Origin of the sequence: Yinghuangia sp. YIM S10712, assembly GCF_051388935.1 — a bacterium.
Classification (GTDB): Bacteria; Actinomycetota; Actinomycetes; order Streptomycetales; family Streptomycetaceae; genus Yinghuangia.
Window position 1 is genome coordinate 1 of the sequence record NZ_JBPKBI010000014.1, and the last position, 54943, is coordinate 54943.

The window sequence follows — 54943 nt, forward strand, 5'->3', positions numbered from 1 at the left end:
CTACCCGAGCTTCCACGACGCCTACTGGAACCCGCTGTGGAAGGCCTGCTGCGACACCGACACCGTCGTGTCCATCCACATCGGCTCGTCCGGGAAACTCGCGGTCCCCGCACCCGACTCACCGCCGGACGTGCTCATCACCCTCCAGCCGATGAACATCGTCTCCGCGGCGGCCGACCTGCTGTGGTCAGGCGTGATCAAGGACTTCCCGGACATCAGGATCGCGTTGTCCGAAGGCGGCACCGGCTGGGTGCCCTATTTCCTCGAACGCGTCGACCGCACCTACGAGATGCACGCCACCTGGACCCTCCAGGACTTCGGCGGCAAACTCCCCTCCGAGGTCTTCCGCGAGCACTTCCTGACCTGCTTCATCAGCGACCCCATCGGCGTCGAACTACGCCACCGCATCGGCATCGACAACATCGCCTGGGAGTGCGACTACCCGCACAGCGACTCGATGTGGCCCGGCGCGCCCGAGGAAATCTCCACGGTGATGGACCAGTTCGCCGTACCCGACGCCGACGTCGCCAAGATGACCCACGAAAACGCCATGCGCTGGTACTCCTTCGACCCGTTCAAGCACGTGCCCCGCGAGCAGGCCACCGTCGGCGCGCTGCGCGCCCAGGCCAAGGACCACGACGTGGCCATCCGTTCGCTCAGCCACAACCAGGTCGATCCGGTCGCCCGGATGGAGGCCTACCGCGCCATGGCAAGCGGGAACAGCTGAACGGCCGCCGCTCCCCGGACCGGGCCGCGTCGTACGGCACGAACCCGGTCATGCACGCTGCCGGCGCCGGCCGTCAGGCTCACGTCCGTCGGCGGTCACCACACCGCACCACCGCTCACCTCGGTTGCCCCGCCCTGGCGGGACCGAGGTGAGCGGTAGTGGTTCGCGGGGAGCTCGTAGGCTCCCGCTCACGCTTCCCGGCCGTTCGCCCCGAGCGTCGGAGCGATGAATACGGGGCCGGCCGGCGCGGGGACGCTCGTCAGGGGTTCGACGTGGTCGAGATAACGCTCCAGGAACTCGATCGTGTCGGCGTGGGATGTCGTCATCCCGGCGGATTGCTCCATCACGACCATCCGGGGCGTGCTCGTGATGAGAAAGACCACGACGTCCGGGGAGACCGGCGCGCCGTAGAACGTACGGTACTTGGGGTTCCCGGCCACCGCGGCCAGCACGCCTCTGCGTGCGTCCTCCCCGGCCTTCGCCATCTCGGAGCGGAGCGTTTTGCGGTGGTTGGCCGCGCCCATGAGCTCGACGGTCAGGGCCGCCGCGTCCTTGTGTTTCGCGTACGTCCACAGCGCGCGCAAGGGCCGGTCGGTACGGAGCCCTTCCTCCAGTTTCCGCAGGCTCCGTTCCGCACGGTCCCTGACCAGGGCGACGAACAGATCGTCGAACGTCGGGAAGTAGTACTGGACAAGCCCGGCGGTCACCCCGGCCTTGGCAGCCAGGCTCCGGTACGAGACAGCCGCGTACCCTTCCTCCAGCATCAGCTGCACCACACAGTCCAAGAGCACGGCACGGGTCTTCGAACTCTCCGTGCCGACACGGCGTGCTGTAGCCATCCGATACCTCTCCCATGCCCCGGTACGTACGCATCGGCCGATAGGTCAACCGGCACGGGCTTCCCTCACTGGGCCACAAGGGATCGGCCGGTGTCAATCATCTCCGACAAGCTGTCGCAAGTCGTCGTCGAGTTCGATGGCGAAGGAACGGAACAACCGCGCCGCCGTCTCGAAGGCACTGACGCTGAAGATGACGTCCATGAGCTGCTGGGTGTCCAATTCGGCGGACAGCGCCGCCCATGTCTCGTCGGAGATGGTTCCGTCGCCCAGCAGTTCGTCGGTCGCCTTGAGGAGCGCCGTCTCCAACGGGTTCCAGAAGCCGGGATCGGGGTCGGCGGCGATGCGTTCGATCTCTTCGTCCGTCATGCCGATGTCCCGGGCCACGACCAGGTGTTGCGCCCACTGGTAGGACGATTTGCGCACGGCCGAGACGCGCAGCATCAGGATCTCGCGCTGTCGTTCGGTGAGCCTCGCGCCGCGCAGCGTGTAGCCGTTGAACGTGAAGAACGCCCGGGCGAGCTCGGGGTGGTGGGCGAAGGTGCCCAAGGCGTTCAGCCCCTTGGGCCCGCCCTTCTTGGACATCGGTGGGTGGAGCGGCACCGGCGGGGCGAGAGCCGCCAGGGCGTCGCGCATTTCGCGCGGCCACTCGGTGGGGGGAATCGGGTCCACTCGTGCCATGTCAGATCCTCCAACTCTTGCGGCCAAGGGAACAGCCGCCGGAAGGCCCGGATCCGGACCGATCAGGGCACCTTCTCCGGCGATCGCATACCGATGTTATACGCTCGTGCAGCGCACATGTTGGTCGATCGCCTAAAAGTTGGGAGACTCGCCGACCCGCCAACCGCCCGACCACCGCGAATGTCACGCCACGCGTCGGCTCGGCATCCCTCGGACACAGCGGAGCGTGGACAAGAAGAGTCCCCGGGCACCGCTCCCGTACCCGGGGAGCACACAGTCCGCGGGGAGACCGGTGGGCGCTCAGCGCGGTTCGACGTGGTCCAGGTACCGCTCGATGTAGTCGACTGTCTCGACGTGAGAAGTCGCGATTCCCGCCGTCTCCTCCATGACGATCATCCGCGGTGTGCTGGTCATCAGGAAGACAAGCACCTCCGGCGAGGCCGCCTCCCGGAACGCGTAGTCCTTCGACGTTCCGGCCAGTGCCGCGAGGGCGAGTTCGCGGGCCTTGCGGCCCCCCTCGGCGATCTCGTCCTGGATCTGCTTGCGATGATTGCCCAGCGCCATGAGCTCGGCGATCAATCCCGCACTGGCCCTGTCGTTCGCGTAGTTCCAGACGGCACGCAGCGGATGGCCCGTACGCAGCTCCTCGGTGAGCTTCGTCAGACTCACCTCGGTCCGGTCCCGGATCAGGGTGATGAAGAGGTCGTCGAGCGCCGGGAAGTAGTACTGGACGAGCCCCGGAGTCACCTCCGCCTTGGCGGCCACGTTCCGGTACGTGACTGCCGCGTTCCCCTCGTCGAGCATCAAGCGCTCCGTGCAGTCCAACAACACGGCCCGGGTCTTGGTCTTCCCTGCGCCGACACGGCGGGTAGTCGTCATGTGCTGCCTTTCGCGACCCGAGGTCTGCCGGAGGCACGCTGTGCCTGACGTCAGTTGACGGCACCGCCACCTGCCGGGGGGCGGTCCGCGCGGAGTCAGAGGTAGCCCGTGCGCGACAACACGCCCGGCCGCGCAGGGCTCGTCGTCGGACTCACCGCCCGGGACGCGCCGCGGAACGGTTGCCGGTCACCGGCTCGCCCAGGCGCTGCTTGTCGCAAACCCGCTGGAGCGCGTCGATGGTCTCGTCGAGCCCCGGGCCGAGACGACGCCCGGGTGTGAAGGTGGCGGGAAGGTGCTTCATGCCGTTGATGAGGCCGGTTGTGTCGTAGTGGACCGTCCCTTCGGGAACGCACGTGTAGTCGGGCACGCGGTCGAGGACGTGGGTGAGCATGGTCTTGAACGACTTGCGGGCGAAGTTCGAGCCGATGCACCGGTGGATGCCCAGGCCGAAGCTCGCGTGCCGGTTGCCCGTGCGGTCCAGGCGCACGGTGTCGGGGTCGGCGAAGACCCGCGCGTCGCGGTTGGCCATCGCCCAGGAGAGCCACAGGCGTTCGCCCTCCTTGAACCGCGTGCCGGCCACCTCGCAGTCGGCCGCGATGGTGCGCCCGTCGCCCACGGCCGGGGTGAAATAGCGCAGGAACTCCTCGGTCGCGCTGTCCAGGAGTGCGTCCCGCTCACGGCTGAGGCGTTCGCGCTCCCCGGGATTCTCCGACAGCCACTCCAGCGAGTGGGCGGTCAGCGCGGTCGTGGTGTCGAACCCGCCGCCGATCAGCAGCATCACCGACTCCGTGATGTCCTGGTCGGTCGGTCGGCTGCCGTTGATGTCCGCGTTGACGAGGGCGTCGATGAGGCCGGGGCGCGGTTCGGCCCGGATGCGGCCGATGTGCTCGGTGATCAGCAGGTAGGACTGGATCAGGCCGTCGATGACCTGGGCCATTTCGGGCGAATCCGGCTTGGTGTACACGGTCGCGTGGGCCGGCTCACAGAAGACTTCCCAGTCCCGCAGCGGCAGGCCGAGCAGGGCCATGGTCATCACGGCGGGGACGATGTTGGCCAGGTCGTCGACGAAGTCGATGGTGCCGGTCTCGATGCGTTCGTCGATGCAGGCGCGGGTGATCTCGTCCATGACCGGCTGCCAGCGCGCGACGGCCGCCGGGGAGAGGTACGGGTTGAGTGCCTGGCGGTAGTGCCGCTGCTCGGGCGGGTCCATCTCCAGGAACCCCCCGCGCGTGCTGACCTCGTCGCGCGGCCGGTGCGGGATGGTGATCCCGAAATAGCCCTTCCTCTCCCCCTTGACGTCGTTGTCGTTGGACAGCAGGTCCGCGCGGCGGGCCAGATCGAACACCTCCTGGTTGCCGCTCGCAAGCCAATAGCCGCCGTGGCGGTCGGTCCAGGCGACCGGACACCTGCCGTGCAGGTCCCGGGTGATCTCCTCGAAGTCCGTCCGGTAGGCGGTGGAATGCCGGTCGAAGTCGATCTTGGGCCTGCTGCGGTCCTCCCCTGCGGCGGGGTGGGCGTCGTCGCTGCTCATCGGGTTACCTCGTCCTCGTGGCGATGTCGTTCTCGTGCGGATCAGTCGGCGGTGATTGCCTGTTCGGGGCAGGACAACACGGCTTCGCGCACCGCCGCCTCATGCGCGGCGGGTACGTGCTCGTCGTGGACTTCGGCATGCCCGTCCTCGTCTCGCAGCGCGAAGATCTCCGGTGCGGTCATCGCACACTGGGTGTGGCCCTGGCACAGGGCCTGGTCGACGCGAACCTTCATGGTGGGGGCCTCCGTTCGTGGACCGGCTCAGAGGTGGTAGCTCTGGAACTTCAGGTACGCGCCCGCGTCGACGCGCATCTGCGTTCCGGTGACGTAGCGGGACTCGTCCGACGCCAGGTAGACCACGGCGTTGCTGACGTCCACCGGCTCGATGTACGGGATGGGCATCGCCTGCTGCGTCGGGAAGGCCAGCTCGGCGTCCTCCCGGGTCGGGTTCTCGATGTCGGGGCGGAACATCTTGTACATCGGCGGGTTGTGCAGCATGGGCGTGTTCACGTTGGTCGGGTGGACCACGTTGGCGCGGATGCCGCGAGAGGCGAGGTTCGCGGCGAGTTCGTGCATGAACTGCGACAGCGCGCGCTTGGCGACCAGGTATGCGGTGCCGCCGGGGTCGGCGCCGATCGTCTCACCGGGCGCGAACGGCATGAAGGCCGCGGCGGAGCCGGTCGCGATGATCGACGCGCCTTCCTTCAGGTGGGGCAGCGCCGCGTGCACCGCGTTGATGGTGCCGACCAGGTTGGTGTCCAGGCCGTCGATCCACGCCTGCACGGCAGGCTCCCCGGCCATGGCCGCGATGGCCGCCTGCGCCACCACGACATCGATCTTCCCGAGCTCGGCGATGCCGCGCCCGACCGCGTCGACCATCTGGGCCCGTTCGCGGACGTCGGCCTCGACCGCCACGACGCGTCGGCCGCATGCCTCCACGAGGCGCGCCGTCTCCTTGAGGTCGTCGGGCGTGGCCATCGGGTAGTTCACGGTCTCGAAGTCGCGGCAGCGGTCGACCGCGATGATGTCGGCGCCTTCCTCCGCGAGGCGGAGCGCGTGGCTGCGGCCCTGGCCGCGGCCCGCTCCGGTGATGAAGGCGACCTTGCCGTCAACGCGTCCCATGATCGTTCTCCCTGTTTTCGTATCGGCCTTCGGTGCAAACAACGCGGCCGCGACGCCGCCGGCGATGGTCAGCCCACCCATGGAGTCGCCGTAGGCGCCCGCCGGTTGGTGGGTCAGCGTCGTGGCTCCCGACGGGGTGACGTAGTCCGCGCTGCCGCTGCGCGCCCAGAAGGCGGTGGCGTCGTACCCGCCCTTGTCCGCCTCGGGACCGGTATGACCGAAACCGGCCCCGAGGGCGTAGATGATGTCCGGGTTGATCGCCCGGATGTCCGCGACATCGATGCCCAGCTTGGCACGGGCTCCGGGAAGGAAATTGGTCAGGAACACGTCGCTGCGGCGGACCAGTTCCTCCAGAACCGACCGCGCCCCGGGTTTGTCCAGCGCCAGCCCGAGGCTGCGCTTGCCGCGGTTCGGACCGTCCATGAGTGGGGCGAACGACGAGCCGTCGGACCCCACGTCATGGCTGAACGCCTTGACGATCCCGCGCTGCGCGTCCCCGGTCTCGGCATGCTCGACCTTGACGACTTCCGCACCCCAGTCCGCCAGGACGGCCCCTGCCGCCGGGACGAAGGTGAACTGCGCGACCTCCAGGACGCGCACTCCCTCCATGGGCCTGAACACCTTGCCAACCTCCCCTGCGCCCCGAGGGACAGCGGTCGATCCGTGGATACGTCACTTACGGTCGTGCTGCTCCGCGATCGGGCAGTGGGCGACGTTCCGTCCCCGCCCCGCGATACCCGTTCTGCCACCGCCGTGGCGCGGCCGAGGCTCAGCCGGTGACCACCGGCATGGTGTCCCACCCGCGAACCGTGGTGGTGGGCGAGCGGCGGGCGTTCGGCATGTCGGCCTCCCAGTCGGGCCAGCGGTTGAGGACCTCGTCGAGGGCGACGCGGCCTTCGAGGCGGGCGAGTGCGGCGCCGACGCAGAAGTGGACGCCGTGGCCGAAGGTGGCGTGCTGGCCCATCCTGCGGTGGATGTCGAAGCGGTCCGGGTTCTCGAACTGCCGCTCGTCGCGGTTGGCCGACGCCAGCATCATCAACATCGCGCTGCCGGCCGGGACGGTCTGCCCGTGGATCTCGACGTCCTCGGTGACGTAGCGAGCAATGTGCGGACCGGGCGGCTCGTACCGCAGAAGTTCCTCGATCGCGTTCGGAATCAGCGACCGGTCCTTGACCAACTCGCGGCGCTGCTCCGGGTGTTCGGACAACACCTTGCCCATCCACCCGAACAGGCGGCCGGTGGTCTCCACACCCGCGCCCGCGATGACCGCGACGAAGATCAGGACCTCGTTCTTGGTCAGCTTGCGGACCGTGCCCGTCTCGTCCTCGAACTCGGTGTTCAGCAGCTCGGTGATGAGGTCGTCGGAGGGGTTCTTCACACGCCAGTCCACGTACTCCGCGTACATCTGGCCGTCGAAGTACAGGCCCTGGCTGACCGGAAGCGGTTCGCCCGGCTTGTTGCGCAGGCTGCGCTGGGCGTGGTCGCGTACGGTCGGCTGCTCCGAGTCGGGAATGCCCATGAGCATCCCGATGGCCCGCATCGGCAGTTCGTTGCCGATGTCGAGGACGAAGTCGAACCGGTCCGACCCCGCGATGGGATCCAGGCACGCGATGCAGAACGCGCGGATCTTCGCCTCGATCTCCCGCATCTTCTTCGGTGAGAACGCCTTTTGCACCAACGCGCGGTGGATGGTGTGGATCGGCGGGTCCTCGTTGATGAACGACCCGGGCGGCATCACCGGGGCGGCCTTGACGACCTCCAGGATGTCGCCCTTCGCCGAGCTGAACCGCTTCGTGTCCATCGCGGCCGCCACCACGTCGGCGAAGCGGCTGAGCCCCCAGAAGTCCAGGCGTTCGTTGTAGTACAGCGGTGCCTCGTCACGAAGGCGCTTGTAGACCGGGTACGGGTCGGCGTCGATCTCGATGTCGTACGGGTCGTAGTAGAGGTCGGTGCGGCTCAAGGGTCCCTCCTCGGACTGTCGCTTGTACAGTCGTATAGGAATCACTGTACGTTCGTAAAGGGCTCCGGCCGAATTGCCCGCTCGCACGACGGAAGACATCCGCCCGGGCTCCTCACGTGCCCTCGCGGGACGGAGCCCAGGCAGGTCGGCACAGCATGATTTACATCTGTACAGCAAGCCCTTTACGGATGTACAGTCCCACGCAACTCGCCCCCCGGAGCACGATCCGGAGGCGGTTCATCCCTGCCGGCTCTCGACACGTGCGGCGCGACCGCAAGCAGACTCGCCCGGAGCGAGCGCCACGCCTCCTTGGTGGCCGTGGAGCCGTCTTCCGCCCGGCCGACTCGCCTCCCCTGGCCCGGTTCGCCGGAGGAGACAAGCCCGCGAGGCGGAACGCCGGTGTCCCGGCGCATCCGTCCGACGATTGGAGATTCCCGATGACCGGCGACAGCACGGACGCCGAGGAGAAGTTCGCCCGCCTCCAGCGGGATGTCCAGTACCTCATGGACCGCACGGCGATCCTCGACTGCGTGGCACAGCACGCCCGCGGACACGACCGCCATGACATCGACCTGCTCACCGCGACCTACCACGAAGACGGTGTCGACGAACACGGTTACGCCATCAACTCCGGCCCGGAGTACGCCTCGTGGGCCAACAAGATCCACGCGGCCGCGTCCAGCCTGCACACCCACAACATCACCACGCACAGCTGCGAGATCGACGGCGACAACGCCCACGCGGAGAGCTACGTGCTGGTCGGCCTCCTCAGCCCGGACGGGAAGACCGCCCAGCTCATGAGCGGCCGGTACCTCGACCGCCTCGAACGGCGCGACGGCACCTGGCGGATCGCGGTGCGGCGGTCGACCGTCGAACTGGCCGTAACCGCCGACGCCTCCCTCCTGCAGAACCCGTTCTTCACCAAACAGGGCTTCGTGAAGGGCACCCGCGACGACCGCGACCTTTCCTACGAACGGCCTTTGCTGCTGAACACCGAGCCGCCCGAGCGCTGGTAGCCGCCTCGCGCCGGCATCCGGCCACCCGCCGGGCGCGAACCGGCCCGTCCGCGCCGGACAGGCCAGAGCTCCGGGGAACGGCAGGCGAGGAGGGCACCTCCGACCCCGTCGTCCGCTGTTCCCCGGTCACAACCTGCCCGTGGCTCCGGAGATCATCGCCGGGGCGGGCGTTCCTGCACCACACATCGCCGGTCCACCAGGAAGAAGCCCATGACAACGTGCAGATCCCGCGGTGCCCGTAGATCGTTCGCCGCCCTCGCGGTCGTCTCCGCGCTGCTGGTCGCCGGCTGCGGACGCAGCGGCGACGGCGGCGGCGAGGAGCAGCCGACCGGGGGGACCGCGGCCCCCACGCCCCTCTCGGCGGACTTCGGCGACCTGAAGCAGGTGTGCCGGCCCGGCACCGCCGCCGGGTCGCCCGCGCAGGGCGTCACCGACAAGGAGATCAAAGTCGGCGTCATGTCCGACATCGGCTTCAACAAGAACCCCGAATTCGGCGACGCCGCAAAGGTGTTCACCTCCTGGTGCAACGAAAACGGGGGCATCAACGGCCGCAAGCTCAACGCCACCGTCCGCGACACCAAGATGATGGAGGTCCGGCAGCGGGTCATCGAGGCCTGCGCCGAGGACTTCGCCCTCGTCGGCGGCGGCGCGGGGCTGGATGCGCTCGGCACCCGCGAACGACTGGGGTGCCTGCTGCCCGACTTCCCCGCGCAGACCTCGCAGCTTGAGAACCAGGGCTCCGACCTCCAGATCTCCGTGCAGGCGCACAGCCCCGTGCACTGGCCTTACGAGGGCTTCTACACGTGGCTGACCAAGGAGGCGTACCCCGGCTCCGCCGGAGCGGTGGGCATCATCGCGGGCGACGCGCCGGTCACCAAGGTCATGACCGAGCGGGCCTCGGAGACGCTGCGGGCCGTGGGCGCGAACGTCACCTACACCGACCTGTACCCGGCCGCCGGCGTCTCCGACTGGACCCCGTACGCGCAGTCCATCAAGAACAAGGGTGTCAAGGGCCTGATCTTCCTCGGCGACTACCGCAACCTCGCCAAGCTGGAACAGGTGCTGACCAATCTCCAGTACAAGCTCGACTGGATCGACGCCAACTCCAACGCCTACGGCCCCGCGTTTCTCGAACTCGCGGGCAAGAACACCCTCGAGAGCCAGAACAACGTCGCCGACCTCGGCGGCTTCACCCCGCTGGAGATGGCTTCCTCCTCCCCCGCAGTCCAGCAGGTCGTCAACCTGTACGCCAAGTACGCCCCCGGCGCCACGGTGACCTTCCCCGCGCTCAAGGCGTTCTCCGCCTGGCTGGTCTTCGCCAAGTCCGCAGTCGCCTGCGGCGACAACCTCACCCGCAAGTGCGTGTACGAGACGGCGGCCAAGGAGACGAACTGGAACGCGGGTGGGCTCCAGGCCCCCATCGACTTGTCCCAGCACCTCCCCCTGAAGTGCTACAACGTCGTGCAGGCCGGTCCCGACGGCTGGAAACCCGCGGACTTCAAGCCCGACAACGGCGCCTACCGCTGTGACGCGACCGCCACAGCGCACACCGGGAACCACGGAAAGCCGCTCACTCTGGCCGACGTGGGGAAAAGCATGAACGACGTCCGGTGACGCATTCGAAGCCGCGGAAGATTCAACAGCGCCGCTACTGACCTTCTCCGCCGGCGACGTCACGGCACAACATGCACAACATAATCGCTCGGAAGCTTGAGCCCCCATCGAACGGTGGGGGCTGCAAGTCGTGCCCAGAAAAAGCACGACGACGAAAAGGGACTGCACCCAACCCGGTATTTTCCACCTTCGCCGACCGGGCTGCGCACGTACCGTCCGGTGCCCGAAGCGGCGTCGAGGCCGGGTTGCCCGCACGCCTGCCCACACGCGCCCACAACGACGGTCGACATCAACCCAAACCGGCCGCGGCGCTCTCACCAGGCAAAACGCCATGGCCACGGGCACGCCACGCTCACGGAGCAGGCCTGGCTTGTCTCCGGCCTGTCGTCCGTCGCCTCAAGCCCGCCGCGATGCAGACACACGCACAGACCGCCGCCGGCCCGCGTCATCGGCTGCGGTTGCGCCCCTCGCGCCTGGCTTTCCTCGATCGCTGATTAGCCGAAAGGCGCCCGGAGAACGTCCTCGAAAAAAGTAGAACGGCACTTCTCAAACACAATAGCCTCGCTCTACTGTTTCCTGCACCAGGTCGGCGGACGACGGTGTGGCGGGAGGCTTTTCCGTGCTGAAGGACGCACCGACGTGCTTGTGGACCGATCTCTGCCGTCCGGGACCGGCGGCGGCACGTCGTACAAAACCGGTCCCGGCGGTCTCGGCCGCGAGCGCGGATGCGACGGCCTTCGCGCATTCCAGCAAGTGAGCACGTGGTGATCGGCGAGCCTCGACCGGCTCGCCCCGGCACGAAGGAGCGGGCATGTCTGCCAACCTCAACCTCGACTGGCTGATCTCGGTCGACGACCACATCCTCGAACCGCCGAACCTGTGGATCGACCGCCTCCCGAAGGCCGACCGCGAACGGGCCCCGCACATGGAGTTCGACGACACAGGCCTGGACTTTTGGGTGTACGACGGTAAGAAATACCCCAGCTCCGGCCTGAGCGCCGTCGTCGGAAAGTCGAAGGAGGAGTTCAGCCCGGAACCGCTTACCCGCACTCCGACTCCACCTGGCCGGACTGCATCACCGTCGTCAAGAACCGCATCAAGCACCTGCCCGAGGAGACCCAGTACAAGATCCTGCGCGGCAACGCCGAGAAGCTGTACCGCTTCACGCCGGCCGAACCGCCCGTTCTCGCCAATGCCTGACACATGGCCGGCGCCACGCCCGATCCCGACCGCAGTACCGGCCCCGTCACACAAAGGCAGCAACGCATGACCGCGCCCATCGAACAACCGCCCGGTGAAACGGCCGGTGAAACGGCCGGCTCCGCAGCCTCGGAAAGTCGCGCGTCGTGGGCGGAGCGCACCACCGACCGTTCCCGCACCGGCCAACGGTCGCGCGGCACACAGCAGTTGCAGGCGATCAGGCGGGCCGCACGCCGGCTGATCGGGGAGAAGGGCACGGCCTTCACCACGGCGGAGCTGACGAAGGAGTCCGGGGTGGCACTCCAGACGGTCTACCGCCACTTCGCCGGCAAGGACCAGGTGATCCTCGCCGTCGTGGAGGAGGTGATCGCCGAGGAGGCCGTACGCGTGGAGGCCGAGGCGCGCCGCTTGGCGAACCCGGTCGCTCGGCTGCGCCTGTACATCACGGGCACACTCAGCTCGCTGCGCCGGGGGGCGGATCTCACCGGCCCGCAGTTCATCACGACCGAGCACTGGCGGCTGTACCAGCTCTTTCCCGAGGACATGGCTCGGGCGGCACAACCGTTCGGTGATCTGATCGAACGAGAGCTGCGCGCGGCGGTGGCCGAAGGACTGCTGGCTTCTCGGGATCCGGCGCGCGACGCCTGGGTGGCGATGAAGCTGGTCACGACCACGTACCACCACTACGCGTTCGCGACGGCCCACGACAGCGTCGAGGAGATCGCCGAGCAGTTGTGGGCGTTTTGCCTTGCGGGATTCGGCGGCGATCCGACGAACGACCCGAGCCAAGCCGTGGCTCCACCCGGCTCGCGGGATTCCGAGACAAAGGAGGTGGCCGGAAATGAGTGAAGCCCTGATCTTCGCCAAGGGCAGGGACTTGGACGCCGCAGCAGCAGCACTGCGACCGTGGCTCGCCGAGCGCCTGGGCGTCACCGACATCGAACTCACTGATTTCGCCTACCCGTTGGGGGCGGGTGTCTCCAACGAGACGATCCTGTTCGAAGCCCGTCACAGCGACCGGGTCGACGAGCTGGTCCTGCGGATCGCCCCGCGCCCCGAGCACCAGATGTTCCTCGACCCGCGGTTCCGCACGCAGTACGACATGCTGGTCACACTCCGCCGCGTGGGCACCGTGCGGGTCCCCGAAGCGCTGTGGTACGAGGAGGACCCGAGGATCCTGGGCCAGCCGTTCTATCTCATGCGCCGGATGCGCGGCCGGGTGCCGGTGAGCATGCCCGTCTACAACTCCACCGGCTGGCTGGTCGACGCGACGCCCGCTCAGCGCCGAACGTTGTGGGAGAGCGCGATGGGCCAGCTCGCCGCGATCCACTCGCTGCCCATCGACGAGTTCGCGTTCGTCCACCGGCCGGAGCAGGGGGCCGCAGGGGACGAGCAACAGCTCACGTACTGGAGCCAGTTCGCGACCTGGGCGCTCGGGGACGACATACCGGAGTCGGTGCGGGCCCTGTTCGACTGGCTGAAGGCGCATCGCCCAGCCACCGACACGCCGGGCCTTTCGTGGGGCGACGCACGGATCGGCAACATCATGTTCGGCGACGACTACCGGGTCGTCGGCGTCATGGACTGGGAGCAGGCGTCGCTGGGCGGCCCGATGGCCGACCTCGGCTGGTGGCTGCTCTTCGACGAGATGCACAGCACCTCCCAGGGTGTGGCACGGCTGGACGGCCTGGGCACGCGAGGGGAAACCATCGATCTCTGGCAGGAGTTGACGGGACGACAGGTCCAGGACCTCGACTGGCACGAGACGTTCGCCGGCCTCAAGGCCGGTTTGCTGGGCCTGCATTCGCGGCGTTCGATGAACCTGCCCAAGGCGGGTTACCCGAACCCGTGGCTGGAACGCGCTTGTCTGCTGGCCGAGATCGACGCACCGGTGGAAATGTCATGAACCTTCCCGACGGTGCACCGCAGGACGAGACGGCGGTCCTGCCCAGGCCAGGGCTCCGTGAGGTTTGATCGGGTCACCCGAGCAATTCGATCCGCCGCCTGCACGGTCGGAAGTGGCATCGGCTCCGGGCGGTCGTGGCCCCGGTGCCCCGAAGCGGACGTGGTCGTGCCACGCCGCAGTCGCCGTCGAGAGCGCGCGTTGAGGTTTTCGCACAGGGACGCCAAGCGGGCGCAACCACGTGCCTCCGCCCGGAGACGGCGTTCGGAGAGTCCGTCAGGAGTTCGGCGAGGAGGAACGCAGTGGAAGACAAGATCAGCAACGCGCGGCGGATTCGCGAACTCGCGGCGTCGTGCACGGGCGAGGTGGTGTTCTGCCACGTCGCCCTGGACGGCGGCGAAAGCGCTTTCACCTGGCGCGAGTTGGACCGGCGGTCGGACCAACTCGCCGGCGCGCTGGCCGAACGGGGACTCGGGCTGGGCGACCGCCTGGGCCTGGCGCTGCGCAACTCGCCGCAGTTCGTGCTGGGTGTGTTCGCGGCGTGGAAGCTCGGCGCGGTGCCGGTGCCGATCCGCTGGGACCTCCCCGACTGGGAGCTCGCCCGGCTGCGCGAGGTCGTCGACGCCCGCGTGCACCTGGGTGCCGACGACCTGGCCTGGATCGACGCGACGGAGGACGCGGACATCCCCGAGTTGCCGGACGTGCTGTCGCCGAACGCGCACGGCATATGCAGCAGCGGGTCCACCGGAACGCCGAAGGTCATCCTGAGCCTGCTTCCCGCGCTCCACAACCCGCTGTTCAGTGCGCCGATGATGGACAGGTGGCGGCCGGTGCCCCGACCGCAGACCATCCTCGTGCTCGCGCCGATGTACCACACCAACGGACTGGCCACGCTGTTCGGGCTGTTGGCCGGCGACCGGCTCGTGGTCATGGAGAAGTTCGACGCGGCCCGCGTCGTGGACGTCGTCGAACGCCACCGCGTCACCACGTTCACCGCGACGCCGACCATGCTCCAGCGGATCGCCGACCTGCCCGGCGTCGACGAGCGCGACCTGTCCAGCCTGGAGTGGATCATCCAGGGCGCCGCCCCCATGCCGCCCTCGCTCGTCCACCGCTGGGCCGGCCTGATCGGCGCGGAACGCATTTTGATGGCGTACGGCATGACCGAGGGGCTGGGGCTGACCGCGATCCGCGGCGACGAGTGGATGAAGCACCAAGGCAGCGTCGGCCGTCCGCTGGCGACAACCGAACTGCGCATCCTCGACGCCGACGGAAAGGAAGTCCCCACGCGGGAAATCGGTGACGTGTACCTGCGGTCGTCCGCGTACGGCGGCTACAAGTATCTCGGCAAGGCACCCGAACTCAGGCGCACCAACGACGGGTTCCAGACGGCCGGCGACGTCGGGTACGTCGACGAGGAGGGCTACCTCTACCTCCTGGACCGCCGCGTCGACATGATCATCTCGGGTGGCGCGAACGTGTTCCCGGCCGAGGTGGAGGCGGCGCTGATCGACCACCCGAAGATCGCCGACGTCGTGGTGATCGGCCTCAAGGACCCCGAGTGGGGACGCCGCGTCCACGCCGTCATCGAACCCGCCGACCCGGCCGCGCCGCCGACCTCACAGGAGGTCATCGCCTACGCCAAGGGCCGGCTCGCCGCCTACAAGGTTCCCAAGACCGTCGAATTCGTCGACGCCGTCCCGCGCAGCGCCGCCACCAAGGTCAACCGAGGCGCGCTCGTCGCGACCCGCGGCGGCTGACCCACCACCTTGCCGCACCCACCACTGTGCGGGACGGACACACCACAGGCGACACCCACCGGGTCCGCCCGAGTGGACGTCACCGCCCAGCAGATCGAAGCCGGCGTCCTGGGATGCCGACAGCACCAAGGAGACAGTCCGTGAGATCCAGAACAACCCTGACCAGCCTTGCGCTGGCGGCCGCACTGTTCGCTGTGGCCGGATGCGTCGATCGCGGCGGTGAACCCGACCGCAGAGAAGGAGCGGGAGCCGCCCCGTCGGCGAACGTTCCCGTGTCGTCCGACTTCGGCGATCTGAAAAACGTGTGTGGCGCGGGGAATCCGACGAGCGCGTCCGCTCAGGGGGTCACCGCCAAGGAGATCCAGGTCGGTGTCCTGTCCGATGTCGGCTTCACCAAGAAGCACGAATACGAGGACGCGGCCAAGGTCTTCACGTCGTGGTGCAACGAGGCCGGCGGCGTCAACGGGCGCAAGATCAAGGCAACTCTTCGCGACATCAAGATGGTCGAGGTCCGGCAGCGGATCGTGGAGGCCTGCCGCGAGGACTTCGCTCTGGTCGGCGGAAGCGCGTCACTCGACGGCATGGGCACCAAGGACCGGCTGTCGTGCCTGCTGCCGGAGTTCCCCTCCCAGTCGACCCAGCGCCAGAACGAAGGGTCGGACCTGCAACTGACCGTGCAGGCTGGTGGACCGTCCTACCTCCGAAACGCGGGCTTCTACGAATGGCTGGTCGCGGAGGCGTATCCGCAGTCGGCGAACGCCGTGGGCATCATCGCGGGTGACTCCCCGGTCACCAAGGTCTCGGTCGACCAGCGCACGGAGTTCTTCCAGTCGCGCGGGACGCCCATGTCCTACACCGAGCTTTACCCGGCTACGGGCGTGCCCAACTGGACGCCGTACGCGCAGACGATCAAGAACAAGGGCGTCAAGGGCCTTGTTTTCATGGGCGACTACGGCTCTCTGGCGAAGCTGGAGCAGGAGTTGACCAACATGGACTACAAGTTGGACTGGATCGAGGCCAACAGCAACGCGTACGGCGATCCGTTCCTCAAGCTCGCCGGTCCTGCGGTGTTGGCCTACCAGAACAACCTGGCCGACATCGGCGGGACTCACCCGCTGGAGGAGGCCGCGTCCAACCTTGCGACACAGCAGGTCCTGGACCTGTTCGAGAAGTACGCCCCCGGAGCTCAGGTGACCCTGCCCGCGGTGAAGGCGTTCTCGGCCTGGCTGCTGTTCGCCAAGTCGGCCGCGAGCTGCGGTGACAACCTCACCCGCAAGTGCGTGGTCGAGGCGGCGCGCAAGGAGACGGCGTGGACCGGGGGCGGCTTGCAGGCGCCCATCGACCTGTCCGTCCAGGACGGCCCGTCCAAGTGCATGAACATCGAGAAGGCGACCCCCGAAGGCTGGAAGCCCGCAGCCGACTTCAAACCCACTCAGGGCGCCTACGACTGCGACATCGCCGCCTACAGGCTCACCGGTGACTACGGCAAGCCGGGAACCCTGGCGGATGTCGGCAAGAGCATGAACGACCTCAAGTAGAGGCGGACGGGCCTGTCGGCAGGCCGCGGAAGGCGGTTCGCCGGCCGGCGTGACGGTGGACCGCCGAAGCAGCAGCGGCACGGCGACGCCCGTTCAGGACATCGAAACCGAGGCACCCCCACGACGGCGGGCTCGAACCACGCGCGACAAGCGTGGTCGAGACCCGCCGTTCGGTGCTTTTCCCCGTCACATCCCCCAGCGGATAAAGCGGCGCCACAACCTCTATACGGGCGTATAGCAGTGCGGTATTTTCGTGATGCAACGTTCGAGGGCCCCGGTGATCCAGGGGCACGTTCCACCATGATCCGTACCGCGTCGATCTCGGCGACAAGAACCGTACTGGCTGGTCGACCACGATCGTGTTGCCAACGTCCGCAGCTTGCGGACACCTTCCCGGTCGCCTTTCCGCGGCCGCCCGCCGGGGCCGGCCAACCACCGCAACAGGGGGGAAACTTGCCTTCAGAATCCGGGCCGCGGGGAACCGCGGTCGGTGTCCTCTCCGTATCCCACATAGGCGTGTGCGTTGCCGACTTCGAACGGTCACTCCGCTTCTACACCGAAGGGCTGGGTTTCGAACTCGCCGAGGCCTGGACGATCGGCGACTCCCTCGCTCAGCTCGCCGAGGTACCGCCGCCGATGAAATGCCGTTCCCAGATGCTCGTCAAGGGGCCGGTGAAGCTCGAATTGCTGGGATGGCGAACCCCCGAGGCCGAGGGTGCGGCATTGACGACGCGCCGACAGATCGGCTTCACCCACCTGTCGTTGCACGTCGACGACCTCGCCGCCGTGGAGTCTCGGTTGGTGGAACTCGGCGGGACGCCGATCGAGCACACCCGCACCCGCTTCCCCGCTCCGGACGGCGAGTCCTACGTGTTGTTCCTGGCCGACCCCGACGGCATTCGGATCGAACTCATGCAAGAGACCCGCCGCTGAGCCCGTCAATGCCCGCGCGTCCCCGACGACCTACGAGACACCGTGATCACGGCTGACGACCGCTTGCGCCGTACAGGTGCAGTCTCAGGCAGGCATCGGCTGTACGTCGGCGGGGGTGTGCATGACCCGGTCGTGGCCCACCGGGCGTACGGGCCCGGTGAGGCGGACTGTGCCGCGCAGGTGGACGTCCGCACAGGAGGACCCGACCATGAGGTGGATCTCCCCAGGTTCCACGATGCGCCGGTGTTCGGTGCCGGTGAACGAGGTGCGGTCGGCGTGGAGGCGGAAGACCACGCGGGCGGCCTGGCCGGCTTCGAGGGGGACGCGCGCGAAGCCGGCGAGCTGGGCCACCGGGCGCACGACCTGGGCGACAGCGGCGCGGCATGCGATCCCGCGGCAAACCCGCTGTGGCAGCGGTAGGACGGGTTCCGGGGGCCTGGTGGCGGGATGTTCCGTCGGTTACGACCTGACAGTCACAGCGATGCGTCGTCCGTCCGAAGCGCTCGGTCGCGCTGCTGCCGTGCGTCGACGCTCCCGGCGTCAGGGGTGTAGGCAAGGACGGCGGCCAAGTACTCGCCGATGGCGTCGCGGTTGCGGGTCAGGCAGTGGATGCGCTCGGTCATGCGGTCTTGCTCGCGCTGCAACGTCGCGATCATTTCGGGAGTCGCGTCGGGGAAGTAGATCGTCCGGGGTTTGTCGAGACACGGCAGGATCTGCCGGATGATCCGGGTCGGCAGTCCGGCGTCGAGCAGACCCCTGATCTGGACGACACGGTCGACGTTGCGCTCGTCGTACTCGCGGTATCCGTTCGGTGAGCGGTCGGCAGCGATCAGGCCCTGCTCCTCGTAGTACCGCAGGAGTCGCCGCGAGGCACCGGTGCGTTTCGACAGTTCTCCGATGCGCATATGACCCACCTCACAGAGGACATCACCTTGACCCTCACACCAATGTGAGGGTTCGAGCCTAGCCATACAGCAGACCGGCAGACACCACAGCCCATACGAGGTGAGTTCCATGGACAACCGACTCTTCGACTACAGCCCTGTCGTCGACCGGCAGCCGCTCCACTGGCCGGACGGCGCCCGCATTGCCTTCTACGTCGGACTGAACGTCGAGCACTACCGGATCGATCGCCCGTCGACGAGCATCTTCGCCGACACCCGGCACCTGGCCCCCGACCCGCTCAACTATGGCTGGCGCGACTACGGGCCGCGCGTCGGCATCTGGCGGTTGATCGACACCCTCGACCGCCACCGCGTCCGCGCCAGCGTCATGCTCAACTCGGACGTCGCCGCCCGTTACCCGCAGATCATCCGTGCCGGCCGGGAACGTGACTGGGTGTGGGCAGCGCACGGCAAGAACAACTCCATCCTCCAGGCCGACATGACGGCCGACGAGGAGCGCGCCTACCTGACCGAAGTGGTCGACACCATCGCCGAAGCCACCGGCCGCAGGCCCCGCGGCTGGCTCGGGCCGGCACTCACCGAGACCTTCCGCACCCCCGAACTGCTCGCTGAATTGGGGCTCGACTACGTCCTGGACTGGGCCAACGACGACCAGCCCTACCGGCTGAACGTTCCCGGCATGCTGAGCGTGCCGTACTCCATCGAGATCAACGACATCCAACTGTTCGTCGGCAAAAGCCTCAGCGGCCCCGACTTCGTCCGCATCGTCACCGACCAACTCGACCAGCTCCACGCGGACGCCACCGAAAGCGGTCGCGTCATGTCCCTGGTCCTGCACCCGTTCGTCATCAACCAGCCGTTCCGGCACAAGTACCTGGACCAGGCACTCGAATACGTAGTGAACCATCCCGGCGTATGGGTGACAACCAGCGACGACATCGCGGACCACTACCGGAAAGTCACACAAGCGCCGGCGGATTCGGACACGACAACGAGCCGATGAGCGGGTCAGGGCACCATAGTGGGTTTCAGGCGGGTGGCTCGACGTCGTTCGGACTTGGGACACCCATGGCTGTGTCCCACCAGGCCGGGTAGACGGGTTGGATTTCGGTGGCCGCGTCGAGCGCCGCGAGCTCGTCGTCGTCGAGTTTCAGTGTGGCGGCGGCGAGGTTGTCGTCGAGCTGCTGCAACGAGCTTGCGCCGATGATGACCGAGGTGATGCCCGGCCGGGACAATGTCCAGGCCAGTGCGACCTGCGCGGTGGACACGCCGCGCGACACAGCGATCCGCTCGGTGGCGTCGAGAGCGCGGGCCCCGAGGTCGGGAGCCACGGGAGGGAACGTGTGCTTGCTTCGACGCCCGCTGTCCGCGCCGTCGCGGTAGCGTCCGGTCAGGTACCCGCCTGCCAGCGGGCTCCATACGATGACCCCGACGCCGTCGGCCCGGCACTGCGGGATGAGTTCGTGTTCGGCTTCGCGCCCGACGAGTGAGTAGTAGAGCTGGGCGGCGCTGAACGGCGTGCGGCCCAGTGCCCGTTGGTGGGCCACTGCCGCGGACGTCTCCCAGGCGCGGAAGTTGCTCGTGCCGACAGCCCGGACCAGGCCGCGCGTCATGAGGTCGTCGAGCGCGCGGAGGGTCTCCTCGATGGGCGTCGTGCGGTCGGGGCAGTGAAGCTGGTAGAGGTCGATGTGATCGACGCCGAGCCGACGGAGACTGTTCTCGCACGAGGCGACCACGACGTCGTACGCCAGCGCCCCCGGTCGCGGAGACCCGAAGCCGACCTTGGTGGCGATCAGCACGTCGTCGCGTCGGTGTCGTACACAGGCGCCGAGTATTTCCTCCGACTGGCCGGACGCGTAGACGTCGGCCGTGTCGATCAGGTTCACCCCTGCGTCGAGCGCCCGGTCGATGATCGCGCGGGCACGCTCGCGGTCGACGGTGGCGATCGGCGGCATCCCCGAGCCGAACGTCATCGCCCCGAGGGACAGCTTGGAGACCTCCAGCCCACTTGTGCCAAGGCGTCGGCGTTCCATCGGCTTGTCTCCCAATCCTTGGCATGGCTGCCGAACAGCAGCCGATCGTGACCTCGGCGGCGGGCGGCCCGCCGCCGGATTTCCTCGGTGGCGGCCGAGGGGTGGGGAATGTCCGAGGTCACCGCCGCATCTTGGCGAAGTCCCAACTCACGATCTTCTCGGGCGTGATGCGGAGCCAACCGTGTCGGCCGTCATAGTGGAACGGACGTCCCGCCGCGTACTTGTCGGCGAACAGCTTCTCCGGAACCGCGAGCGCGTCGACCGGCTCCCCGGTGCGAGGCACCTCTCCCACAACCTCGGCGGTGCCCTGCAGTTCGACACCGCGCAGGCTCATGAAGTCCTTGCCGCCGTCGTCGACGATCACGCCGACCCGCGGGTCCCGGACGATGTCGGTCCAACGCTGGCTGCGCGTCAGGGAGTTGAGCCACAACGCAGCGCCGTCCCAGACGAACCACAGCGCGCTGACATGGGGTCGGCCGCTGACACTGACCGTGGCGACCCGTACGACCGGCTGGGATTGCAGGAAAGCGTCCCGCTCCTCCTCGGTCATGGCGATGGCCTTGCCTTTGCGCTGTGTACTCATGTCCCTCAATCTTCCGGGTGGTCGGCCGCCGGACTTGTCGGTTGACGAAGTCCGGCGACCGAGAAGGGTCTTCCGCAGCCGAGAGTCCGAAACGGTTCGGCTCTTTCGGAGTTCAGGCGACGACGTTGCGTATCTTGAGGTCGAGGACGGCCTCTGTGCCCAGGCCCAGTTCGGCGAGCACCTCGTCGGCGTGCTCGTTGAACGTCGGCGCGCGTCGCGGCGTCGGCGGTCGGCCGTCGAACTGCACGGGCGCTGCCGCGAGCCGGAACGGAACACCCGAGGCGGTCGCGCACTCCTGCACGTATCCGTTCGCCACGGTCTGCGGATCCGCGGCAGCCTCAAGCGTGTCCTGCACCACCGCCCACTGGCCGGTGAAACCAGCCAACTTCTCCCGCCACTCGCTGAGCGGGCGTTCGAGGAAGACTTCGCGAAGGATGGCGATCGCCTCGCCGCTGTTGGCCAGCAGAGAGGCTTGGTCCGCGAAACGCGGGTCGTCGGCCAGCTCGGGCCGACCGATCGCCTCACAAGCCGGCCGCCAGTACCTGCCCGCCTGGAGGCACGTGAAGGACAGCCAACGCCCGTCCCGGGTTTGGTAGTTGCGACTGAGCGGGTTGGACCCCTGCTTGTCGGGCGGCGGTGGGGCCCAGGGCACGTCGAGATGCAGCGACAGTGCGAGTGCCTGGCCCATCGACCACATCGCGGTGCCGAGCAGCGAGACGTCCACGGTCGTGGCCTCGCCGGTGCGTTCGCGGTGGAACAGCGCGCTCGTGATCCCACCGGCGATGGTCATGGCCCCGATCGAATCCCCGAAGCCGGGAGCCGGCGGAACCGGCACGTGGCCGTATTCGGGGCGCATCACCCCGGCAGCCGCGCCGGAACGCGACCAGAACGCGAGGGAGTCGTACGCGCCGCTGTCGGCGTCGGGCCCGCGCTCGCCCTGGCCGGTGCCGCGCACGTAGATGATGTGCGGATTGTGGGCCCGAATGTCCTCGACATCGATCCGCAGCTTGGTGCGGACGCTCGGCAGTTTGTTGGTCAGGAAGACGTCCGCCGTCGCAGCGAGCCGGTACAAGATCTCCCGTCCCGCCTCGGACGTCAGGTCCAGGCCAAGACTGCGCTTGCCCCGGTTGGAATGCTCGAACAAGACGTGCACGTCGTCCGGCACCACCGCGATGCCGGAGGACGCGAGGCCGCGCATCGCGTCGCCGCGCTCGACGTGTTCGATCTTGACGACGTCGGCGCCCCAGTCGGCCAAGAGCGCGGAAGCCGCAGGGACGAAGGTGTGTTCGGCGACCTCGAGAACACGAACGCCGCGCATCACCGCGGTCATGGAAACCTCCTACATCGACGCTGCGCCTCGACGTCCGGGACGCGCCACCCGGGGCCCGGCCCTGGCCGGCTTCCCCGCACCGCACACGGGCGATCGGGGCCGAACCGGCGCCCTGAAACCGCACGCCCGCCTTTTGCAAACGTTGCTCGCATTTCATCGTGAGTATGCGAGCGCCGCTCGCATAGTGTCAAGGTGTTGTTGAATGGCGGCGTGCACCAGCAGCATTCACCCGACAAGCCCGACGACGGGCCCCGCCGCCCCGACCACGGCGCAGCCACACCCGCCGAGCCCGGGTCGGCACGCTGGTGGGCCGAACGCCTCGCCGGAAACCGCACACGCCGCCCCCGCGCGGGCGGGCTGTCCACCACGCGCATCGTCGACGCGGCTTTGGAGGTCCTGCGCGCGGAGGGAGTCGAGGCCCTGACGGTACGCGCGGTCGCCGACCGCCTGGACACCACGAGCGCGTCGCTGTACCGGCACATCGCGAGCCGCGACGAGTTGATGGCGCTGATGGCCGATCACGTACTCGGAGACATCCGGGTCACACCCACCGGGCGCGGCTGGCGCGCGGACGTCGAGGCCCTCATGGGCGAGCTGCGCCGGGTACTCCTCGCCCAGCCGCTGCCCGCATCCGCGGGCCGAAGCGGGTCGGGATACGGACCCAACGCCCTGCGCCTCATCGATGCCGCGCTGGGCATGTTCCTCGAAGCGGGACTGCGTACCCGTCAGGCGGCTTTCGCGGCGACCACCATGATTCAATTCGTGGCCGGTGTCGTCGACATCGAGCGCAGCGCCTTCGGCCGCGGAGCGAGAGGAGCGGTCCGCGCCGACGGCTTCGACCAACTGCTCACCGTCCTGCCCGCCGAACAGTTCACCGCCCTGCGGGCAGCCGGCGAGGCGTACCTGTGGATGCCCGCCGAGGAGGTCTTCGCCTACGGCATGAGCCGTTTCCTCGACGGCATCGCGGGCCAACTCCCCGGCAACTGAACGGCGTTCGACACCCACGGTCCGGTTCGCCGACGTGGTGGCCGATTCGTTCCGGTCCGTGGCCACGGTACATTCCTGCCGCGGACACGGCTGTTCGGGTTTCCGCGCTTGAACCGGTCACGCGCGGCCAAACGATCTGACGCCGCATCAGGTCACCTCCGGGCTTCGACCGTTCGGCGGGCCTTCGTCGCACTCCCGGATTCCGTTTCCTGCGCCCGGCCGCCTCGTTGAACTGATTGCGTGATTCGAAGAACGGCGTGGAGGAGGCGGTTGTGCGTCGGAATGGTCGCCGGTACGCGTCACCCACGCGGCCGAGGTGATTGGGGCGATCCGTGATGGCGCGGAGCGGGCAAGCGGTCGGTGCCAAGCAGGACGCCGCGTTCGTCGGGTGTTCGGTGACCTTCGCGGTTGTGGTCCTTGCTGCGATCGTCGCGGCCGTCGTCGTGGTCGGCCAGTGGCTCTGGGGCCGCCTGACCGCGGATGACCCGCCGCCGTTCAAGTGGGAAGAGGTGGTGCGGGTGACGAGTGCACCCGCATCCTTCGACGACGGCGTCAGGCCGAAGGATCGCGAACGCCCGCATGACGAGAACGAGCCTTTCGGCATGAACGATGTCAAGGACGCGATCCACGACGACTTCTATCCCAAGCTGGGGAACAAATCCGCTGAGGTGGCCATCGACTGTGGAGGAGCGACGCTCGAACAGTTCCAATTCGAGTGCATCGCAAGCCACAACGACCTCAAGGTCCCCTATTCGGTGCGCATTTCGAACCTCCGCCGCACCCCCCAATACATCCTGGAGCCCGGCTCGGGCCAGTCGTACACGGGTCTGGCAACCTGGGAACAGGAAGTAACCCCCAAGGTCTCGCCTCTTTTCCGCGATGCAGTGCACCTGAGGCTCTGGAACCAGGCACATCACGACGAAGACAATCCAGGCACGGATCTGGCATGCGATCCCATGCCGGAGATTTCATTGCTCGCCCCCGGCACCGTCACCAACTACCGCTGCCACTTCAAAGGCGAATTCGGCGAATGGGCGACCTACCGGGTATCGCTGAATGCTCATGGAGAAGCTTCCATTCAACTCGACTACGACGACGAGGCTCGATAGCCGCGGCTGATGGCCGCGACGTCGCAGTGAGGTCGATGCCGTGGCGCAGTCCGGTCGACCAGGCGCCGCACGATACGCGCATGTCGATTCGAGGCGACGGCTCGCCGCCGGACGCCGCGCACTGCGACCGGCGGTTGGAACAGCGCAGCAGGCGCAAGGTCAGTTCGGTCGCTCCGACTCGGATCAGCCGACGCGTTCGGCGAGCACCAAGTCGCCGGTGCCGGCGCCCAGTTCGCCCGCTGCCCGGAGGATCAGGCCGAGCCCCCGGTGCCGTCGGCGGCGACGGCCAACACGGTCCGGGTGAGCCAAGCCTCGGCCCGAACCCTGCGGCAGCCCGGCAGAGTTCCCCACATCGGACTCGTTGTCGCGTTCCGCCTCGCGGCGTCGGCCGATGTGCCCACCTGTGCCCGGCATCCCCGAACAGACTCCAATCGGCCTCCGTGGTGGGCCTCGCCCCGCGCGGCAATGTCCACCCGAATCGACTCGGGGTCTCACTGCCGTGTGGCGTCCGGGAAGCGCAGGACGTCCAACGGCGCGGCCGACGCAACCGCGCCGGCCGCCCGGAACTCGGCGATGCACGGCGTGATGGGGCCTCACGGAGCCGATACGCGACTGGAGCCGACTAGTGGAGAGATTCTCTCCACTTCTGCTACGGTCGACGACAAGTGGAGATAACTTCTCCACTTGACTGGGCGTCGGAGTCGACCGAGGGGGATCTGGATGGACCGCCGCGCAACTGCCGCCTCGTTCGGCCGCTTCACCATCTGCGGCGGCGGCCTCGGCCTGCTGTCCAGCGCGGCACTGCTGGTCCTGGCCGGCGCGATGCCCATCACCGTCGCGAACGCCCTTGTCACGGTGGTGTCCACGCTGCTGGCCAACGAGCTGCACAGCAGGTTCACGTTCCGGCGCGGCGCGGCAAGCGTCCGCGTGCACGTGGAGTCGACCGGCACGGCCGTCGCCGCCTACCTCGTCACCACCGGCGCACTGCTCGGCCTCGACCTGACCGTCTCGGAGGCCTCGCCACTCACCCGGCAGGCCGTCTACCTCGCCGCCTCAGGCCTCGCCGGCGTCGGTCGCTTCGTCGCCCTCAAGCTCGTCGTCTTCGCCCGTGCCCCTCGTCCGCTCGACGTCCTCGGGCACAGCCACCCTGCACAGACCCGCGGGCACCTCACCACCGCGGCCTGAGCAGCCACAACACCCGCCTCTACCTTGCCGATCCGTCTCGGGAGACCATCGTGTCCACTACTCCACAGCCATCCGCCCCGGCGCTCACACCCGCCCGCCGCCGCGGGGTGCTCGCCGTCGTCCTGGTATCGCTGGCGGTCGTGGTGTCCGCCGTTCCCTCGCTGAACGTCGCCCTGCCCGGCCTCGCGCAGGACACCGGCGCCAACCAGACCCAATTGCAGTGGATCATCGACGCGTACGCCCTGGTCTTCGCCGGACTTCTCCTCCCCGCGGGCGCGATCGGCGACCGGTTCGGCCGCAAACCCGTCCTCGTCGCGGGCCTAGCACTCTTCGCCGCGGGCGCGTTCGCTGCGGCCACCGCCGACAGCCCGAGCACCATCATCATGCTGCGCGGGTTGTCCGGTGTGGGTGCGGCGCTGGTCATGCCGACCACCTTGTCCATCATCACCAGTTCGTTCCCGGCCGCCGAGCGCGGGAAGGCAGTGGGCGCCTGGATAGGCGTCGCCGGCGCGGGAGCCGTCTTCGGCCTCCTGACCTCCGGCCTGCTCCTGGAGTGGCTTTCCTGGCCGTCGATCTTCGTCTTCGGCGGGATCCTCGCCGCGCTGACGCTCCTCGCCGCCGTCGTCGTCATCCCGAACTCCCGTGAGTCCTCCGCCCCGCGCATCGACGCCGTCGGCGGTGCGTTGTCGGCGCTCAGCCTCGCCGGGATCGTCTTCGGCACCATCGAAGGCCCGCACCGCGGCTGGACCGACCCGGTCACCCTGGCCGCGTTCGCCGCCGGCGTGCTCGGCGGCGCACTGTGGCTGGCCTGGAGCCTGCGTACGACCGATCCCATGCTCGACCCGAGGCTGTTCCGGGTGCGCGGCTTCACCACCGGGGTGTTGTCCATCACCGTGCAGTTCTTCGTGTTCTTCGGGATGGTCTTCATCGTCCTGCAATACCTGCAACTGATCCTGGATTACAGCCCCTTGCAGGCCGGCCTCGCGATGACTCCCATGGGCATGGTCCTCGGCGGCCTCTCCCGCCGCGCGCCCCACATCGTCGGCAAGATCGGCGTACGCCGGGCCGCGGGCACCGGCCTGGTCCTGATGACCGCGGGCGTACTCGTCCTCAGCCTTCTCGACGCCGACACGTCGTACTGGCTGGTCCTGGCCGGCCTGCTGCCGATCGGCGCCGGCATGGCCCTGGCCACGGCACCCGCCACCACCTCCATCGTCGATTCGCTGCCCGCCCACAAGCAGGGCGTCGCCTCCGCGGTCAACGACGCCGCCCGCGAAGTCGGCGGCACCCTCGGCATCGCCGTCCTCGGCAGCATCCTCAACAACGGCTACCGCCAAGGCGTCTCCGACAACGCCCCGGCCGGCCTCCCGCCCGAGGCAGTCCACACCGCCCAGGAATCCCTCGCCGTCTCACAAGCCGTCGCCGAACGCCTCGGCACGCAAGGCGAAGCACTCGGCCGCGCAGCCGTCGACGCCTTCATCGACGGCTACTCCGTCGCCTACCTGGCCTCCGCGGCGCTCCTGCTCGTCACCGCCGCAGCCATCCTCCGCTTCGGCCCCCGCCGCACCACCGCCGAAGCCGGCACCGCCCTCGCGGAAACCGCCCCCTCACCCCGCAAGACCCCCGCCGAGACCTCAGACCACGCAGGCATCCCCGACTGATCCAGCCCGCCGACCCACCCATTACGCGATCACAGCCCCCACTCGACCGGCAACGGCCGGCCACGGAAGGCCAGTTGCCGCACGAGGGCTGAGAGCAGCAGCGCAACTCGCGACGACGGCCCGCCCCTCCACGGGCGGGCCGTTCGATGCGCGCTGCGAGAGATGCACGACTGTCTCCGTGGCCCCGCCGGTTTCGGCCATCGCGGTCAGCCCTCCTCGCCGGTGAGTTCGCTGATGAGGACCTTGATGCGCTTCTCGATCTCGTCGCGGATCGGGCGCACCGCCTCGATGCCCTGCCCGGCCGGGTCGTCGAGGGCCCAGTCGAGGTAGCGCTTGCCGGGGAAGATCGGGCACGCGTCGCCGCAGCCCATCGTGATGACGACGTCGGACGCGTGCACCGCCTCGGTGGTCAGCACCTTGGGGGTCTGGTCGGCGATGTCGATGCCGACCTCCTTCATCGCCTCGACCGCGACGGGGTTGACGCGGTCACCCGGGATGGATCCGGCGGAAAGAACCTGGACGCGGTCGCCGGCGAGGTGGCGCAGGAAGCCCGCGGCCATCTGGGAGCGGCCCGCGTTGTGGACGCAGACGAACAGCACCGAGGGCTTCTCGGAGGACATGCGGTGTTCCTTTCACGGTGGCGGTCAGCAGCGGGCTGAGGCAGTCGGGTGTGGACCGTGGCGGTGGCCGCGAGCCTCAGGTACGAGCCCTCGACCACGGCCCGGACCACTGCGGTCGGGAACACCCCGGCCTACCTGTCGGTCAGCCGGCGCACCGCGCCGTCGACCGGCGCGGCGGGCACGAGATCGGCGACCGACACCACGGCCCGGGCTCCCTTGCACGGTCGGGGTGTTCGGCCTTGCACGGTCGGGGTGTTCGGCGGGTTTACACGTCCTTGGCGGACGCGGTGTCGCGGCGGCCGTACAGCACCGCGACCAGCGCGATCCCGACGGCGGCGCCGACCAGCTGCGCGCCGACGAAGCCCGGCACCGATCCGGGCGCTATCCCGGCGAAGGTGTCGCTGAAGGCCCGGCCGACGGTCACCGCAGGGTTCGCGAACGAGGTGGAGGAGGTGAACCAGTACGCCGCGCCGATGTAGGAGGCGACGGCGACGGGCGCGGACCTGAGACGTCCTGTGCGGGCCAGCCCGAAGATCAGCAGGATCAGCCCGGCGGTGGCGACGACCTCGCCGAGAAGCAGGTGTCCGGCGGAGCGCTCGTGGGACGACCAGTCGACGAGCGCACGATCGAACATCGCGTCCGCGAGGACCGCGCCGCCGATCGCGCCGGCGGTCTGCGCCGGAAGGTAGGCGGCGACGTCGCGGCCGGTGACGCCGGAGCCGCCGCGGCGGGCCGTCCACCACTCCGCGAGGGTGACCACCGGGTTGAAATGAGCGCCGGAGACCGGGCCGAGCAACAGGATCAGGACGCCGAGCCCGAGGACGGTCGCGATCGAGTTGGCCAGCAGCTGCACGCCGACGTCCTGGGTCAGCTCGGTGGCCTGGATGCCGGAGCCGACCACGACGGCGACCAGCGCGGCCGTGCCGACGAACTCCGACAAGGCACGGCGGGCCAGCGCGACGCGCGGCGGCATGCCGCCCGAAGCGGGGGCGACATCCTCCGCGACAAGCGCGGTCGTGGGGGCGGGGGCGGGCGCGGTCACGCGCTCGGGTCCAGCAGCCCGGACAGCGCAGCGACCGCGGCCGGGGCAACCTTGTAGAACACCCAGGTACCGCGCCGCTCGGAAGTCACGAGACCGGCATCGCGCAGCTTCTTCAGGTGGTGCGAGACGGTCGGCTGGGAGACCCCGACGTCCTGGATGTCGCACACGCACGCCTCGCCGCCCTCGTGCGAGGCGATCAGCGAGAACAGCCGCAGCCGCACCGGGTCGCCGAGCGCCTTGAACATCACGGCGAGCTTCTCCGAGTCGGCTGCACCCAGCGGCTCACGCGCCAACGGTGCGCAGCAAGGCACCGCTCCGGCGTTCGCTTCCAGGATCGGAAGCTGCTTCAGATTCGACATACGTCGATATTGACACCCGTCGATCAGATGCGGCAAGAGCCGCAATCGACAACTGTCGAAACAGCGCGTGAACTCGCGGTGCCCCTGCCCGCGCCTCAGCAGCCCTGTCCACCGCCACAGCCGGCCGGCGGGCAGCAGCGCAGCAGGTAGTCCTTCAGGGCGTCCATGTGCTCGATGATCCGGTTGGTGTCCGCCCGGTAGCGGACCGCCTTGCCGTCCCGCACCGACACGAGCAGGCCGCCGCGCCGCAGCAGCGCCAGATGCTCCGACGCCGTGGACTGGCCCATGCCCGCCAACTGGGCCACCTCGCCGACGGTCAGCTCGGCGTTTCCGGCGAACAGCGCCATCACCCGCTGTCGGGTCTCGCTCGCGAGCGCCTTGAGAAAGTCGCCGGTGCCGTCGCCGAGCCGCGGCGACGCGGCTCCCGGGCCCTGGGGGTCGGCGTCCGGGGCGGTGGGCATCGCTGCACCCCACTTCTTTTCGTCTTTTCCCGATATGACGATGCTACATTGCGGGCATGGAATCCGCTGACCTGGTGATTGTCGGGGGCGGCGCCTCCGGTCTGTCCACCGCCCACGCCGCCCACAGGCTCGGCCTCGCCCCCGTCGTCCTGGAAGCCGGACCCGAACCGGTCGGGTCGTGGCCGCACTACTACGACAGCCTCACCCTCTTCTCACCCGCCCGGTCCTCCGGCCTGCCCGGCCGGCCCTTCCCCGGCGCCCCGGACCGCTACCCCACCCGCGACGACGTCGTCGCCTACCTGCGCGACTACGCAGCCCGGCTGACCGCGCACGCCGCAGCCGACATCCGTACCGGCGTCCGCGTCACGCACGTCTCCCGCGCCGCGGACGGCCGCGGCCTGGTCGCGCACACCGGCGCCGGCGACGCGTTCACAGCGCGGTACGTCGTCGCCGCCACCGGCGGGTTCGGTCGCCCGTACACACCCACGCTCCCCGGCGCCGACCGGTTCGCAGGACGGATCCTGCACGCCGCCGACTACCGCTCGCCCGAGGAGTTCGCCGGGCAGCGCGTCGTCGTCGTGGGCGGCGGAAACTCCGCCGTGCAGATAGCCGTCGACCTCGCCGACACCGCCCGCGTCACCCTGGCCTCCCGCGCGCCCGTGAGATGGGTCCGGCAGCGAATCCTCGGCAAGGACCTGCACTGGTGGCTCGCCCGCACCGGCCTGGACACCGCGCCGCTGTCGCGCCGACTCGGCGGCACCACCATGCCCGTCGTCGACGACGGCCGCCACCGCGCCGCCCTCGCCGCCGGGAAGCCCGACCGCAGACCGATGTTCACCGGCCTGACCCCGAACGGCGTCCGGTGGGCGGACGGCACCGGCGAGCCGGTCGACACCCTCGTCCTCGCCACCGGCTACCGCCCCGACCTCGGCTACCTCGAACCCGTCGGCGCCCTCGACGCCGACGGCCGCCCCCTGCACCGGGCCGGGGTCTCCACCGCCGTCCCCGGCCTCGGCTACGTCGGCCTCGAATGGCAGCGCAGCCTGTCCTCCGCAAGCCTGCGAGGCGCCGCCCGCGACGCCCAACACGTCCTCACCCGGCTCGACGCTCCGGCAAAGCGCCGCCGACCAGCCGGGTCCAGATTCGACAGTCGTCGATATTGACATGAGTCGATGTAGGTGCCAATCTCGGGTGTATCGACAAGCGTCGAATCAGTACGGCGCACCACACCCACCGCAACCCCGGAGGCAGCCATGTCCCGCGTCCAACTCGCCCTGCGCGTCGCCGACCTCGACGCCTCGATCGCCTTCTACAGCAGGCTCTTCGGCACCGAACCCGCCAAACTCCGCGACGGCTACGCCAACTTCGCCATCGCCGAACCGCCCCTCAAGCTCGTCCTCATCCAGGGCGCCGACGGCGAACCCACCGTCATGGACCACCTCGGCGTCGAGGTCGAGACCACCGAGCAGGTCACCGCCGCCACCACCCGTCTCGCCCAAGCCGGACTGGCCACCGTGGAGGAGAACGACACCGCCTGCTGCTACGCCGTGCAGGACAAGGTCTGGGTGCACGGCCCCGGCGCCGAACCCTGGGAGGTCTACGTCGTCAAGGGCGACGCCGACCGGATGGCCAAGGACGCCGACAGCTCCTGCTGCCTGCCCGCCACCGACACCGGCGTCCCCGTACCCGCGAACACCGGCAACCTCATCGACCTACAGCCCGCCAACTCCGGCGGCTGCTGCGGCTGAACCGCCGGCACCACGGCCCTGCTCCCCGCCGGTCCCGCACCCCGCCGGTCCCGCCCGTGCGGGGCCGTCACCGGGCAAGTCCGCCCAGGCCATGAACCCGTCGGCGACTCGACCCCGATTCACACGAACCAGCGAACGCCGCAGGAGCCCTCCCCGATGCTGTCGGGGAGGGCTCCTGGGTGTGGCACGTTCCCAACTCGGCGGTGGCGCCGAGGAATAGACGAAGTGTCCAATTACCGCCGACGTTTGGGCGTGCGCCTGCTCTCTGTGTCACGGTTGTGACCCGACGCACGGTGCGTCGGAGGGGAGTTCGCGTGACTTTGTCGAAGCAAGCACGGTTTCGAGTCGGGGCGGCACTGGGGGTTGCCGGTGTCGTCGTACCGTTGTCCGTCGTGATGGGGGCTCCGGCCGCGCAGGCGGCAGAGGCGTGCAGTGCCGGGACGGGAACCCACCAGAAACAGGTCGAGCAACTGCTCGGGCTGAAAGTCGACGGGGTGCAGTCCTCCGCGGACTGCCAGGCCATCCGCACATTCCAGATCCGGCACGACGTCTGGCCCCAGTACGGCTACGCCGGCCCGCTCACCGCCGCCAAGGCGACCTATGTGAAAACACAGCAGGACGCGAAGCAGAACCCCAACAAAAACGGCCAGTGCCCCACCAATGTGGGCCGCGTCGCATGCGTCGACCTGACCCGGCAGATCAGTTGGATCCAGGACGGCTCGAAGGTCGTGTCCGAGCCGGTCCCGGTCCGCACCGGCCGTGACGGCAACGAGACGCGCCCCGGCCTGCACAAGGTCTACTGGCGCAACAAGGACCACGTGTCGACGCTGTACGGCTCTCCCATGCCGTACAGCCAGTTCTTCGACGGCGGCATAGCCTTCCACGCCACGCAAGCCGGCATGTGGTCGCCGCCCGGGTCCCACGGCTGCGTCAACATGACCATGAACGACGCCAAGCGGTACTGGAGCATGCTCAAGGTGGGCGACGAGGTCTACGTCTACGGGACCAAGCCCGGCACCTGACCCGGCGGCCCTCGCCGGGATGCACGAACACCATGCCGCTGCCGGGCGTTCGTGCATTCCGGCGAGAGGCCCTGCACCAGGACGTCATCGAACCCCGAGCACTGTCACAAGTGCCGACCGAGTGTGTACGCCTGTGCGCGGGATACGCGGGTCCGCGAGCCGCGCCCGAGGCCGGTGCCTCCGCGGGGGAGACAGTCGGGGACGGCTCAAGCGCTGAGAAGGCGGTTGAAGAACGAGCGGTAGTGCTGGAGTGCCACCCTCAGATCCTCGGTCGCGACGTCCGATCCCCGCGCCCACTGACTTTCGAGACCGTCCTTGTGGGACGCGAACGTTCGCGCCAGTGTCTGCATCACCTCGGCGACCAGCGCGTCCGCGGAGCGGACGGAGTCCTTCGGACGATCGACGAACTCCGACTGGATGTTCCGCCATGCCGTGCGGAACTCCTCAGTCTCGTGGGCATCGAGCAGCGGTCCCGTGTCGTCGTGCCGATCCGTCGACGGCATACCCGACCTGTCCCGCTCGGCTGCCTTCGAAGTCCCGTTCCGCGAAGCGGCGTTGGCGTGCATGTCGGCCGTGGCCTCGCCCGGGAAAGCCGGCCGCTCGTCCGCGTCGCCACGTCCGGGGCGCTGCTCGTTTTCCTGTACCCCGGCGAGCTGTTCGGTCGTCGGCCTGCCGTCCCGCGCGTCTCCCGCCTCGGAGCGGGGAAGGCCCGTCTGCTTGTCTCCGTGTCGCATGTCGATCAGCTCATCTCGTCGATTCGTTGGTCCACCGCGTGCGCGTCGCCGACCGACCCGGTCACGAACGCCGGCCCGCGGTGAGCAGTTCGTTGAACACCGCGCGGTAGTGCACCATCGCGCCGCGCAGTTCCTCGGTGGTCGCCTCGTGCGCGGTCGCACGCTTGTGGACCTCGTGCGCGTCGCGGTAGTGCTCCAGCGTGCGGCCGTGTTCGACCGACAGGTCCTTGATCCGCTGCTCGTACCCTTCGGTCGGGTAGCCGCGGTCGTTCATCAGGCGCGTGACCAGCACATCCGCTTCCGCGACGGCGTCGTCCGGCGTATCCACGAAGTGCTCTTGGACGGCACTCCACTCCTGCGCGTACTGCTCGCGCGCGGCCGGGGGCAGCGGTTGGATATCCAGGCTGTCGTGCCGTTTCCGGCGGGCGCGCAGCTCACGTTCGGCCGCCCGCCGACTGCCTTCGGCGCGAACGGTGCGGTCGTACTCCGGCCCGAAGCGCTCGCGCAACTCCCGCCGACGGCCGTGCATCCACATGACCGCCGCCAGAATCAGCAGAACGCCCAAGACGGCGACGATGATGCCTATGACTGCTCCTGTGGACATGGGTACTCCCGAATGTGGGGGCGCATCCCCCTCGTAGCCGCGCACTTCCCGACACCGCATCACCGAAACAGGCGAACTCCCCTGTTTCGTCGAGTAGATCGGGGGCACGCGCGCTGCACCACGTCATCGCCCGCGACGCGTACGATGCAGCGTCTCGCGTGCCGACGGGAGCCCGACGACGCGACCAGGCCGTTCGCTTCGGATCGTCTGATCGCGCCAGGCGCCCACACCCTGGCGACCGGACGTACCTTCCGAGCCGAGAGGCCCGGAAGGCTGAGATCCCTTGGGAATCAAAGCAACGGAAGTTCCGCAGACGTGCCGCCTGCCGGTGGCCTACCGTCGTTCCGGGGCCGCTGCCTGCCGGTGGGGATTGCGCACGGCGGGGGCCGGGTGTGGGTCCTTGACGAGGGGGAGCCGTGTATTCGCCGTTCGATGGTCCGGGTTATGGTGCACCGCCGCCGTCGCGTCGCGGGAGGCGATGGCGGGTGGGTTGGGGCGGGCGTTTCGATTTGGGGAACTACCGGTCGGAGCCGCCTGGTTCGGTCGGGAGCCGGGTCACCGCGCGGGTGATCGACGCCGTGGTGCTCGTGTTTCTGCTGGCGGGTGCGTGGATTGCGTTGGTGGGGCAGTTGCGGACGCAGACGTACCGGCTCCCGCGCGAGATGTTCGCCGAGGCCTTCGCCGGGGCCGCCGCCGAAGGCACCTCCGGCGTCCAGGCCGGCGCGGCGCGGGCGGTCGACGGCGCCGTGCAGGAGACCACCGACATGCTCGCGGTGGTCCTGGTGCTGCACATCGTCGTCCCGGTCGTCTACGAACTCGCCTTCCAGCTGATGCTGGGGCGCACCCCGGGCAAGCTGGTCTGCGGGCTGCGGGTCGTCCCGGCCACCGGCTACGACGACCGCGCCGGGGTCGTGCGCGGCGCTGTCCGCGCCACGGTGTTCATGGGTGCCCCGCTGACGCTGGTGTTCCTCGCCTGCCACGCCTCCGCACTGAACCGCGACACCCTCGCGACGGTGTACGCGATCGGGTTCCTGGCCGTGTGTGCGGCGTTGTGGCTGATGACGCTCCCCGCACGCCGGGGCCTGCACGACCTGGCGAGCGGCACCGTGGTCATCTCCACCCAGAGGTTGAACCGGCTCACCGGCCGCTTCGGCGCGTAACACCTCCGCGGCGCGGAACGCCTTTGTCGGCAGGGGACTTGGCTCGGCCGACCTCGTGACTGTCCGGAAACGTGGCCGGCAACGCGTGGTCCCGCGCCGCCCAAAAGCGCCGCCCCCACTGCCCCGCAGACACCGTCCGCCGGCCTGCCGCGCCGAACGGCACCAGACGCGGCAGGCTCCGTCTCGCCCGGCTGTGCCCGAGGCGGCAACAGTCGGCACAGCGGTGAACAGATCCACCAGGGTTCGAAAGGAACGACGAATGACAACAGCCAGGCGACCCGTCGGCGGCACAGGCATCGTGGCCGTCGCCGCGATGCTGACGGCGCTGCTGACGGGCTGCGACCAGTCGCCGTCGCCGTCCTCCGGCAGTGCGGCGCAGAGCTCCGCGCAAGCACAGCAAACCGAGGAGACCACGACGGCACCGGCGGAGAAGGAATCCTCACCGGCCACGGCCGACGGACAGGCGTCGGGCATCGTCTTCGCCGCGCTCCAGGACAGCTCCTGGATCGTCGCGGCCATCGCCCCCACCACTGGCGAGACAACCTATGAGGCCACCTTCTCCCCTGCCGACGGCGACGTCAGGCTTGATGCGAGCTTCCGGCAGATGACCGGCGGCGGGCCACTTGCCGAGCGGGCCCTGTTCTCGCCCGACCTGCGGCGCGCGGTGGCGTACCGGATGACGGCCGACGGCTCCGAACACGTCGGCTGGATCGACCGCGAAGGGACGTTCACCGATGTCACCGCAGCCAACACGACAGAAAACGGCTTCGCCTCCACCTTCCGGGACGACACCCCCTCCTTCGGGCCCGACGGTGCCTTCTACTTCGCGCGCCGCGAACCCGACGGCAGCGGCTGGAAGACCGATCCGACCATCTGGCGGCTGACCGGCAGCGAACCGGGCGGCGCGGTCTCCGTCGAAAAGCTCGATGACGTCAACTACTACGTCGATGCGACCTCCGACGTGGAACCGCTGTGCGCCGGCTGCTCCCCGTTCCGCACCACCGGTGACCCGAACCTCGGTGCGTACCGAGTGACGGACTTCCTCGACGGCGACGAGTACCTCTCGACCGACACCTACCACGCGATGGTCTACCGGTCCCCCGTCAAACCGAAACAGGACACGAGTCTGATGGACTGGGGAACCGACGGCACACCGCTCATCCCGGAAACGAACCGGACTGTCTGGGCGCCGGTCGCCGACCCGCAAGGGGGACAGGTCGCATTTCTGTCCACGGCCGTCGACCAAGGGCCCACCGTCCCGCCTGAGCTCTACATCGTCGACGCCCGAGGCGGGACCCCCCGACTCGTGCCCACCGGCCCCGGCCCCCTGGGAGGCGCGAACCCGACGCTCCTCACCTGGCTGTGACCTCCGCCCACGGGCTCGTCCCGCCACAATGGTCCGCGACCGGCAACCGGCCACCGCCCCGGCGCCGGGGACCGCGCCCACCGGCCTCCCGCAGCCGCCGCGCACCGACCGGCGGCTCGGCGTACGGGATGCCCGCGAACCCCGCCCCCGAGCCCGGTCGGGGTGGGAGCGGTCTCGCGCCGACACCCCCGACTCCGCGCGGCGTGCCCGTTGTGACCCCGCGTGATCGTTAGCATCCCCCTACGCCTCGGCATGACCACGGCCGTCGCCCATGAGCGGTCCGGCAGGCCGTTTGCGGACCGCCCCTCCGAATCGCGCGTCAAAGGGAGAGCCATGTCCATCCGACAGGAACAGCTGTCCGATCCCGCTGTACGCGCGTTGGTCGAGGCGGTCAACGCCAACGACCGGGAGGCGTTTCTCGCCGTCCTGACAGCCGACGCCACGATGTCCGACGACGGCTCGGATCGAGATCTTCATCAATGGATCGACAAGGAGATCTTTTCCGCCGGTGGCCGCATGGACATCCAGGATGAATCGGACGGCGGGCGCGCACTGACCGTGCTCTTCACCAATGACACCTGGGGCACGATGCGCACCCGGTGGAAGTTCGTCGTGGACGGCCGGCGGATCACCCGCTTCGAGACCGGGCAGGCCTGACCGCCACGCCACACGACCCGCCGCCGTGAAGAAGCTGTCGCAGCGAAGCCGCCGGAACAAGCCGGCGGACCATCTCAGCTCCCCGGCGGCACCGGCCACTGCCACTGGCGACGCAACCCGTCGCAGCACGCCACAGAACCAAGGAACAGGCTTCGCACATGGACACCACCGCGCAAATCGGCGTCACCGGACTGGGTGTGATGGGCCGTAACCTGGCCCGCAACTTCGCCCGCAACGGCTACACCGTCGCCGTCCACAACCGCACCGAGGCCCGCACCCGCGCACTCGTCGACGAGTACGGAGGCGAGGGCCGGTTCGCCGCGGCCACCACACCCGAGGACTTCGTGGCCTCACTGGAACGCCCCCGCCGCCTGATGATCATGGTGAACGCGGGCCAGGCCACCGACGCGGTGATCGACGAGTTCGCCCCGCTGCTGGAGCACGGCGACATGATCATCGACGGCGGCAACGCGCACTTCGCCGACACCCGCCGCCGCGAGGCCGCCCTGCGCGAGCACGGGATCCATTTCGTCGGGACGGGTGTGTCCGGCGGCGAGGAAGGCGCCCTCAACGGCCCCTCGATCATGGTCGGCGGCTCGGCGGAGGCGTACGCCGTCGTGGGCCCGATGCTGGAAGCCATCAGCGCCAAGGTCGACGGCGAGCCCTGCTGCACGCACATCGGCGCCGACGGAGCCGGACACTTCGTCAAGATGGTCCACAACGGCATCGAGTACGCCGACATGCAGCTCATCTCCGAGGCGTACGACCTCCTGCGGCACGTCGGCGGCCACGCACCCACCCGGATCGCGGAAATCTTCCGCACGTGGAACCAGGGCCGGCTCGACTCGTACCTGATCGAGATCACCGCCGAGGTCCTCGCACACACCGACGCGGAAACCGGCGGCTCCTTCGTCGACATCGTCGCCGACGCGGCCGGGCAGAAGGGCACCGGCCGCTGGACCGTCCAGACCGCCCTGGACCTCGGCTCACCGGTCACCACCATCGCGCAGGCCACCTTCGCGCGCGTCGCCTCCTCCCAGGCCGAACTGCGCGCCGCCTACCGCGGACTGCCCGGCGTCATCGAGCCCGAGCTCGGCAGCAGCGAGGCCGAACGCTTCGCCGCGCAGGTGGAGTACGCCCTGTACGCGTCGAAGGTCATCGCCTACGACCAGGGCTGGAAGATGATCCAGGACGCCGCCGCCGAGTACGGCTGGGACGTCGACCTGGCGGCGGTCGCCAGAATCTGGCGTGGCGGCTGCATCATCCGAGCGGCGTTCCTCGACCGCATCCGCGCCGCGTACACCGCCCAACCCGGCCTGGTGAGTCTGCTGGACGAGAAGGACTTCGCGGAGGAGATCACCGACGCCCAGGCGCCGTGGCGGGAAACCGTCGCCGGCGCGGCCCGCCGGGGCGTCCCCGCCCCCGCCTTCTCCGCGGCGCTCGCCTACTACGACACTCTGCGGGCCGACCGCCTCCCGGCAGCCCTCGTCCAGGGCCAGCGCGACTACTTCGGGGCCCACACCTACCAGCGGACCGACCGCCCCGGCACGTTCCATACGCACTGGGCCCAGCCGGGACGCCCCGAGACGACGGCCTGATCCGACAACCGTGCCTGACGTTGTGTCAGCTCCTTGGGCCGGCTTCGCCCAGCAACCGACGGCACGGCCTCGACGTCTGACACCGAGTCGACGAAGCCCGAGCCCGGCATGCGGAAAGACCATAGGACTGCCCCGCAACGAAATGCCGCGGGCCCTCGGTTGGGGCCGGTCGAGTGAGACCGTGGCGCTCGGAATGCCGGAACCGGCCGGCCCGGCAACGCTGGGACCCATGACTCTTCACAACCGTTCTCGTCTCGGCCGCGTGGTGCCGGCGGCGGCACTGGTCTCGGCACTGGCCTCGGCACTGGGGGCGCCACCTGCCGCGGCGTCCGCAGTTGGGGTCCACAGCGGGCGGGCGGGTGCGACGGCAACATCCCCGGACACGCCCGCACATGTGGTCGACGAAGTGCAGATCGCGCACCGGCAGCTCGACCTGACCATCCTCTCCCCGTCCCTGGCCGGCACCGGCAAAGTGCGCGTCCTCACTCCGGACGGATGGGACTCACGACGCCCCGGCGACCGGTGGCCGGTGCTCTACCTGCTCCCCGGCGGCGACGGGGACTACGAGACATTCACCCGCGACTACCGCATCGCTGACTGGCCGGAGCTGCGCAACACACTGGTCGCCATGCCCCAGATGCCGTTCTACGGCTTCTACAGCAACTGGTGGAACGGCGGCGCGGGCGGCGCGCCGGCCGTGGAGACCTTCCACCTCGACGAGGTGCGCACGATCCTGGAACGGGACTACGGCGCGGACCGACAGCGTGCCGTCGCCGGAGAATCCCAGGGCGGGTACGGGGCGGTCAAGTACGCGGCACGCCGTCCGGGAATGTTCCACGCCGCCGCGAGCTTCAGCGGCTTCCTGCACCCTCTCCAGCATCCCGAGGCCATCCGGGGCGGAGCCGAGTTCCTCGGGGTGGAGTGGCGCGATCTGTGGGGCGACCCGGTCCGGCAGCGCCGCATCTGGGAGGAGAACGACCCCTACTACCTCGCCGAACAGCTCCGCGGCACACGGGTCCACATCGCCGCCGGCGACGGCACTCCGGGCGCCCTCGACCCGCCGGGAACCGAGCCGGACCCGGAGATCCCCGTGTTGGAAGACCTCGCCCCGTTGTATCCCGACGAGGTGATCTCGCTGACCGAGGCCGTCATGGGCGACGAGTCCCGAACAGTGGCCCGTCGACTCCAAGAGGCCGGAGTGCACGTCACCACCCACTTCTACCGGGGCACCCACAGCCCGCAGTACTGGGAGCGCGAGCTGCGCCAAACGCTGCCCATGTTGCTCGACCCGCTGTCGGCACCTTCCGGCTCCACCACCGCCGTCGCCCCCGAAAACGCTTGAAGCATCCGAACCGGTCACCAACACCCGCGGAATTACCGGTCGTTCGCGAATCGATCGAGGGCGCGGAGTATTTCCTTGCGGGTTGTGGCGGTGCCTCGGTGGCCGGCGTCCTCGACGACCGTCAGGTGCGCGTCGGGCCAGGCGCGGGCCAGTTCCCACGCGGTGTGCAGCGGGCCGCCCATGTCGAGGCGGCCGTGGACCAGCGCCCCGGGGATCCCGGCGAGTTTCCCGGCGTCGCGCAGCAGCACGCCTTCCTCAAGCCAGGCGCCGTGCGAAAAGTAGTGCGTGCAGATGCGGACCAGGGCACGGCGGGCAACAGGCGGGCGAGCGCTGTAGGGGTGGGGTGTGGTGCCGGCCTCCGCGGAGAGCACGGCGTCCTCCCAGGCACACCAGTCGGCGGTGGCCTTGTCGCGCACCGCCGGGTCGGGGTGGTTGACCAGGCGGGCGTAGGCGGCGACGAGGTCGCCGTCGCGCGGGGTTCCGGGAGCTCCGGCGAGGAACCTCTCCCACTGCTCGGGAAAGAAGCGGCCGACGCCGCGGTAGAGCCAGTCGATCTCGGAGCGCCGGGTGGTCGTGACGGCGGCGAGGACGATCTGGGCGACGCGGCCCGGGTATTGCTGGGCGTACGCGAGCGCGAGGGTGGAGCCCCACGAGCCGCCGTAGAGCAACCATCGGTCGACACCGAGGTGTTCCCTCAGCAGTTCCATGTCGGCAATAAGGTGCCAGGTGGTGTTGTGGCGCAGGTCGGTCGCCGGGTCGGCGGCGTGCGGGACGCTGCGCCCGCAGCCGCGCTGGTCGAACAGAACGACCCGGTAACGATCCGGGTCGAACAGCCGGCGCGCGTTCGTGCCGCAGCCGGATCCCGGCCCGCCGTGCACCACCAGCGCCGGCTTGCCGGCGGGGTTGCCGCAGATCTCCCAGTACACGAACTGACCGTCGCCTACGTCGAGTAGGCCAGTGTCGTACGGCTCGACCGGCGGATACAGCTCACGCATACGCGGGACCGTCCTGACGGATTGTCACATCACCTGGCCACCCCGACGGTTGGCCGGACGGCCGACACAGCTTACAACGGCTGTCAGAATGAGTTGATTTGCCGGTTGGTGATGAGGGAGCACACCGGTTTGAGGAGTGCTTCGTGGATGCCTGCCCGGCGTTCCCGGCGGATGCGGAACTACTGCGGCCGCTTCGTGGTGAAGAGTTCGGCGAGGTGAGCGGAGGCGTGCTCGTCAAGACGGAACAGGTCGTTTCCGTTGGAGGCCGTACCGCACGGGTCGACGTGAACCGGCTGCCTGCTGCGGCCCTCTCCGTTGAAGACAACCAGGTACTGGTGATCCGGGCGTTTCTGCTCGCATGCCACCATCACAGCTCCCGAGGAGTTGGGGAAACGTGCGCTGCGGTTGAGCGCGGCCGCGAACGCGCCGGCGTCGGGCAGCGGGCGCGCACCGTCCAGATCGGCTCGCCGCGTCCGAGTTCGGTCCTGGACCAGGTACCGACACGCCACGGCCGAGTCCGGGTGACCGGCAACGAGTTCGTCGGTCTGCCCCGACGGAAGGCCCACGTCTCTGCCGGTGTTCCAGGTGTCGATCCACAGCGGACAGCCCTGTGCGTCCCACGGGGCCGGGGGAACCGGCGGCGGTACCGGGCCGGGGACAGGGGTCGCAGCCGCCTGCGGCGTACCCGGCGTCTCGGTCGCGGCCGGCGTCGGAATCCGGTCCTGTTCGCCCTCCCCGATCAACCACGGAACCACCAGGCCGATCGCCCCGAGTACGACGACCCACGCGAGCCACCGCCGCGTCCACACCGGCAGTTGCTGCCGGGCTACCGGCTCCTCCGTCGCGTCCACCACGCCGCCGAGCCTTGCATACGGCGGTGACAGACGGCCGCGTTCCTTCCGGCACGGGGCCTTGCGTACACCAAGATTGGATCACCGCGGCCCGCGGCGGATCGGCGCGGCACCCGCGGCTCGGACGTCGGCGCAGTCTCGCACGACACCAGGTGCCGGCGGTCGCGTCGTCGTGGCCGGGGAGGCCGGGCCCGTCGCGGGGCTGAGGCGGTGGTACGTCGCGAGTATCCCTACGGGGGCTGGAATCGCTGCTCATCTCGATGCTGGGGGCCTGCCTGGGGATCGTGCTGGGCGGGCTCCTGGCATGGGGAATCCTCGGCACGCTGGAGTCCGAGGTCCCCGACCTCCGCCTGACCGTGCCGTGGGACAACGTGGCGGTATTCCTCGGACTCGGACTCGCCGTCGGCGTCGGCGCCGCGGTGTGGCCGGCCCGGCGCGCGGGCCGCATGGACGTTTTGGCGGCGATCAGGACGGAATGAGGCGGGCGGCGGGGCGCCTGCCGGATACGGGACTCGGTTGAGCCACGCTCGCCCACGAGGCCCGCGTACACCAGGGGCGCTCACGGCCCCATCAGACACCAACCGGCCACCCCACCGACCAGGCTTCTGCGACACCGCGTTCGGCGGCCACCGTTGGCGGTGAACGCTGCCGACGACCGAACTCCGGGCCGTGCGGTACTGCCTTGCGGGGACGCCGACCACACGCTGCCGCCGCCGCGGTCCACAACCCTGGGTCGGCCTGGCTGCCGCTCCGAAACGGGCCGTCAACTCAACGCTGTCTCAAGCCGCTCCAGCAGTTCCAGGGCCGGACGGTCCAGCGAGCGACCGCTGTTGGCCAACAGCACCACGCCGACGCCCTGGTCGGGTGTGAGCCCGACGAACGAAGAGAAGCCGCCGGTACGGCCGTTGTGCCAGAACCGCCGGTGGTCCTTGTCGCGTACCGGGGTGCTTATCCAGCCCAGGTGCGACCGCATGTACGGGCCGACGGCGAATTCGGTCTCGCGTGAAAGACGCACGGCGTCCGCCAAGACACCGTCGTCCGACCTGAGTTGGGCACGTACGAATGCGGCGAGGTCGGCGGCTGTCGAGCGCAGGCCGCCTGCTCCCGCCAGATCCACGAGGTTCCACGGCGGGACGGGTTTGCCGCGTCGGCTGTGGCCCTGGGCGAACCGGCGGCTGCGTTGGCCGTCGATGGTGATGACGGTGTCGTGCATGTCCAGCGGATCAAGGATTTCGCGGCGCACGAGGGATTCGTAGTCGAGCCCCGCGCGTTCGGCGAGGGCGAGGCCGAGCAGACCTCCGCCGAGGTTCGAGTAGCGGTAGCGCCGTCCGGGGGTTGCTCCCAGCTTCGTTTTTTCGAGGCCGCGCAGCAACATGTCCGCGGTGCATCCGGCATAGGGGTCGGGCGTCGACGGGCGCAGGATCGCCTTCGCGAGCATGCCCTTCGGGAGCCGCGGCAGCCCGGACGTGTGTGTGGCCAGGTGTTCCGGTTTGATGTGACAGCCGTCCCGGGAGGGCACGTGTGTCCCGGGCGGGAGCAGGTCGGCCAGCGGCTCGTCCAGGCCGACTGCGCCCGCCGCGACGAGCCGGGCCAAGGCGAGTGCGGTGAACACCTTGGTCACCGAACCGATTTCGAACAGCGTCTCGGCGCCGGGGCTGTCGCTGTCGCTGTCGGCGGCGCCGACCCGCCCGGCACCGCGGATCTCAGCGGTGTCCCCGGCGACAACCGCGACCACGATGCCGACGTGGCTTCGCGCGATCCGATCAGCTGTGTTCCGGGCGAGGGCTGCGAGGTCAGTCATGCCGACCATCCTGGCCGAGGAACACTGGCTGCGACACAGCCGCTCCGGCTGACCGGCACGCGACTCCTCCAACACCGCCTGCCAAGCCCGCTCGGCGCCCTCGTCCACCAAGAGGCCACCCCGGTGCCGGGCCGTCGGAACCACCGTGTTCCTGAAGGGCCACTACACGATCGGAGCCGACAACTCGGTTCGCTTCCACAAGGTCGGCCGACAGGCGTTCACGGACTCCTGCGAATTCGGTTTCCCCGACAACAGGTCGCCGGCACTCGCCTTCGACTTCGTCGACGCCTCGGAAGACGGCAGGGTTCTCGCGTACGTCATCACGAACGGGTTCAGCGGCACGTTGGTTCTTGCCCCTGTCGTCCGGGAGCGAGAGCTGTGCCGCATTGTCGGCAAACGCTCGTCTGCGTTTCAGGACACGGAACCGAGGCCGGAGCGGGCTTGTGGTGGGGCGGGGAGGTCGACGCTGGGCATGCGGGGGTCGGTCGCGTTGGGGATGGTGTCGGCGGTGTCGACCATCCAGGAGAGGATCGCCTGGTTCATGCGCTGTTCGACGGCGGCGTGCTCCGGCCGACCGGAGACGTTGTGCCGCTCGTCTGGGTCGGTGGCCCGGTCGTACAGCTCCGGCGGTTCATACTGCCGCCAGACGTACGTCCACTCCCGGTTCCTCGCCGCGACTGCTTTGCCGACGAGTTCGGGTTGCTCGCGCTGGAGGGCGGACTTCAGGTCGTAGGGGAACGGCGCCTGCTCGAACCGCGGCGCCTCCTCGACCGTGAATCCCCCCTCGGTGAAGGCGTATTCGCGGTGCTCGGCGTCCGGGTCGTGGAGCATGGGGAGCAGGCTGCGTCCGAAGTGCCGGTGTGGGGCGGGGACGCCGGCGAGTTCGAGGACCGTCGGCAGGACGTCGATGAGTTCGACCATGCCGTCGCGGACTTCGCCCTGGGGAAGTCCGGGGCCGGCGACGACGAGCGGGTCGCGGGTGATGCAGGGGTGCATCGCGGAGGGCCATTTCTCGATCAGGCCGAAGTCGCCGAGGTATTCGCCGTGGTCGGCGAAGAACATCGTCACGGTGCGGTCGGCCTGGCCGGTGCGGTCGACGGCTTCGAGGACGCGTCCGAGGTGGTGGTCCATGCGCGAGACCATGCCGTAGTAGGTGGCGATCACCTCGCGCCACATCGGCGGGGTGACCCGGTCGAGTCCGTTGCGGTCGCGGACGGCCGGGGCGTACCGCGGTTCGCGGTCGCCCCTGGGGACCGGGTCGGGCAGGCTGTCGCGGTCGTACATGGAGAACCATGGTTCGGGCACCCGGAACGGGCAGTGCGGGGCGAAGATCGGGACGAACAGCACCCAGGGTTCCGGCGGCGGTGACGCGAGGCGGTGCTCGGCGGTGCGGATCGTGGCCTCGTCCAGGTCGATTTCGTTCGGATCGGCGACCTTGCCGGTGTAGAACAGCCGCGCCCATACGTCACCGCCGGGCCACGTTGTCGCGTCGATCTTGCCCAGGCCTCGCATGCGGGCGGTGGGCGGCTCGGTGAACCCGTACTCGTGGGCGCTCAGTTCGGTCACTCCGGGCGCGAACGTGTCGCCGCGGCGGCCCGCGAACGTGACGTGGTAGCCGGCGTCCTTGAGGATCCGCAGCAGGTTCGGCTCGTGCGGTTGGAGCAGGTGCGTGAGGCTGCGGTGGCCCGCCGTATGCGGGTACCACCCGGTCAGGAACGACGCGCGGCTGGGTGAGCAGACCGGGTGCTGCACGAAGGCGTTGGTGAAGCGGGTTCCGCGCCCGGCGAGCGCATCCAGGTTCGGGGTGCGCACATGCGGGTTTCCGAACGCTCCGAGGGCGTCCGCACGGAGTTGGTCCGGGATGAAGACGACGAAGTTCGGGCGGGATTCCACAGTGTGGGGACTCCTTGTCTGACAGGGCGTGGAGGCAGGGCAGTGACACCTGTCGAGCGCAGTAACACGTGTAACTTGGACGCGGCGTATATGGTTACACGTGTTACGCGGATCCGGAAGGTCTCGGAGGATCGGATATGAGTGCGGTGCTGCCGCCACCGCGGCCCACCAGCGCCGATGTGGCGCGGCGTGCCGGGGTGTCGCGGGCGACTGTGTCCCACGTGCTCAACGGCACCGACCACCCCATCAGCGAGCCGACCCGCAGACGAGTCCTGGCCGCGGCACGCGAGCTCCAGTACGCGCCCAACGCCTCGGCGCGGGCCCTGCGCGCCGGGCGCAGCAACACCGTGCTGCTGCCCATGCCCGTGTCGCTGAGCCTCCCGGGCCAGGACACCTTCATCGAGCACCTGGACCGGGAACTGGACAAGCTCGGCCTGGCCTTGCTCATCCACGGCGATCGCGGCGCGTCGGGCGTGAAAGGCGCGAGGTCGTGGGCCGAGCTGCGGCCCGCCGCGGTCTATCTCGACGCAGCGCGGGGAACACGGCCGGCGGTGGAGCTGCTGCACCGGGCGGGCGTCCAGGCCGTGCTCCTGAGCAGTGTGCAGGCTGTGCCGTACGCTCCGACGATCCCGCTCGACCAGGCCGCCGTCGCCCGTGTCGCCGCACAGTACCTGGTCGACCGCGGACACCGGCGTCTGGCGTGCCTTGTTCCCGGAGGCGGCCGGGCGGCACTGGCTGAACGCCGCTGGGCGGCCGTGGCGGAGGTGGCGCGAGCCGCGGGCGCCTCCGCGGAGCGTGTCGACTGTGAACTCACCGAAGACGGCGTCGCCTCGGCCGTCGCCCACTGGCATGACCCGGCCCGACGCCCCGAGGCCGTGTACGCCTTCAACGACGAATTCGCCCTGGCCCTCATCGAAACTCTGCGTCGGATCCGCGTCGGCGTCCCCGAAGACGTCGCCGTGGTCGGGTCGGGCAATCAGCCGCTGGGGGCGATTCTGCGACCGGCGCTGACCACCGTCCACTTCGACGTACCCGCGCTGGCACGCGTGGTCGCGACGTCGATCCGACGGCTGCTCGACGGTCACGCCCTCGACGCGGCGGCGGTCAAGGCGGTCGCGGCGCAGTTGATCGTCCGGGAATCCGCGTAACGGCCGACGCTCCGAGCGGCCGCGAGCCGGGTCCGTGCGGGCCGGCCCCGGGCGAAGTCTCCGGGCGCCGGCGCTCGCGGTCCACGGCAGGGCGTGGGCCGGTGTGGGCGCGGACGACGGGGCGTGCCCTTCGGTCAGCGGGCCTGGGTGGTGTAGCCGGTGACGGTGGCCAGGGTGCAGGGTTGGCCGCCGGGGCCGTGCGCTGTCACCTCGATGACGCGGAAGGTGCGTCCGCCGTGCACCACTCGGGCGACGAAGTCGATGTCGCCGGTGATCTCCAGTTGACGCAGGTACGCGATGCGGGTGGAGGCGATCGCCATCCCCTCGTGCGCGGGCAACCGGTACGAGGCCGCGAGCTGGGAGGCGGCCAGGGCGATGCCGCCGTGCAGCACGCCGCTTCCGTTGGTGAGCCGGATGTTCGGGGGGACGCGTACGCGTACGTGCTCGTCGTCGGCGTACAGGGTCGCGCCCAGCACCGAGAGCAGGGAATCGTGGCGCGACGCGTCCGCGTCGGCCGGGTCGCCGGGGGACGGCTCCGGCTGGGCCCAGGCGCCGGCGGCGACCTCGGGGAGAAGGGGGATGTATCGGCTGCGCAGGGACATGACCGCGAGCGTTCGGCCGACGGCGTCCCGGGCGGTTCCCGTCACCAGGGCCCCGCGGCCGTGGGCGGAGACGACCTCGCTCTCGCTGGTGATCACGCTGCCGTCGCAGGGCGGCGGTGCGACGTAGTCGACGGAAAGCTCGGTCGTGACCGCGAAGCGCCCCTCGGGCTGGTGGGCCGCGCCGGCGACGCCCAACGTGTCGTCGACGAGGACGCCCAGCGCCGCGCTGCTCGGGGTTCCGTCGAGGCCGCGCGTCCACAAGCCGGAGGGCATCGTGCCGTGCCAGTGGTGGTCGCGGGGGTCTTCGACCATCCGTACCCCGAAAAGGAGTTCGGGCTTGCCGACGGGTATGTGGGGCAGCGCGGCCAGGTCGAACTGCGCGGTCATGGCGTTCCCTCCCAGAGCAAGGCGGGCGCTCGGGCGTCCCGGTTGTCCGGGGTGGAACTGCCGGCAACGAGTGCTGCCGAGCCGCATCCATCCTTCCCCGAAAGTATGCTTCTCGCTATTGAGATTACCATTCTCATATCTCGCGGCGGCAGTGACCCGGTGATCTACGCCACCACCGGGGCTGCTCTGCCGGTGTGCCACCGACTCCCGAGCCTCCGACCCGACGAAGGCGCTCTGCACCGCAGCGCCGAGGACGCCCGAAGCCTGGCACTCGGCGATCCGGGAGGACCGCAGGTACTTTGCCCGCCTACCGGCCGACGCACGGAGATACCGCTACCGCGGCGGCGGCCCCGGACAGGGGGTCGTTCGACGCACGCGCCGCGCCCCCGCGCCCGAGGCATGCCGAGCCGCGACCGCACGACCGTGGCACCACGAGGTAACGCGGGCGGGGGCGACGGCTCGGCGACCTGTCGCGAAGCGAGGTGGCGCTTCGTCGTCCTGCCACCGTGCAACCGACCGTCGTGCTCGGGTGGTCAGCCGCTCCCGCTGCACGAACTGCCGCCCCCGCCACCGTCCGAGAAGGCCCCACCGAAGTCCACGCGCGACCAGAAGCCGGCCTCGGGCTTGCTGCGGACGTGCCGCATCGCCCCGCGCAGCGTCGGCGAGCCGATCGCCTCGATGCCGTGCAGCGCGACCGCACCGACCAGTGCGGTCTCCTGATACACCGACCACGGATCGGCAGCCCGGAGGCGCTGCAACTCGGATTCGCCCGCACGGGTGCGCAGCCGGATCAAGTGCGCCCTGACCAGCACCGGAACAGTCAGTACGAGGCTGCCGACGAGTACCGCGAACGCGACTTCGGACGAGAACGCGGCCATGCCGACCGCAACTTGGACGACGGACAGGATCAGCGCCGTCCAGGCCGTGACCTTCGTCGTCCGGATCGGACCTTTCCGGGTCACCAGCCCCTCGGCGGCCAGCCGGTCCTCGACGCGCGTGACGGCGGGGTCCAGCTTCGACCAGAAACGGAGCGTACTGACCGTGGGCGGACGATTGCGGCCGGCGGATCCGTCGGCCGTCGACAAGATCGCCTTCTCGATGTCGTCGGCGGCCGGGGTGCCGCGCGGAATGGCGACGCAGCCGGTCGGCGCGATGCCGATGCGGCCGTGCTGGTTCATCCGCAGCAGCGCCACCTCGATGACGCGGCCCCTGCCGCCTCCGAGAAGCGCGACTTCGTACAGGTCGCGTTCGCGCGCGGGTGCGCGCTGGGGCGTCCGTCCGCCGTGCACGCGCCGGGACATCAGGAGCGCTGTGAGCACCAGGACCACTTGAAGTGCCAATAGGATGACGGCTGTTGGTAGCATGGTTGCCCCTCCGTCGATTTCCGCCACGCGGGTGGAAGGCCGGGACGTAGGCGCTCCAGCCCACAGTGGGCCCCGGCCGGGCACCTGAAGACGGGTCGACGACGGTGCCCATTCGCGAGTTCGCCGGTTGTCCTCTGCTACCGCTTCAGGATGCGGTTCCCGGCGCCGTTGTCGGTGATGGCCGGCTTGGTGCCGTCGGGCTTCACCCCGTACAGGAGCAGGTTGTCGGAGCCCGTCACGGTGACGGTGTCGAACCAGCCGGTCTCCACGCTGTTCCCGTCGCCTTCGATGGTGAGGTTGCGGCAGGTGCCGGTGAGCGTGATCGTGATGCCTTCGCCGGTGACGCGGACGTCGCGGCCGGTGCAGTCGGTGCTCGGCGGGGTGCTGTCGGCACTGACGACCAGGTCGTCCCGCCCGGTGGCGGTGGTGGTCGCCGGCGCGCTCGAAGGCGGGCGAGTCGTGCCGGTTGCGGGTGCACTCGCGGAGACCTGGTTCGGATCGCGGGAGGCTGTCGGGCCGGTCGGCGTGGCACCGGACGACGTGCCCGCCGACGTCGGCGTCTTCGTGCCGGGCGCGGCGGTTGCCGAAGGCGTGGCGCCGGACTTCTCGGAGTCCTTCTCCATTCCCACGTCGCAGGCGGTGGCGCCCAGGACGAGCGCGCAGGCGACGACGGCGGGCGGCAGCACGGTGCGATACTTTGCGAGCTTCACGTGATTCCCCTGATCCCCGTGTCGAGGAGGCCTGGTTTCGGCCTCGTCGTTCACGCTAGGACCCCCGTGTCGCACCCGTGCCGCAGTCGTTCACCAGTCCGGCGACATGCCGGCGACGAACCGCGTACGGCGCGGTCAGCCGATGGGCAGACGCAGCCGTACGACGGTGCCGGCGGCCGGGAGGCTCCGCATGTCGCAGCGCCCGCCGTGCCGTTGGACGACCGCGTGCACCAAGGCGAGCCCGAGCCCGCTGCCGGGTGTGGCCAGGGCATCGCGGCCGCGTACCAGCTCTCCCCATACGTAAGGGAGTTCATCGTCGGGAATGCCCTGGCCGGTGTCGGCCACCTCGACCACCACATGGTCGTCCTCCTCGAACGCGCGCAACTCGATCCGCGCCCCGGGGCCGCTGTACTTGACGGCGTTGGTGACCAGGTTCTCCAGCGCGAGTTCCAGGAGGCTCGCGTCGCCGCTCGGTGTCGGCAGCGGCCACGGGACGCGGGGGACCGAGACGTCGACGTGACGCTCCGTTCCGCCGGGGAGCTCGCGTGCGGTCGCGGCGGCCTCCTCCAGGAGCAGCCCGACGTCGACGGGACCGCGCGACAGGGGCTGGGATTCGATGTCAACGAGCTTGCGCAGGCCGCCGGTGATGCGCGTGAGCCTGGCCACCTGTTCGGTGACGCTCCGCAGCGGGTCCTGGGCGGCGGCAGGGGCTCCTGCCGCGGCGACATTCGTCAGGCCGAGGCGCATGGCCGTCAGCGGGTTCTTCAGCTCGTGGTCGAGCCGGCGCAGGAACCGGCGGTGCTCCTCCGCGGCGGCGGCCGTCGCGGAGGCGGCAGCCAGCGCGGTCCGGCGACGCACCCACAGAACGCCGCCCGCCGACGCGGCGGCGACGACGCCGAGCGCGGCGACACCGGCGACGGGAGCGAAGCGAATGTAGAAGCGCACGCCGTCGCCGACCACCGCCACCACCGCAAGTGCCGCTCCCCAGACCACGATCGACGCGGTGGCGACCGCGCCGCGCCGTGCCGTCCCGCGCCTCCGCACCTCCTGCGGCGGGCCGCCCACGTCGTGGCGTCCGCCGTTGCGCGCGGACGTCCGGCGAAGTCCCATGGCCTGGTTCACCGTTCCGCCTCGACGCGCGGCACGAACCGGTATCCCTCGCCGGTGACCGTCTCGATCCACTGCGGCATGCCCGGGCCGTCGCCGAGGCCCCGCCGGATCTCGGCGACGCGGTTGTCCACCGCCCGGGTCGTACTGGCGGAGTCCCAGCCCCACACGACCTCCATGAGCCTTTCCCGGGACAGCAGTTCGTCGGGGTGCGTGACCAGGTAGTCCAGCAGTGCGGCGGCCTTGGGGGTGAGGACGACCTCGCGGCCGGCGACCCAGGCGCGCCGCGCAGCGCGGTCGAGGCGCAGCGGCCCGGCGCGCAGGACCCGGGCACTGGCCAGCGGGGGCAGCCCGCGCCGCGCGCGACGGTTCAACGCCCGCAGCCGCGCGGTCAGTTCGTACGGATCGAACGGCTTGTTGAGGTAGTCGTCCGCGCCTTCCTCCAGCGCCATGGCGCGCTCGGACGACTCCCCGACCTGGGTCAGCAGCAGCACCGGCAGCCAGACGCCGGCCTGCCGGATCCTGCGCAGGACCTCCCGGCCGTCCAGGTGGGGCATCAGGACGTCCAGCACCATCAAGTCGGGCGCGGGCAGGGCCGTGGCCGCCGTCAGGGCCGCCGCCCCGTCGTGCACGGTCAGGACGTCGAACCCGGACCGCTCCAGCAGCGGGGCGAGTTGGGACGTGATCGCCGTGTCGTCGTCAGCGAGCACGACGAGCGGCCGATCGGCCTGCGCAAGGCCGGGAAGTTCCGCCATCGTGCGGCCTCCTGGGCGGTGGGGAACGGTCGAAGCGCAACGGCGTCGGCACACACCGTGCGTGGCCGTGGCCCTGCCGATTCTCCCGGACGCGACACGGTGGTACGGCCGTTCCAGCGATGTCGTGAGCCTGGTACACCGCTGCGCCGGCGCTGCGACGGGCGATTCCTAGCGTGGAGGCACCGGGCCGATCAGGGGAGATCGGTCGGCCGTCACGCACACAGGGGGCCGCATGGCCAGGTCGGGGACACACGTCCACGCGGGGGTCCGTACGGCGCTGTTGGCGGTGGTGTTGCTGCTGCCGCTCGGCGCCTGTTCGCTGATCAAGGAGAAGCTGGAGGAATTGAAGAAGCCCGCGCCCACCGCGTGGGACAACGTCATGGACATGAGCGGGCCCCACGGGGAAGTGACCAAGGAGATGGCTCTCGCGGCGTTCGCCACGGCGTACGGACCGCTGCCGGACGTGGCGCCGGTATCCGGCAGCCGCGCGGGGCTGCGCTCCGGCTCGGCGGCGCTGCGCTGGGTCTCGGACCGGTGGTCGGAGATCACGCCCGAGCAACGGGCAGCGGTCTCCCGGGCGATCGGGCGCGACCGGCTGCCGGGGCGGCCGGAGCCGGATGAGCCGGACGACCGGGACGAGCCGGATGCCCCGGAGTCCACGGTGCCGGCCGGGGGTGCGGGCAAAAGCGTGCGCTACGGACCGATGGCGGGTCCGGACGACCTCACGTGCCCGCCGGGCAAACCGCACAACGCGGCGCTGGAACAGGAACTGCTGCGGTGGTGGAGCGGTATCGGGCCGAATGTCGGGCTCACCTCAACGCCCCGCATCAGCGCATGTGTCTCCGCCGTACCGTCCACCCAGGACAACTCGACGGACGAGAACGGCGACGACTCGGGTGTCGCCGCCGCCGACGCCTGGGGCAGCGTCTCCCCCTCGGGGCTGCAGTGCCAGGTCACCACGTACCCGTCGCTGCGCCGGGAGACCGCCCGCGTGCGTGACGAGGTTCTCGTCCACGAACTCGGCCACTGCGCACAGATGCTCGTCGCCGAAAGCGCACACGGGTACGGCAGGATCCCCGCCTGGGTCGCCGAGGGCTGGAGCAACTGGCTCTCCGGTAAGGTCACCGGGCATTTCGACCAGCCGGAGAGCTGGAGCAACTACCTGACCCGCGCCAAGCACGCGCTGAACCGCCAGTCGTACGAGGCCGTCGGATTCTGGTGGGAGGCGGAGTACCGCGGCATCGACGTCTGGCAGGCGATCCGGCGCACCGTCGTCGACGCGGCCTCGGCGAACGACGCGCAGCGCCACGAGGTCGCCTTCCGCGCCGCACTCGGCGGCCAGAGCACCGAGTTCCTGGAAGGCTGGGCGTCGAGCTTCCTGCGTGAGGGCATCCGCAACGCAGCGTGGGAAACCGCGGGCGTCGGCATCACCCAGGACTCCTACCTCCCCGCCAACACACACACCATCGCCAACGACAAGAGGCCGTACCCGGCCAGGAGCGGGCCCTTCGACCCCGGGCTGACGCAACTCGACCTCGTGGCCGACATCGTCAAGCTCGAATCGGGCTCCCCGAACCCGGTGTTCGGCCGGTTCGGTCCCGGGATCACCGGGGACTTCCCCTTGTCGGCCGGCATCGGGATGCCGTTCTGCACGCTCGGGTACGCCAAGTGCGTGTGCCCGCCGGACACTCCCGGCTACGGCACGAAGTTCCAGGTCATCGATCCCGGCCCGGCGTTTTTGGCGAGCACCGGCGGCGAGCGTGACACGGTGGTGAACGTGACCGGGCAGAGCATCGACGACTTCTGCGGCCCACCCAAGCCGCAGCCGGTGCCGCCCGCGACCACGCACACCCCGAAGTGCAAGGGCGCGTGCACCGCTTCGAGCAACGGCGACCCGCACATGACCACCTTCGACGGGGTCTTTTACGACCTCATGTCCGTCGGCGAGTTCACCCTGGTCGACGCGACCGACGACACAATGCTTGTGCAAACGCGCCAGGTCCCGCTCGAAGGCTTCGCCGACGTATCGGTCAACTCCGCGGTCGCCGCGGACGTCGCGGGCGACCGGGTGGGCTTCCACCTGAAGCCCGACGGCGTCGAAGTGCACCTGAACGGGGCCGACGTCACGCCGTCGGCCGGGGAGACCAGGCTGCCGAAGGGCGGCACCCTGGCCCGCACCGGCGACGGACCGGCGGCGTCCTACTCCCTGACCTGGCCGGACGGCAGCCAGCTGTTCGCCACACCGATCGCCTCGTACGGGCTGAAGGTCGACATGGCCCTCTCCCCCACGCGCCAAGGCCAACTCACGGGCCTGCTGGGCAACTTCGACGGCGACCGCACCAACGACCTGGACGCGGGCGACGGGCGCCTCCTGCCACCGGCCGCCCCGCACGCCGACATCCACGGGGCCTTCGCCGACCACTGGCGCGTCACGCAGGAGGCGTCGCTGTTCGACTACGAACCCGGGCAGAGCACGGCGACCTTCACCGACCGTACCTTCCCCAAGGGTCCGGTCCACATTCCGGCCGAGGCACGGTCGCAGGCGGAGAAGGCGTGCCGGGCCGCGGGCGTCACCGACCCGCAACTGCTGGAGTCCTGCATCCTCGACGTGGCGTTGACCGGCCGCTCCGAGTTCGCCGCCTCGGTCGCGGCGCAGCAGAAGTTCCGCGACATCGCGGCGGGTTCACAGGCCGGGGACGTTCCGGTGCCCGCGGCGTGTGTGCAAGGCGGTGACGGCCAAAACACCCGCCTGATCGACATCAAGGTCGGGGACACCGTGAGTCTCGGCGGCTTCCCACGCGATGAGTGTGCCGGATACCTCCCCACCGGGGACTGGGCCCACCAGCTCGGTTTCACCGGCGAAGCCGGTCGGACCGTGCACCTGCGGAAAGCCGGTGACACCGACTGCTCACTGCGGTGGTCGCTGTGGAAATGGTCCGTCGACGTCTACGGCAACACCGGCAACGTTCTCCCGGCGGTGTCGGTGTGCCAGGACCTGGGCACCGTGACCCTGCCTGAGGCCGCGACGTACATCGTCCTGATCGACAAGCAGGACCAGGCGGCAAGCGGCAGGTACGGGTTCAGCCTGACGGAGTGAGACATCCGGTCGATCGCGGGGGGGGGGG

Annotated in this window: 53 protein-coding genes; 25 read left to right on the top strand and 28 right to left on the bottom strand. The window is 69.5% G+C overall.

The features are described from left to right. A partial coding sequence (locus ACRX5W_RS24220; protein WP_436790394.1) for an amidohydrolase family protein occupies nt 1-727 on the top strand: 727 nt, incomplete at its 5' end. 188 nt (nt 728-915) lie between these two features. Here ACRX5W_RS24220 and ACRX5W_RS24225 read toward each other — a convergent pair. The 7 genes from ACRX5W_RS24225 to ACRX5W_RS24255 form a co-directional block, all read right to left on the bottom strand. After that, nucleotides 916-1566 carry a TetR/AcrR family transcriptional regulator gene (locus ACRX5W_RS24225; protein WP_436790395.1) on the bottom strand — a complete coding sequence of 217 codons (651 nt, stop codon included), beginning with the start codon at nt 1564-1566 and terminating at the stop codon, nt 916-918. A 93-nt stretch (nt 1567-1659) separates the two neighbouring features. Next, nucleotides 1660-2244 carry a carboxymuconolactone decarboxylase family protein gene (locus ACRX5W_RS24230; RefSeq protein ID WP_436790396.1) on the bottom strand — a complete coding sequence of 195 codons (585 nt, stop codon included), beginning with the start codon at nt 2242-2244 and terminating at the stop codon, nt 1660-1662. A 300-nt stretch (nt 2245-2544) separates the two neighbouring features. Continuing rightward, nucleotides 2545-3123, bottom strand: a complete 579-nt coding sequence (locus ACRX5W_RS24235; RefSeq protein WP_436790397.1) for a TetR/AcrR family transcriptional regulator — start codon at nt 3121-3123, stop codon at nt 2545-2547. Nucleotides 3124-3274: 151 nt separating this feature from the next. Further along, nucleotides 3275-4654: a cytochrome P450 gene (locus ACRX5W_RS24240; protein ID WP_436790398.1), complete on the bottom strand. Its 1380-nt coding sequence runs from the start codon at nt 4652-4654 to the stop codon at nt 3275-3277. A gap of 41 nt (nt 4655-4695) precedes the next feature. After that, a complete protein-coding gene (locus ACRX5W_RS24245; RefSeq protein ID WP_436790399.1) occupies nt 4696-4887 on the bottom strand; it encodes a ferredoxin in 192 nt (63 codons plus the stop codon). A gap of 27 nt (nt 4888-4914) precedes the next feature. Next, nucleotides 4915-6384: a mycofactocin-coupled SDR family oxidoreductase gene (locus ACRX5W_RS24250; RefSeq protein WP_436790400.1), complete on the bottom strand. Its 1470-nt coding sequence runs from the start codon at nt 6382-6384 to the stop codon at nt 4915-4917. Nucleotides 6385-6544: 160 nt separating this feature from the next. Next, nucleotides 6545-7735 carry a cytochrome P450 gene (locus ACRX5W_RS24255; protein WP_436790401.1) on the bottom strand — a complete coding sequence of 397 codons (1191 nt, stop codon included), beginning with the start codon at nt 7733-7735 and terminating at the stop codon, nt 6545-6547. A 437-nt stretch (nt 7736-8172) separates the two neighbouring features. Here ACRX5W_RS24255 and ACRX5W_RS24260 point away from each other — a divergent pair, with 437 nt between their 5' ends. The 8 genes from ACRX5W_RS24260 (at nt 8173) to ACRX5W_RS24295 (ending at nt 17699) form a co-directional block, all read left to right on the top strand. Then, entirely contained in the window at nt 8173-8751 is a 579-nt protein-coding gene (locus tag ACRX5W_RS24260; protein WP_436790402.1) for a nuclear transport factor 2 family protein, read from the top strand. A gap of 210 nt (nt 8752-8961) precedes the next feature. Then, entirely contained in the window at nt 8962-10365 is a 1404-nt protein-coding gene (locus ACRX5W_RS24265; RefSeq protein ID WP_436790403.1) for an ABC transporter substrate-binding protein, read from the top strand. A 975-nt stretch (nt 10366-11340) separates the two neighbouring features. Continuing rightward, on the top strand, nt 11341-11565 hold the full coding sequence (locus ACRX5W_RS24270) for an amidohydrolase family protein (RefSeq protein WP_436790542.1): 225 nt from the start codon (nt 11341-11343) through the stop codon (nt 11563-11565). A gap of 66 nt (nt 11566-11631) precedes the next feature. Continuing rightward, nucleotides 11632-12414 carry a TetR/AcrR family transcriptional regulator gene (locus ACRX5W_RS24275; protein ID WP_436790404.1) on the top strand — a complete coding sequence of 261 codons (783 nt, stop codon included), beginning with the start codon at nt 11632-11634 and terminating at the stop codon, nt 12412-12414. Further along, on the top strand, nt 12407-13471 hold the full coding sequence (locus ACRX5W_RS24280; protein WP_436790405.1) for a phosphotransferase family protein: 1065 nt from the start codon (nt 12407-12409) through the stop codon (nt 13469-13471). Before ACRX5W_RS24275 ends, ACRX5W_RS24280 begins: the two co-directional genes overlap by 8 nt. Before the next feature lie 299 nt (nt 13472-13770). After that, complete coding sequence (locus ACRX5W_RS24285) at nt 13771-15228, top strand: class I adenylate-forming enzyme family protein (protein WP_436790406.1); 1458 nt, start codon at nt 13771-13773, stop codon at nt 15226-15228. A 140-nt stretch (nt 15229-15368) separates the two neighbouring features. Next, nucleotides 15369-16766, top strand: a complete 1398-nt coding sequence (locus tag ACRX5W_RS24290; RefSeq protein ID WP_436790407.1) for an ABC transporter substrate-binding protein — start codon at nt 15369-15371, stop codon at nt 16764-16766. A gap of 300 nt (nt 16767-17066) precedes the next feature. Next, on the top strand, nt 17067-17699 hold the full coding sequence (locus ACRX5W_RS24295; RefSeq protein WP_436790408.1) for a VOC family protein: 633 nt from the start codon (nt 17067-17069) through the stop codon (nt 17697-17699). 84 nt (nt 17700-17783) lie between these two features. On the opposite strand, the gene ACRX5W_RS24300 is transcribed toward ACRX5W_RS24295, so the two are convergent. After that, on the bottom strand, nt 17784-18113 hold the full coding sequence (locus tag ACRX5W_RS24300) for a fibronectin type III-like domain-contianing protein (RefSeq protein WP_436790543.1): 330 nt from the start codon (nt 18111-18113) through the stop codon (nt 17784-17786). A 59-nt stretch (nt 18114-18172) separates the two neighbouring features. Next, nucleotides 18173-18604: a MerR family transcriptional regulator gene (locus ACRX5W_RS24305; RefSeq protein ID WP_436790409.1), complete on the bottom strand. Its 432-nt coding sequence runs from the start codon at nt 18602-18604 to the stop codon at nt 18173-18175. A gap of 109 nt (nt 18605-18713) precedes the next feature. Here ACRX5W_RS24305 and ACRX5W_RS24310 point away from each other — a divergent pair, with 109 nt between their 5' ends. Then, nucleotides 18714-19607: a polysaccharide deacetylase family protein gene (locus ACRX5W_RS24310; protein WP_436790410.1), complete on the top strand. Its 894-nt coding sequence runs from the start codon at nt 18714-18716 to the stop codon at nt 19605-19607. A 25-nt stretch (nt 19608-19632) separates the two neighbouring features. Here the strand turns inward: ACRX5W_RS24310 and ACRX5W_RS24315 are convergent, their stop codons facing one another. From ACRX5W_RS24315 to ACRX5W_RS24325, 3 genes are all read right to left on the bottom strand, one after another. Continuing rightward, complete coding sequence (locus ACRX5W_RS24315; protein WP_436790411.1) at nt 19633-20637, bottom strand: aldo/keto reductase; 1005 nt, start codon at nt 20635-20637, stop codon at nt 19633-19635. A 118-nt stretch (nt 20638-20755) separates the two neighbouring features. Continuing rightward, nucleotides 20756-21220 (bottom strand): pyridoxamine 5'-phosphate oxidase family protein, encoded by a 465-nt coding sequence (locus ACRX5W_RS24320; protein ID WP_436790412.1) that lies wholly within the window; start codon nt 21218-21220, stop codon nt 20756-20758. A 112-nt stretch (nt 21221-21332) separates the two neighbouring features. After that, on the bottom strand, nt 21333-22550 hold the full coding sequence (locus tag ACRX5W_RS24325) for a CaiB/BaiF CoA transferase family protein (RefSeq protein ID WP_436790413.1): 1218 nt from the start codon (nt 22548-22550) through the stop codon (nt 21333-21335). Nucleotides 22551-22760: 210 nt separating this feature from the next. On the opposite strand from ACRX5W_RS24325, the gene ACRX5W_RS24330 reads away from it, so the two are divergent. Next, nucleotides 22761-23537: a TetR/AcrR family transcriptional regulator gene (locus ACRX5W_RS24330; RefSeq protein WP_436790414.1), complete on the top strand. Its 777-nt coding sequence runs from the start codon at nt 22761-22763 to the stop codon at nt 23535-23537. Nucleotides 23538-23869: 332 nt separating this feature from the next. Beyond that, a complete protein-coding gene (locus ACRX5W_RS24335; protein ID WP_436790415.1) occupies nt 23870-24646 on the top strand; it encodes a hypothetical protein in 777 nt (258 codons plus the stop codon). Nucleotides 24647-24829: 183 nt separating this feature from the next. On the opposite strand, the gene ACRX5W_RS24340 is transcribed toward ACRX5W_RS24335, so the two are convergent. After that, entirely contained in the window at nt 24830-25060 is a 231-nt protein-coding gene (locus ACRX5W_RS24340) for a hypothetical protein (RefSeq protein ID WP_436790416.1), read from the bottom strand. 306 nt (nt 25061-25366) lie between these two features. On the opposite strand from ACRX5W_RS24340, the gene ACRX5W_RS24345 reads away from it, so the two are divergent. Further along, the gene (locus ACRX5W_RS24345; RefSeq protein WP_436790417.1) at nt 25367-25831 is read left to right on the top strand and encodes a hypothetical protein; all 465 of its coding nucleotides are present in this window, start codon (nt 25367-25369) and stop codon (nt 25829-25831) included. 50 nt (nt 25832-25881) lie between these two features. Then, nucleotides 25882-27492, top strand: coding sequence for an MFS transporter (locus tag ACRX5W_RS24350; protein WP_436790418.1), 1611 nt, complete (start codon nt 25882-25884; stop codon nt 27490-27492). A gap of 206 nt (nt 27493-27698) precedes the next feature. Here the strand turns inward: ACRX5W_RS24350 and ACRX5W_RS24355 are convergent, their stop codons facing one another. The 4 genes from ACRX5W_RS24355 to ACRX5W_RS24370 all read right to left on the bottom strand — a co-directional run bounded on the left by ACRX5W_RS24355 (nt 27699) and on the right by ACRX5W_RS24370 (nt 29974). Next, on the bottom strand, nt 27699-28112 hold the full coding sequence (locus ACRX5W_RS24355) for an arsenate reductase ArsC (protein WP_436790419.1): 414 nt from the start codon (nt 28110-28112) through the stop codon (nt 27699-27701). 265 nt (nt 28113-28377) lie between these two features. Next, nucleotides 28378-29154 carry an aquaporin gene (locus ACRX5W_RS24360; RefSeq protein ID WP_436790420.1) on the bottom strand — a complete coding sequence of 259 codons (777 nt, stop codon included), beginning with the start codon at nt 29152-29154 and terminating at the stop codon, nt 28378-28380. Then, nucleotides 29151-29513 carry an ArsR/SmtB family transcription factor gene (locus ACRX5W_RS24365; RefSeq protein WP_436790544.1) on the bottom strand — a complete coding sequence of 121 codons (363 nt, stop codon included), beginning with the start codon at nt 29511-29513 and terminating at the stop codon, nt 29151-29153. Before ACRX5W_RS24365 ends, ACRX5W_RS24360 begins: the two co-directional genes overlap by 4 nt. 95 nt (nt 29514-29608) lie before the next feature. Next, nucleotides 29609-29974, bottom strand: a complete 366-nt coding sequence (locus tag ACRX5W_RS24370) for an ArsR/SmtB family transcription factor (RefSeq protein WP_436790421.1) — start codon at nt 29972-29974, stop codon at nt 29609-29611. Nucleotides 29975-30030: 56 nt separating this feature from the next. Between ACRX5W_RS24370 and ACRX5W_RS24375 the strand changes: the two genes are divergently transcribed. The 3 genes from ACRX5W_RS24375 to ACRX5W_RS24385 all read left to right on the top strand — a co-directional run bounded on the left by ACRX5W_RS24375 (nt 30031) and on the right by ACRX5W_RS24385 (nt 32744). Continuing rightward, nucleotides 30031-31137: a flavin-containing monooxygenase gene (locus tag ACRX5W_RS24375; protein ID WP_436790422.1), complete on the top strand. Its 1107-nt coding sequence runs from the start codon at nt 30031-30033 to the stop codon at nt 31135-31137. 90 nt (nt 31138-31227) lie between these two features. Further along, on the top strand, nt 31228-31722 hold the full coding sequence (locus ACRX5W_RS24380) for an ArsI/CadI family heavy metal resistance metalloenzyme (protein ID WP_436790423.1): 495 nt from the start codon (nt 31228-31230) through the stop codon (nt 31720-31722). Nucleotides 31723-32117: 395 nt separating this feature from the next. Further along, nucleotides 32118-32744 carry a L,D-transpeptidase gene (locus ACRX5W_RS24385; RefSeq protein WP_436790545.1) on the top strand — a complete coding sequence of 209 codons (627 nt, stop codon included), beginning with the start codon at nt 32118-32120 and terminating at the stop codon, nt 32742-32744. Between the two features lie 206 nt (nt 32745-32950). On the opposite strand, the gene ACRX5W_RS24390 is transcribed toward ACRX5W_RS24385, so the two are convergent. Together ACRX5W_RS24390 and ACRX5W_RS24395 are read right to left on the bottom strand one after the other, a co-directional pair. Further along, complete coding sequence (locus ACRX5W_RS24390) at nt 32951-33478, bottom strand: hypothetical protein (protein ID WP_436790424.1); 528 nt, start codon at nt 33476-33478, stop codon at nt 32951-32953. A gap of 61 nt (nt 33479-33539) precedes the next feature. Beyond that, nucleotides 33540-34082 (bottom strand): hypothetical protein, encoded by a 543-nt coding sequence (locus tag ACRX5W_RS24395; RefSeq protein WP_436790425.1) that lies wholly within the window; start codon nt 34080-34082, stop codon nt 33540-33542. A gap of 485 nt (nt 34083-34567) precedes the next feature. Here ACRX5W_RS24395 and ACRX5W_RS24400 point away from each other — a divergent pair, with 485 nt between their 5' ends. The 5 genes from ACRX5W_RS24400 (at nt 34568) to ACRX5W_RS24420 (ending at nt 40205) form a co-directional block, all read left to right on the top strand. Then, nucleotides 34568-35242 carry an RDD family protein gene (locus ACRX5W_RS24400; protein WP_436790426.1) on the top strand — a complete coding sequence of 225 codons (675 nt, stop codon included), beginning with the start codon at nt 34568-34570 and terminating at the stop codon, nt 35240-35242. Between the two features lie 259 nt (nt 35243-35501). Next, nucleotides 35502-36608 carry a hypothetical protein gene (locus tag ACRX5W_RS24405; protein ID WP_436790427.1) on the top strand — a complete coding sequence of 369 codons (1107 nt, stop codon included), beginning with the start codon at nt 35502-35504 and terminating at the stop codon, nt 36606-36608. Nucleotides 36609-36941: 333 nt separating this feature from the next. Further along, nucleotides 36942-37265 carry a nuclear transport factor 2 family protein gene (locus ACRX5W_RS24410; RefSeq protein WP_436790546.1) on the top strand — a complete coding sequence of 108 codons (324 nt, stop codon included), beginning with the start codon at nt 36942-36944 and terminating at the stop codon, nt 37263-37265. A gap of 158 nt (nt 37266-37423) precedes the next feature. Beyond that, nucleotides 37424-38863: an NADP-dependent phosphogluconate dehydrogenase gene (gene gndA / locus ACRX5W_RS24415; protein ID WP_436790428.1), complete on the top strand. Its 1440-nt coding sequence runs from the start codon at nt 37424-37426 to the stop codon at nt 38861-38863. A 229-nt stretch (nt 38864-39092) separates the two neighbouring features. Next, the gene (locus tag ACRX5W_RS24420; protein ID WP_436790429.1) at nt 39093-40205 is read left to right on the top strand and encodes an alpha/beta hydrolase; all 1113 of its coding nucleotides are present in this window, start codon (nt 39093-39095) and stop codon (nt 40203-40205) included. A 32-nt stretch (nt 40206-40237) separates the two neighbouring features. Here the strand turns inward: ACRX5W_RS24420 and pip are convergent, their stop codons facing one another. Then, entirely contained in the window at nt 40238-41200 is a 963-nt protein-coding gene (gene pip / locus ACRX5W_RS24425) for a prolyl aminopeptidase (RefSeq protein WP_436790430.1), read from the bottom strand. Nucleotides 41201-41379: 179 nt separating this feature from the next. Beyond that, nucleotides 41380-42054, bottom strand: coding sequence for a hypothetical protein (locus tag ACRX5W_RS24430; RefSeq protein ID WP_436790431.1), 675 nt, complete (start codon nt 42052-42054; stop codon nt 41380-41382). Nucleotides 42055-42299: 245 nt separating this feature from the next. Here ACRX5W_RS24430 and ACRX5W_RS24435 point away from each other — a divergent pair, with 245 nt between their 5' ends. Continuing rightward, the gene (locus ACRX5W_RS24435; protein WP_436790547.1) at nt 42300-42530 is read left to right on the top strand and encodes an FtsX-like permease family protein; all 231 of its coding nucleotides are present in this window, start codon (nt 42300-42302) and stop codon (nt 42528-42530) included. A gap of 284 nt (nt 42531-42814) precedes the next feature. Here the strand turns inward: ACRX5W_RS24435 and ACRX5W_RS24440 are convergent, their stop codons facing one another. Both ACRX5W_RS24440 and ACRX5W_RS24445 read right to left on the bottom strand, forming a co-directional pair. Continuing rightward, entirely contained in the window at nt 42815-43852 is a 1038-nt protein-coding gene (locus ACRX5W_RS24440; protein WP_436790432.1) for a serine hydrolase domain-containing protein, read from the bottom strand. Nucleotides 43853-44263: 411 nt separating this feature from the next. After that, nucleotides 44264-45745, bottom strand: coding sequence for a sulfatase-like hydrolase/transferase (locus tag ACRX5W_RS24445; protein ID WP_436790433.1), 1482 nt, complete (start codon nt 45743-45745; stop codon nt 44264-44266). 137 nt (nt 45746-45882) lie between these two features. Between ACRX5W_RS24445 and ACRX5W_RS24450 the strand changes: the two genes are divergently transcribed. Continuing rightward, nucleotides 45883-46893: a LacI family DNA-binding transcriptional regulator gene (locus ACRX5W_RS24450; RefSeq protein ID WP_436790434.1), complete on the top strand. Its 1011-nt coding sequence runs from the start codon at nt 45883-45885 to the stop codon at nt 46891-46893. A gap of 134 nt (nt 46894-47027) precedes the next feature. On the opposite strand, the gene ACRX5W_RS24455 is transcribed toward ACRX5W_RS24450, so the two are convergent. The 5 genes from ACRX5W_RS24455 to ACRX5W_RS24475 all read right to left on the bottom strand — a co-directional run bounded on the left by ACRX5W_RS24455 (nt 47028) and on the right by ACRX5W_RS24475 (nt 51818). Then, on the bottom strand, nt 47028-47882 hold the full coding sequence (locus tag ACRX5W_RS24455) for a PaaI family thioesterase (RefSeq protein WP_436790435.1): 855 nt from the start codon (nt 47880-47882) through the stop codon (nt 47028-47030). A gap of 533 nt (nt 47883-48415) precedes the next feature. Then, complete coding sequence (locus ACRX5W_RS24460; protein WP_436790436.1) at nt 48416-49246, bottom strand: TIGR04222 domain-containing membrane protein; 831 nt, start codon at nt 49244-49246, stop codon at nt 48416-48418. Nucleotides 49247-49383: 137 nt separating this feature from the next. Continuing rightward, nucleotides 49384-49956: a DUF3060 domain-containing protein gene (locus ACRX5W_RS24465; protein ID WP_436790437.1), complete on the bottom strand. Its 573-nt coding sequence runs from the start codon at nt 49954-49956 to the stop codon at nt 49384-49386. A gap of 135 nt (nt 49957-50091) precedes the next feature. Beyond that, on the bottom strand, nt 50092-51066 hold the full coding sequence (locus ACRX5W_RS24470; RefSeq protein ID WP_436790438.1) for a sensor histidine kinase: 975 nt from the start codon (nt 51064-51066) through the stop codon (nt 50092-50094). An 8-nt stretch (nt 51067-51074) separates the two neighbouring features. Further along, a complete protein-coding gene (locus tag ACRX5W_RS24475; protein ID WP_436790439.1) occupies nt 51075-51818 on the bottom strand; it encodes a response regulator transcription factor in 744 nt (247 codons plus the stop codon). 232 nt (nt 51819-52050) lie between these two features. Here ACRX5W_RS24475 and ACRX5W_RS24480 point away from each other — a divergent pair, with 232 nt between their 5' ends. Further along, on the top strand, nt 52051-54915 hold the full coding sequence (locus tag ACRX5W_RS24480; protein WP_436790440.1) for a VWD domain-containing protein: 2865 nt from the start codon (nt 52051-52053) through the stop codon (nt 54913-54915). Nucleotides 54916-54943: the final 28 nt, after the last annotated feature.

Coding starts and splice junctions, on each gene's coding strand:
- ACRX5W_RS24225 (WP_436790395.1), bottom strand. CDS start 1,566: ATGGCTACAGCACGCCGTGTCGGCACGGAGAGTTCGAAGACCCGTGCC.
- ACRX5W_RS24230 (WP_436790396.1), bottom strand. CDS start 2,244: ATGGCACGAGTGGACCCGATTCCCCCCACCGAGTGGCCGCGCGAAATG.
- ACRX5W_RS24235 (WP_436790397.1), bottom strand. CDS start 3,123: ATGACGACTACCCGCCGTGTCGGCGCAGGGAAGACCAAGACCCGGGCC.
- ACRX5W_RS24240 (WP_436790398.1), bottom strand. CDS start 4,654: ATGAGCAGCGACGACGCCCACCCCGCCGCAGGGGAGGACCGCAGCAGG.
- ACRX5W_RS24245 (WP_436790399.1), bottom strand. CDS start 4,887: ATGAAGGTTCGCGTCGACCAGGCCCTGTGCCAGGGCCACACCCAGTGT.
- ACRX5W_RS24250 (WP_436790400.1), bottom strand. CDS start 6,384: ATGGAGGGAGTGCGCGTCCTGGAGGTCGCGCAGTTCACCTTCGTCCCG.
- ACRX5W_RS24260 (WP_436790402.1), top strand. CDS start 8,173: ATGACCGGCGACAGCACGGACGCCGAGGAGAAGTTCGCCCGCCTCCAG.
- ACRX5W_RS24265 (WP_436790403.1), top strand. CDS start 8,962: ATGACAACGTGCAGATCCCGCGGTGCCCGTAGATCGTTCGCCGCCCTC.
- ACRX5W_RS24275 (WP_436790404.1), top strand. CDS start 11,632: ATGACCGCGCCCATCGAACAACCGCCCGGTGAAACGGCCGGTGAAACG.
- ACRX5W_RS24280 (WP_436790405.1), top strand. CDS start 12,407: ATGAGTGAAGCCCTGATCTTCGCCAAGGGCAGGGACTTGGACGCCGCA.
- ACRX5W_RS24295 (WP_436790408.1), top strand. CDS start 17,067: ATGATCCGTACCGCGTCGATCTCGGCGACAAGAACCGTACTGGCTGGT.
- ACRX5W_RS24305 (WP_436790409.1), bottom strand. CDS start 18,604: ATGCGCATCGGAGAACTGTCGAAACGCACCGGTGCCTCGCGGCGACTC.
- ACRX5W_RS24310 (WP_436790410.1), top strand. CDS start 18,714: ATGGACAACCGACTCTTCGACTACAGCCCTGTCGTCGACCGGCAGCCG.
- ACRX5W_RS24315 (WP_436790411.1), bottom strand. CDS start 20,637: ATGGAACGCCGACGCCTTGGCACAAGTGGGCTGGAGGTCTCCAAGCTG.
- ACRX5W_RS24320 (WP_436790412.1), bottom strand. CDS start 21,220: ATGAGTACACAGCGCAAAGGCAAGGCCATCGCCATGACCGAGGAGGAG.
- ACRX5W_RS24325 (WP_436790413.1), bottom strand. CDS start 22,550: ATGACCGCGGTGATGCGCGGCGTTCGTGTTCTCGAGGTCGCCGAACAC.
- ACRX5W_RS24340 (WP_436790416.1), bottom strand. CDS start 25,060: ATGCCGGGCACAGGTGGGCACATCGGCCGACGCCGCGAGGCGGAACGC.
- ACRX5W_RS24345 (WP_436790417.1), top strand. CDS start 25,367: ATGGACCGCCGCGCAACTGCCGCCTCGTTCGGCCGCTTCACCATCTGC.
- ACRX5W_RS24355 (WP_436790419.1), bottom strand. CDS start 28,112: ATGTCCTCCGAGAAGCCCTCGGTGCTGTTCGTCTGCGTCCACAACGCG.
- ACRX5W_RS24365 (WP_436790544.1), bottom strand. CDS start 29,513: ATGTCGAATCTGAAGCAGCTTCCGATCCTGGAAGCGAACGCCGGAGCG.
- ACRX5W_RS24370 (WP_436790421.1), bottom strand. CDS start 29,974: ATGCCCACCGCCCCGGACGCCGACCCCCAGGGCCCGGGAGCCGCGTCG.
- ACRX5W_RS24375 (WP_436790422.1), top strand. CDS start 30,031: ATGGAATCCGCTGACCTGGTGATTGTCGGGGGCGGCGCCTCCGGTCTG.
- ACRX5W_RS24380 (WP_436790423.1), top strand. CDS start 31,228: ATGTCCCGCGTCCAACTCGCCCTGCGCGTCGCCGACCTCGACGCCTCG.
- ACRX5W_RS24385 (WP_436790545.1), top strand. CDS start 32,118: ATGGGGGCTCCGGCCGCGCAGGCGGCAGAGGCGTGCAGTGCCGGGACG.
- ACRX5W_RS24390 (WP_436790424.1), bottom strand. CDS start 33,478: ATGCGACACGGAGACAAGCAGACGGGCCTTCCCCGCTCCGAGGCGGGA.
- ACRX5W_RS24395 (WP_436790425.1), bottom strand. CDS start 34,082: ATGTCCACAGGAGCAGTCATAGGCATCATCGTCGCCGTCTTGGGCGTT.
- ACRX5W_RS24405 (WP_436790427.1), top strand. CDS start 35,502: ATGACAACAGCCAGGCGACCCGTCGGCGGCACAGGCATCGTGGCCGTC.
- ACRX5W_RS24410 (WP_436790546.1), top strand. CDS start 36,942: ATGTCCATCCGACAGGAACAGCTGTCCGATCCCGCTGTACGCGCGTTG.
- gndA (WP_436790428.1), top strand. CDS start 37,424: ATGGACACCACCGCGCAAATCGGCGTCACCGGACTGGGTGTGATGGGC.
- ACRX5W_RS24420 (WP_436790429.1), top strand. CDS start 39,093: ATGACTCTTCACAACCGTTCTCGTCTCGGCCGCGTGGTGCCGGCGGCG.
- pip (WP_436790430.1), bottom strand. CDS start 41,200: ATGCGTGAGCTGTATCCGCCGGTCGAGCCGTACGACACTGGCCTACTC.
- ACRX5W_RS24440 (WP_436790432.1), bottom strand. CDS start 43,852: ATGACTGACCTCGCAGCCCTCGCCCGGAACACAGCTGATCGGATCGCG.
- ACRX5W_RS24450 (WP_436790434.1), top strand. CDS start 45,883: ATGAGTGCGGTGCTGCCGCCACCGCGGCCCACCAGCGCCGATGTGGCG.
- ACRX5W_RS24455 (WP_436790435.1), bottom strand. CDS start 47,882: ATGACCGCGCAGTTCGACCTGGCCGCGCTGCCCCACATACCCGTCGGC.
- ACRX5W_RS24460 (WP_436790436.1), bottom strand. CDS start 49,246: ATGCTACCAACAGCCGTCATCCTATTGGCACTTCAAGTGGTCCTGGTG.
- ACRX5W_RS24470 (WP_436790438.1), bottom strand. CDS start 51,066: ATGGGACTTCGCCGGACGTCCGCGCGCAACGGCGGACGCCACGACGTG.
- ACRX5W_RS24475 (WP_436790439.1), bottom strand. CDS start 51,818: ATGGCGGAACTTCCCGGCCTTGCGCAGGCCGATCGGCCGCTCGTCGTG.
- ACRX5W_RS24480 (WP_436790440.1), top strand. CDS start 52,051: ATGGCCAGGTCGGGGACACACGTCCACGCGGGGGTCCGTACGGCGCTG.